Source organism: Polyangiaceae bacterium (assembly GCA_020633235.1).
GTDB lineage: Bacteria > Myxococcota_A > Polyangia > Polyangiales > Polyangiaceae > JACKEA01.
Genome location: JACKEA010000009.1, coordinates 288,358 through 338,514, shown reverse-complemented (window position 1 = coordinate 338,514; position 50,157 = coordinate 288,358). Strand labels below are relative to the sequence as shown.

The 50,157-nt window shown below is 67.1% G+C and carries 44 protein-coding genes (1 of these 44 only partly in view); 21 read left to right on the top strand and 23 right to left on the bottom strand.

Annotated elements, in window-relative coordinates:
* On the top strand, nt 1–586 hold a 586-nt coding region (locus H6717_39520), incomplete at its 5' end, for a hypothetical protein (protein ID MCB9583195.1).
* On the opposite strand, the gene H6717_39515 is transcribed toward H6717_39520, so the two are convergent.
* The gene (locus tag H6717_39515) at nt 580–2,127 is read right to left on the bottom strand and encodes a hypothetical protein (GenBank protein ID MCB9583194.1); all 1,548 of its coding nucleotides are present in this window, start codon (nt 2,125–2,127) and stop codon (nt 580–582) included. The two genes, H6717_39520 and H6717_39515, sit on opposite strands and share 7 nt — an antisense overlap.
* Before the next feature lie 63 nt (nt 2,128–2,190).
* On the opposite strand from H6717_39515, the gene H6717_39510 reads away from it, so the two are divergent.
* A complete protein-coding gene (locus tag H6717_39510) occupies nt 2,191–2,667 on the top strand; it encodes a hypothetical protein (GenBank protein ID MCB9583193.1) in 477 nt (158 codons plus the stop codon).
* Between the two features lie 45 nt (nt 2,668–2,712).
* Nucleotides 2,713–4,455, top strand: a complete 1,743-nt coding sequence (locus H6717_39505; protein ID MCB9583192.1) for a methylmalonyl-CoA mutase family protein — start codon at nt 2,713–2,715, stop codon at nt 4,453–4,455.
* A gap of 10 nt (nt 4,456–4,465) precedes the next feature.
* Here the strand turns inward: H6717_39505 and H6717_39500 are convergent, their stop codons facing one another.
* The 4 genes from H6717_39500 to H6717_39485 form a co-directional block, all read right to left on the bottom strand.
* A complete protein-coding gene (locus H6717_39500; protein ID MCB9583191.1) occupies nt 4,466–5,302 on the bottom strand; it encodes a hypothetical protein in 837 nt (278 codons plus the stop codon).
* A gap of 150 nt (nt 5,303–5,452) precedes the next feature.
* Complete coding sequence (locus H6717_39495; GenBank protein MCB9583190.1) at nt 5,453–6,649, bottom strand: aminotransferase class I/II-fold pyridoxal phosphate-dependent enzyme; 1,197 nt, start codon at nt 6,647–6,649, stop codon at nt 5,453–5,455.
* A complete protein-coding gene (locus tag H6717_39490) occupies nt 6,646–8,352 on the bottom strand; it encodes a proline--tRNA ligase (GenBank protein MCB9583189.1) in 1,707 nt (568 codons plus the stop codon). Before H6717_39490 ends, H6717_39495 begins: the two co-directional genes overlap by 4 nt.
* A 35-nt stretch (nt 8,353–8,387) precedes the next feature.
* The gene (locus tag H6717_39485; protein ID MCB9583188.1) at nt 8,388–10,010 is read right to left on the bottom strand and encodes a patatin-like phospholipase family protein; all 1,623 of its coding nucleotides are present in this window, start codon (nt 10,008–10,010) and stop codon (nt 8,388–8,390) included.
* Nucleotides 10,011–10,135: 125 nt separating this feature from the next.
* Between H6717_39485 and H6717_39480 the strand changes: the two genes are divergently transcribed.
* From H6717_39480 to H6717_39460, 5 genes are all read left to right on the top strand, one after another.
* A complete protein-coding gene (locus H6717_39480) occupies nt 10,136–12,373 on the top strand; it encodes a nitrite/sulfite reductase (GenBank protein MCB9583187.1) in 2,238 nt (745 codons plus the stop codon).
* A 1-nt stretch (nt 12,374) separates the two neighbouring features.
* Nucleotides 12,375–12,932, top strand: a complete 558-nt coding sequence (locus H6717_39475) for a hypothetical protein (protein ID MCB9583186.1) — start codon at nt 12,375–12,377, stop codon at nt 12,930–12,932.
* A 59-nt stretch (nt 12,933–12,991) separates the two neighbouring features.
* Complete coding sequence (locus tag H6717_39470) at nt 12,992–14,227, top strand: VWA domain-containing protein (GenBank protein ID MCB9583185.1); 1,236 nt, start codon at nt 12,992–12,994, stop codon at nt 14,225–14,227.
* A gap of 10 nt (nt 14,228–14,237) precedes the next feature.
* Nucleotides 14,238–15,473 carry a VWA domain-containing protein gene (locus H6717_39465; GenBank protein ID MCB9583184.1) on the top strand — a complete coding sequence of 412 codons (1,236 nt, stop codon included), beginning with the start codon at nt 14,238–14,240 and terminating at the stop codon, nt 15,471–15,473.
* Between the two features lie 140 nt (nt 15,474–15,613).
* Entirely contained in the window at nt 15,614–16,522 is a 909-nt protein-coding gene (locus tag H6717_39460; protein ID MCB9583183.1) for a hypothetical protein, read from the top strand.
* A gap of 179 nt (nt 16,523–16,701) precedes the next feature.
* Here the strand turns inward: H6717_39460 and H6717_39455 are convergent, their stop codons facing one another.
* The gene (locus tag H6717_39455; GenBank protein ID MCB9583182.1) at nt 16,702–17,904 is read right to left on the bottom strand and encodes a hypothetical protein; all 1,203 of its coding nucleotides are present in this window, start codon (nt 17,902–17,904) and stop codon (nt 16,702–16,704) included.
* Nucleotides 17,905–18,017: 113 nt separating this feature from the next.
* Nucleotides 18,018–18,599 (bottom strand): DUF4202 domain-containing protein, encoded by a 582-nt coding sequence (locus H6717_39450; GenBank protein MCB9583181.1) that lies wholly within the window; start codon nt 18,597–18,599, stop codon nt 18,018–18,020.
* 250 nt (nt 18,600–18,849) lie between these two features.
* Here H6717_39450 and H6717_39445 point away from each other — a divergent pair, with 250 nt between their 5' ends.
* Both H6717_39445 and H6717_39440 read left to right on the top strand, forming a co-directional pair.
* A complete protein-coding gene (locus H6717_39445; protein MCB9583180.1) occupies nt 18,850–20,106 on the top strand; it encodes an aminotransferase class I/II-fold pyridoxal phosphate-dependent enzyme in 1,257 nt (418 codons plus the stop codon).
* A 243-nt stretch (nt 20,107–20,349) separates the two neighbouring features.
* Complete coding sequence (locus H6717_39440) at nt 20,350–20,724, top strand: hypothetical protein (protein ID MCB9583179.1); 375 nt, start codon at nt 20,350–20,352, stop codon at nt 20,722–20,724.
* Nucleotides 20,725–20,730: 6 nt separating this feature from the next.
* Here the strand turns inward: H6717_39440 and fdhD are convergent, their stop codons facing one another.
* From fdhD to ndk, 6 genes are all read right to left on the bottom strand, one after another.
* The gene (fdhD, locus tag H6717_39435) at nt 20,731–21,540 is read right to left on the bottom strand and encodes a formate dehydrogenase accessory sulfurtransferase FdhD (protein ID MCB9583178.1); all 810 of its coding nucleotides are present in this window, start codon (nt 21,538–21,540) and stop codon (nt 20,731–20,733) included.
* Nucleotides 21,537–22,094, bottom strand: a complete 558-nt coding sequence (locus H6717_39430) for a hypothetical protein (protein ID MCB9583177.1) — start codon at nt 22,092–22,094, stop codon at nt 21,537–21,539. The genes fdhD and H6717_39430 overlap by 4 nt, the downstream gene beginning before the upstream one ends.
* Nucleotides 22,091–23,152: a succinyl-diaminopimelate desuccinylase gene (locus H6717_39425; protein ID MCB9583176.1), complete on the bottom strand. Its 1,062-nt coding sequence runs from the start codon at nt 23,150–23,152 to the stop codon at nt 22,091–22,093. The genes H6717_39430 and H6717_39425 overlap by 4 nt, the downstream gene beginning before the upstream one ends.
* Nucleotides 23,149–23,973, bottom strand: coding sequence for a 2,3,4,5-tetrahydropyridine-2,6-dicarboxylate N-succinyltransferase (locus tag H6717_39420; protein MCB9583175.1), 825 nt, complete (start codon nt 23,971–23,973; stop codon nt 23,149–23,151). The genes H6717_39425 and H6717_39420 overlap by 4 nt, the downstream gene beginning before the upstream one ends.
* 39 nt (nt 23,974–24,012) lie before the next feature.
* Nucleotides 24,013–24,651: a hypothetical protein gene (locus tag H6717_39415; GenBank protein ID MCB9583174.1), complete on the bottom strand. Its 639-nt coding sequence runs from the start codon at nt 24,649–24,651 to the stop codon at nt 24,013–24,015.
* A gap of 210 nt (nt 24,652–24,861) precedes the next feature.
* The gene (gene ndk, locus H6717_39410) at nt 24,862–25,275 is read right to left on the bottom strand and encodes a nucleoside-diphosphate kinase (protein MCB9583173.1); all 414 of its coding nucleotides are present in this window, start codon (nt 25,273–25,275) and stop codon (nt 24,862–24,864) included.
* Nucleotides 25,276–25,479: 204 nt separating this feature from the next.
* Between ndk and H6717_39405 the strand changes: the two genes are divergently transcribed.
* Both H6717_39405 and H6717_39400 read left to right on the top strand, forming a co-directional pair.
* Nucleotides 25,480–26,433 (top strand): sigma-70 family RNA polymerase sigma factor, encoded by a 954-nt coding sequence (locus H6717_39405; protein ID MCB9583172.1) that lies wholly within the window; start codon nt 25,480–25,482, stop codon nt 26,431–26,433.
* A 65-nt stretch (nt 26,434–26,498) separates the two neighbouring features.
* A complete protein-coding gene (locus H6717_39400; GenBank protein MCB9583171.1) occupies nt 26,499–26,948 on the top strand; it encodes a DoxX family protein in 450 nt (149 codons plus the stop codon).
* 259 nt (nt 26,949–27,207) lie between these two features.
* On the opposite strand, the gene sucD is transcribed toward H6717_39400, so the two are convergent.
* Both sucD and sucC read right to left on the bottom strand, forming a co-directional pair.
* Nucleotides 27,208–28,104 carry a succinate--CoA ligase subunit alpha gene (gene sucD / locus H6717_39395; GenBank protein MCB9583170.1) on the bottom strand — a complete coding sequence of 299 codons (897 nt, stop codon included), beginning with the start codon at nt 28,102–28,104 and terminating at the stop codon, nt 27,208–27,210.
* Between the two features lie 42 nt (nt 28,105–28,146).
* Entirely contained in the window at nt 28,147–29,343 is a 1,197-nt protein-coding gene (gene sucC / locus H6717_39390; protein MCB9583169.1) for an ADP-forming succinate--CoA ligase subunit beta, read from the bottom strand.
* A 180-nt stretch (nt 29,344–29,523) separates the two neighbouring features.
* On the opposite strand from sucC, the gene H6717_39385 reads away from it, so the two are divergent.
* The gene (locus H6717_39385; GenBank protein ID MCB9583168.1) at nt 29,524–30,036 is read left to right on the top strand and encodes a DsbA family protein; all 513 of its coding nucleotides are present in this window, start codon (nt 29,524–29,526) and stop codon (nt 30,034–30,036) included.
* 592 nt (nt 30,037–30,628) lie between these two features.
* On the opposite strand, the gene H6717_39380 is transcribed toward H6717_39385, so the two are convergent.
* Nucleotides 30,629–31,984: a hypothetical protein gene (locus H6717_39380; GenBank protein MCB9583167.1), complete on the bottom strand. Its 1,356-nt coding sequence runs from the start codon at nt 31,982–31,984 to the stop codon at nt 30,629–30,631.
* 81 nt (nt 31,985–32,065) lie between these two features.
* On the opposite strand from H6717_39380, the gene H6717_39375 reads away from it, so the two are divergent.
* Nucleotides 32,066–33,982 carry a serine/threonine protein kinase gene (locus tag H6717_39375; GenBank protein MCB9583166.1) on the top strand — a complete coding sequence of 639 codons (1,917 nt, stop codon included), beginning with the start codon at nt 32,066–32,068 and terminating at the stop codon, nt 33,980–33,982.
* A gap of 8 nt (nt 33,983–33,990) precedes the next feature.
* On the opposite strand, the gene H6717_39370 is transcribed toward H6717_39375, so the two are convergent.
* From H6717_39370 to H6717_39360, 3 genes are all read right to left on the bottom strand, one after another.
* Nucleotides 33,991–34,857 (bottom strand): cyclic nucleotide-binding domain-containing protein, encoded by an 867-nt coding sequence (locus H6717_39370; GenBank protein ID MCB9583165.1) that lies wholly within the window; start codon nt 34,855–34,857, stop codon nt 33,991–33,993.
* Between the two features lie 60 nt (nt 34,858–34,917).
* A complete protein-coding gene (locus H6717_39365; protein ID MCB9583164.1) occupies nt 34,918–36,762 on the bottom strand; it encodes a hypothetical protein in 1,845 nt (614 codons plus the stop codon).
* A 77-nt stretch (nt 36,763–36,839) separates the two neighbouring features.
* Nucleotides 36,840–38,909, bottom strand: coding sequence for a hypothetical protein (locus H6717_39360; protein MCB9583163.1), 2,070 nt, complete (start codon nt 38,907–38,909; stop codon nt 36,840–36,842).
* Between the two features lie 59 nt (nt 38,910–38,968).
* Here H6717_39360 and H6717_39355 point away from each other — a divergent pair, with 59 nt between their 5' ends.
* Genes H6717_39355 through H6717_39340 form a run of 4 tightly spaced genes read left to right on the top strand, consistent with a single transcriptional unit; the run spans nt 38,969 to nt 43,914 of the window.
* A complete protein-coding gene (locus tag H6717_39355; GenBank protein ID MCB9583162.1) occupies nt 38,969–40,477 on the top strand; it encodes a protein kinase in 1,509 nt (502 codons plus the stop codon).
* Nucleotides 40,478–40,479: 2 nt separating this feature from the next.
* A complete protein-coding gene (locus tag H6717_39350) occupies nt 40,480–42,147 on the top strand; it encodes a serine/threonine protein kinase (protein MCB9583161.1) in 1,668 nt (555 codons plus the stop codon).
* A gap of 9 nt (nt 42,148–42,156) precedes the next feature.
* Complete coding sequence (locus H6717_39345) at nt 42,157–42,570, top strand: gamma-glutamylcyclotransferase (protein MCB9583160.1); 414 nt, start codon at nt 42,157–42,159, stop codon at nt 42,568–42,570.
* A 21-nt stretch (nt 42,571–42,591) separates the two neighbouring features.
* Complete coding sequence (locus H6717_39340) at nt 42,592–43,914, top strand: hypothetical protein (GenBank protein MCB9583159.1); 1,323 nt, start codon at nt 42,592–42,594, stop codon at nt 43,912–43,914.
* 4 nt (nt 43,915–43,918) lie between these two features.
* Here H6717_39340 and H6717_39335 read toward each other — a convergent pair whose 3' ends face one another.
* Nucleotides 43,919–44,416, bottom strand: a complete 498-nt coding sequence (locus H6717_39335) for a CBS domain-containing protein (GenBank protein MCB9583158.1) — start codon at nt 44,414–44,416, stop codon at nt 43,919–43,921.
* 70 nt (nt 44,417–44,486) lie between these two features.
* Here H6717_39335 and H6717_39330 point away from each other — a divergent pair, with 70 nt between their 5' ends.
* On the top strand, nt 44,487–45,266 hold the full coding sequence (locus H6717_39330; protein MCB9583157.1) for an RMD1 family protein: 780 nt from the start codon (nt 44,487–44,489) through the stop codon (nt 45,264–45,266).
* Nucleotides 45,267–45,320: 54 nt separating this feature from the next.
* Here the strand turns inward: H6717_39330 and mdh are convergent, their stop codons facing one another.
* Nucleotides 45,321–46,259: a malate dehydrogenase gene (gene mdh, locus H6717_39325; protein MCB9583156.1), complete on the bottom strand. Its 939-nt coding sequence runs from the start codon at nt 46,257–46,259 to the stop codon at nt 45,321–45,323.
* A gap of 292 nt (nt 46,260–46,551) precedes the next feature.
* Between mdh and H6717_39320 the strand changes: the two genes are divergently transcribed.
* Nucleotides 46,552–48,174, top strand: a complete 1,623-nt coding sequence (locus tag H6717_39320) for a hypothetical protein (protein MCB9583155.1) — start codon at nt 46,552–46,554, stop codon at nt 48,172–48,174.
* A 70-nt stretch (nt 48,175–48,244) separates the two neighbouring features.
* Nucleotides 48,245–48,961 carry an N-formylglutamate amidohydrolase gene (locus H6717_39315; GenBank protein ID MCB9583154.1) on the top strand — a complete coding sequence of 239 codons (717 nt, stop codon included), beginning with the start codon at nt 48,245–48,247 and terminating at the stop codon, nt 48,959–48,961.
* Between the two features lie 281 nt (nt 48,962–49,242).
* Here the strand turns inward: H6717_39315 and H6717_39310 are convergent, their stop codons facing one another.
* Together H6717_39310 and H6717_39305 are read right to left on the bottom strand one after the other, a co-directional pair.
* Nucleotides 49,243–49,671, bottom strand: a complete 429-nt coding sequence (locus tag H6717_39310; GenBank protein ID MCB9583153.1) for an OsmC family protein — start codon at nt 49,669–49,671, stop codon at nt 49,243–49,245.
* A 124-nt stretch (nt 49,672–49,795) separates the two neighbouring features.
* Nucleotides 49,796–50,157, bottom strand: partial view of a glycosyltransferase family 2 protein gene (locus tag H6717_39305; GenBank protein ID MCB9583152.1) — the 3' portion only. Its footprint extends 739 nt past the window's final position; 362 of the gene's 1,101 nt are visible here — the last part of the coding sequence; its start codon lies beyond the right edge, outside the window; it ends in the stop codon at nt 49,796–49,798.

Sequence of the window (50,157 nt, the reverse complement as noted above, 5' to 3'; positions counted from 1 at the left end):
TACGGCGGGAACCGGCGGTACGGCGGGAACCGGCGGCACGACGGGAACCGGCGGCGCGGCGGGGGCGGATGCCGGACCCGGGAGCGTGAGCTACGTCGCGGCGGTCGCCGATTGCGTCAACGTCGATAGTCCCGACCCCGACGCCTGCGAGACCGCGACGGGGACCGGTTTGATGAGCGTCGACCTCACGAACGACAACTTCGCGAATGCACCCACGGCCGTCTTCTTGAGGTTCAACCTGGATGGCGCGCTGGCGGGGAAGACCGTCACGTCGGTATCGCTGTCGCTCACCGTAGGAAGCAATCCCGGCAACGAGAGCGACTCCACGGGTGACGTGTGGCGGGTCGCTTCGTTCACCCGCGCGGCGCTGTTCTCGGCGGTGCCCTCCAAGGTCGGCTCGTCGCCGTTGGCCGGGGACCTGGGGGCCGCGGCGCAAGGCGGCACCATCACGTTCACCTTGCCCTCGAACCTTCCGCAGGCGTCCACGCCCGTGTACCTCGGAGTGTTCGCTGCCTCCACGAACGGTACCGACTACCAGAATGCCAAGGGTGGCTCCCCGCCCACGTTGAAGATCGACTATCAGTGAGTGCCCGCGTCGCCCGGCGGCTCTGGCGCGATCCAGCGCAAGGGGCCCTGGGCCAGGTGCTCGCCGTCGCCGTCCTGCTCCGCGACCAGCACGCGCCCTTCGGGGCTGACGGCCAGCGGCACGCCGCGAAACTGGCCGAGCACCTCTCCCGTGGCCACGCGCACCACCACCGGGGTGACGGCCACGTGGTGCAGTCCCACCGCCCAGTGCGGCAACTCCGGCAGCTGCGGCGCGAGCTTTCGCGTGCTGCCGTCCGCCCTCGCGAGCAGGAGATGCCGTCCGCGGCGGACCAAGGCGGCTGGGCCGTCCAGTGCGAGCACGGCGTCACCCTTTGCCAAGCGCGTCAGCTTCTGCTGATCCAGGTCCAGCAACGCGGCGTCGGAACCAGGGTAGACGGCGAGCATTCGACGCGTCGCGCTCGGCGCGTGATCGCTGGCGAGGTAGGCGACGTCGGCATCGAGCTTCACCCGGCCGGCGGGACTCACGAGCTCCAGAGGGGGACGACCCTCCATGCCCGCACAGGCGACCAACGCGAGCTTCCGCTTGGCATCGGCGTACAGCACGCGGGCGCCGCAGTCCGCCGGGGCCAGCTCCTGATCTCGGCGGCCCTCGCGCAGGCGGAGCGCGCCGTCCGGTGTGCGAGCCAACACCGCCGTGCCCAGCGCACCGACCAAGCCCGGGACGTCCACGGCCGGGCCGCCGGAAACGGGAAGTATCCGCGGCGTCACGCCATCAGGACCCGGAGAAGGAGAGGGAAAGGTGCTGATGGGGCCGTGGCAAGGCCAGGGCTCCTTCCGCGGCTTCACCGGCCAACTGAGCCGGTGGTTCTCGTTCGAATCTTCGGTGACCACGGACAGCACCACGACCTGGCCGGTGGGATCCACGTCGATGCGCCACGGCTCGCCCGCACCCGGCTCGAGCTCGCGCTCCTGGCCGCTCGACAGCTGGCGCACGACGACGCGGGTCTGCTTCCCACGTCGGCGCAGATAGACGAGAACGTTTCCAACTTCGGCGAAGGCCACCGCGCGGTGATGCAGGAAGGGAGAGGCGTCACGCCGAGCGTCCGCGTCCGCGAGCTTTGCTTCCCGGTTGGTGAAGGAGTCCACCAGAGAGAGGACGCCGCCCCGCTGCACCACGAGATAGCGCCCCGTCGGACCGATGGCGGCGACGTCGTCGATGGGCGTGCCGGGGGTAGAGCCGAGCGCCAGGTAACGCGAGAGCGGGTCGCCGCCGAGAGCGCCGCGGGGGCCGACGCTGACGGAGATGCTACCGCTGCCGTCTTCGTCCTTGCGTGCTTGGCAGAGCACGGTCCAAGTGGCCAGCGGCGAGACGGCCTCCACCGACACTGGGCCGCTCGTTCCCACCGCGCCGGCGGGAGTGGGTGGGGCGCTGGCGTCGGGCTCGGCGGACGCTGAAGCCGGCGGCGGTGGTGTGGGGTGTTCCGCAGCTCTTGCCGGCGGTGCGGCTCGCGCACCCGTCTCCGGCACGCACGAGAGCGCGAGCAAGCCCGTGATGGCCAACACGTGATGCGACCAGCTCAACGCGCGCGAATGTACCGCATCGGTTTCGGTTGCCAATTGGGGGGCGCGGTCTATCGTTGGCCGATGGTGCGTTTCTCGAGCGTGGGTGCGGTGCTTGTGGCGGCGGTGGCGACCTGGGGCTGCGGCAGCAAAGACGCGGTCACCCTGGGCGCCAAGGTGCGGAACGTGCAGATCTCCGTGGAGCAGAAGACCTTGGGCACACAGCTCGGAGGGGGCTTCGAGCTGTTCCTGGAGGTGGGCGCCGAGGCCAGCGGTGGCAGCACGGTGACGCTGGAGACCTTCGGCCTGGTGCGTGGAGGCGACACGTTGGTCTCGCCGCTTCAGGCGACCCCGCAGGGCGTGACGTTCCCGCTCACCGTCGGCAAGGGGCAGAGCAAGACCGTGAGCTTCGTGATCGACTCCGCCAGCCTGCTGGATCCCGCAACGAAAGACGCCATTTGCGCCGGGCCAGTGCGCGTCTCCGGCAGCATCAAGGACACCCTGAGCGGCGGCGAGCGCACGCCGCTTTCCAGCTCCGACGTCACGCCTTCCGGGTGCTGAGCCTCTCTGCTGGCCAAGGCGGCGGCGCGAGGCTATTTCCATCTCATGGCACAGGATCTGACGCGCGACGTGGGCACGGCGAACCCGATCTATTCCGCGGAGGGTGAGTCGCAGGGTGACGCCGCGCACGCCGAGCTTCGTCGAGCCATCGCGAAGTGGCGGCGCGAGAAGGTGGAGAAGACCCTCGCCAAGATGCCGGCGCGCAAGGAGCGCTTCACCACCTGGAGCGGCGTGGAAGTTCCGGACCTGCTCACCCCCGCCGATGTGCCGTTGGACTACGCGAAGGACCTGGGGCTGCCCGGGGAGTACCCGTTCACGCGCGGCGTGCAGCCGACGATGTACCGCGGGCGGCTGTGGACCATGCGCATGTTCGCGGGCTTCGGCACCCCAGCGCAGACCAACGAGCGCTTCCGCTATTTGCTGAAGCAAGGCCAGACGGGGCTGTCCACGGCCTTCGATTTTCCGACCCTCATGGGTTACGACTCCGACTCCCCCAGGGCGCTGGGCGAGGTGGGCATGTGCGGTGTGGCCGTGGACACCTTGCGCGACATGGAGATCTTGTACGACCAGATCCCGCTCGACAAGGTCACCACCTCGATGACCATCAACGGGCCCGCCATCGTGCTGTTGGCGTTCTACGTGGCCCTGGCCGACGTTCGAGGCATTTCGCGGGATCGCATCGGTGGCACGGTGCAGAACGACGCGCTGAAGGAGTTCATCGCCCAGCACGCGTGGCTGGTGCCGCCGCGGCCGGCGATGCGCATGGTCACGGACATGATCGAGTTCTGCGCGGCCGAGGTGCCGCGTTGGAATACCGTGAGCATCAGCGGCTATCACATTCGCGAAGCCGGAGCGACGGCGGCGCAGGAGCTGGCCTTCACCCTGGCGGACGGGCTGGCCTACGTGGAGAGCTGCATCGAGCGCGGCATGGACGTGGACAGCTTTGCACCGCGGCTGTCGTTCTTCTTCGACGTGCACAACGACTTCTTCGAAGAGATCGCGAAGTTCCGCGCCGCGCGGCGCATGTGGGCGCGATTCATGAAAGAGCGCTACGGCGCCAAGAGCGACGCGAGCCTCAAGCTCCGCACTCACGCTCAAACCGCCGGTGTTTCGCTCACGGCGCAGCAGCCCTACAACAACGTGGCGCGGGTGGCGTTGCAGGCGCTGGCGGCGGTGCTGGGGGGCACTCAGTCTCTGCACACCAACTCCTTGGACGAGACCTACGCGCTGCCGACGGAAGAGGCCGTCACCATCGCGCTTCGCACTCAGCAGTTGGTGGCGCACGAATCGGGGGTCACGAACGCCATCGATCCGCTGGGCGGCAGCTATCACGTGGAGTGGCTGACCAACCGCCTCGAGAGCGAAGCGCTGGACTACATCCGCCGCATCGACGAGATGGGCGGCATGGTGCAGGCGGTGGAGAAGGGCTATCCGCAGCGCGAGATCGCTCGCAGCGCCTATGAGTTCGAACGCCAGCTCAACGAGGGCGAGCGAGTGATGGTCGGCGTGAACGACTTCGTCAGCGACGAGCTGGGGGATGCCATCCCGACCCTCAAGATCGACGAAGCCGTGCAACGACAGCAGGTGGAGGCGCTCGCCAAGGTGAAGGCCGGGCGCAGCCAGGTCGAGGCCGAAAAGGCGCTGGAAAGTGTGCGCGCCGCTGCCAAGAGCGACGGGAACCTGATGCCGCCGATCATCGCGGCGGCCCGGGCCTACTGTACGGAGCAGGAGATCTGCGACGTCCTGCGGGACGTGTTCGGGACCTACAGCGACCCGGCGGAGTTCTGACTCTACGCGGTCACTTCGGCTTGCGCACCGATTCGCGCGGCGGCGGCTCACTCGGTGGACGCGCTGCCGGGAAGCTGCTCGGGGTGCGGCGGTAGGACGATACGGGCGGTTCCGACGATCGCCGCGGCGGCACGCCGCTGGGCTCGGTGGATTGGCTCCGGGACAGGATCTCCTCCACTTGGCGGCTCAAGCTCGGCTGCGGAACGGCGCGCATGGACGGGCGAGACGGACGGCGCATGCTGTTGGTGTCGGCCTCCACGATGACGGGGGTCGGCTCCGTCGTAGCGCGCAGCACGACGTCGATGATGGCGCGGTCTCCGCGAACCTCCCCGTAGAGCTTCGGCGTGCCCGTTTCCCGCGCGTAGCGCTGGGCAGCGAGGATCGCCCCGGAGGCAAGGTGCCGGAGGATGCGGGTGGCGCGGGGGTGCCCCGCCGCGCCGACGGTCATGGAGAAGCCGCCGGGCGTGCGCTGGATCTCGTAGGTCAGGTCCACGCCGATGAATGGGTGCTCGAAGGGGACGCGCAGCCGCGAGAGGGTGCCGATCAGATCCCCGGTCATCACGGCGCCGCCGTGAGACAGGAATCGCGTCGCCATTTCGCGACCGATCCCTTCGAGCACCTTGCCCGAGCCGTCCCCCAGTGCGGATTCGATGGATAAGAGCGCGTCTTCGCCGGTGGCGATCGGTACGGTTTCCGTGGGGGCGCTGGTGCGCAGCGTGGCGGGGTCGAGGATCTCGCCGAGGCGATCGGGCAAACGCTCGCCCAGGCGCGTGAGCGCTTCAGAACCGCGATCCCGCTCGATGTAGTCGAGCACGTCGCGCAGAAACCAGCTTCGGATCGCTTCCACCGCCTGGTTGGGAGCATAGCGCTGCCCCTCGTCTACGTCATTGTCACCCCAAGGGGTGATGAGCAGGCATCCAGGGTGTGGCCACGGGAGCTAGGTGCAGGGTGAAGGGGTGGTCGTGCGGCGAACCAACAAACAAGCGTGGAATCTTGCTCAGATTTGGTCCAAGGCGGCCCGGAGGTCGGAGATCACGTCCTCGGCCTCCTCGATACCGACGCTCAGGCGAATCAAGCCGGGGGCAATGCCGACCTCGGCGAGCTCGGCGTCCGAGAGCTCGAAATAGCTCATCAAGGCCGGCTGCTCGATCAGGGTCTCCACCCCGCCCAGGGAAGGGGCGATGCGGGCGAGCTGGCAGGCGTCGACGAGCCTGGAGGCCGATTGGCGACCGCCCTCCATCTCGAAAGAGACCACGCCGCCGAAGCCGCGCATCTGTTTCTCGGCGATGGCGTGGGAAGGATGGCTCGGCAGACCCGGGTAGTACACGCGGGAGACGCCCGGGTGCCCTTCCAGAAAGCGAGCCACCGCGTGCGCGGTGGCGTTCTGCTTTTCCACACGCACGTTGAGCGTCTTCAGCCCGCGGCCGACGAGAAACGCCGCGTGGGGATCGAGCACGCCGCCGAGCACGCCGCGCAGATCACGGATCAACGAGACCAGGTGACTGGGGCCGGCGACGAAGCCGCCCAGCACGTCGTTGTGGCCGGCGAGATACTTGGTGGCGCTGTGGGCGACGAGATCGACGCCCTCCGCCAGGGGGCGGCAGTTCACCGGCGTGGCGAAGGTGGCGTCCACCAGCGTGCGAATGCGCCCACGTGCCTTGGTGCGAGCGGCGAGCTCGGCCAAATCCGTGCAGAACAAGTACGGGTTGGTGGGGGACTCGGCGATCACCAGTCGCGTGGCGGGCGTGATGGCGGCGTCGAGGGCATCGAGATCCGCCGGCGGCACGATGGTGTGCGTGATGCCGAAGCGCTGCAGCGTGCGGGTGACCAGCTGACGCGTGCGGCGATAGCAGTCGCGGAAGAGCACCACGTGATCGCCGCTCTGGAGCAGCGCCAAGGCTGCCGTGGAGATGGCGCCCATGCCGCTGGCCATGGCGACGGCGTCGTCCGCACCCTCGAGCGTGGCCACCCGGCGCTCGACCTCACGAACGGTGGGGTTGCCGTAGCGACCGTACTCCTCGCGCTCGGGATCCGGGTCCTCCCCGCGCATGTAGCGCTCGAGATCCGCGCTGTCGTCGAAGGTGAACGTCGCGGTCTGCGCGATGGTGCTCGCGAGCGTGTGATGCGGCCGCTTGCGATCCGTACCGGCGTGGACGGACTCCGTGGAGCTGGCGAAGCGGCGCTTGTCCGTCATGCGCGGACCAGGCCCACGACCTTCTCGATGGCATCTGCAAGGGGCAAGAGCTCCGCCTTCTTCGGGTCCTTCTCGCTGCGGGGCTTCAGCTCCACGCCGCCCTTGGCGAGGCTCTTGGCGCCAACGGTGATGCGCAGCGGGATGCCGATCAGATCGGCGTCCTTGAACTTGACGCCGGGGCGCTCCTCGCGATCGTCCACCAACACCTCCACGCCGCGTGCCTCGAGCTCCTTTTCGAGCTGGGCCACGGCCTCGAGCACCTCGGGTTCGCTGCCCAGCTGCGCCACGTGCACGTGGTAGGGCGCGATGCTCATCGGCCACAGGATGCCGTCGGCGTCGTTGAACTGCTCCACCGCGGTGGCTACCAGGCGCGACACGCCGATGCCGTAGCAGCCCATGATCAGGGGATGGCTCTCTCCGGAGTCGTCCAGGTAGTTGGCTCCCATCTGGGCGCTGTAGCGCGTGCCCAGAAGGAAGATGTGACCGGCCTCGATGCCGCGGTACACGCCGAGGGACGCGCCGCACTCGGGGCACAGATCGCCGTCCTTCACGCTGCGGATCTCGACGACGTTGCCTTCGAAGTCCCGACCGTGCTGCACGTGCTCGAAGTGATAGTCGCTCTCGTTGGCGCCGGTGATGCCGTCCACCACGTTCTGAGCGTCGCGATCCACGAAGATCTTGCCGCCGAAACCGACGGGGCCGGCGAAGCCCACCTCGGCGCCGGTGGCCTTCTTGACGTCCTCCGGGCTCGCCAGGAACACCTCGTTCACACCAGCGGCGCGGGCCAGCTTGATCTCGTTGATCTCGTGGTCTCCGCGCACCACGGCCATCACGACTTCCTTGTCTGCTACGTACAAGAGGCTCTTCAAGAAGCGGTCTGGGCCGGCGCCGAGGAACTTGCTCACTTCCTCGATGGTGCGCTGCTTCGGCGTGTGGACCTTGTTCTTCTCGGGAGTCTCGTCCGGGTTTCCGCGCCGCGGGAAGGGCGGCGTGGTGGCGACCTCCAGATTGGCCGCGTAGTGGCACTGGGAGCACGCCGCGACGAGGTCCTCTCCGCTCTGCACCAGCACCTGGAACTCCGCGCTGCCGGAGCCGCCCATGGCGCCGGAGTCCGCTGCGACCATGCGGTAGTTCAGACCGAGGCGATCGAAGATCTGCGTGTAGGCCACGCGCATCTGCTCGTAGCTCTGCCGAGCATTGTCCTCGCTGACGTCGAAGGAGTAGGCGTCCTTCATGCTGAACTCGCGGCAGCGCAGGAGGCCGCCACGGGGGCGCGGCTCGTCCCGATACTTGGTCTGGATCTGGTACAGGTTCTTGGGCAGGTCCCGGTAGCTCTTGATCTCCCGCCGCGCGAGATCCGTGATGATCTCCTCGTGAGTGGGCCCCAGGTGGTAGTCGGAGCCCTTGCGGTCCTTGAGGCGGAAGAGCGTGTCGCCGTACACGTCCCAGCGGCCGGTCTCTCGAAAATACTCGGCGGGCAACAGCGCCGGCAGCAGCACTTCCATCGCGCCCGCGCGATCCATCTCCTGGCGCACGATGCTCTCGATCTTTCGAAGCACGCGGACGCCGAGCGGCAAGAAGCTGTACACGCCGGCGCCCACCCGCCGGACGTAACCGGCACGGAGCAAGAGGACGTGGCTGGCGCTGGTGGCGTCCGAAGGAGCTTCTTTCAGCGTGGGGATGAGAGCGCGGCGATAACGCATGGCCCGGGCCTCCTACCACGGGCGCTCGCCGGGCGTCAGTGTGTCCGGCACAGGGGCGGCGTTCGCAGCTCCACCCGCGCGTCCGGGAAGAAGTCGGCGAAGGCGGGATCGGCGGTCCTGGCGAGCCGGTCCGCCACCGCGCGTGCGCGGTCGAGCTCGAGCTTGATGCCGTGCACGGCGAAATCTCCGCGCATACGGTGGGACAGTCGCTCGATACGCTGGAACGTCGACAGGTACGCGCCTTTCCAGATGGCCAAGAAGGGCCGGTGATCCATCGGGTTCACGGACAGGATTCGGCGCACGCGGTTGGATGGCAAGAACGTGTAGCTGCTCACTTCCGGGCGCTGTCGGAGCACCCAGTTACGCGTGTTCTCGAACCGCGTGTAGGACATGCTGCGAATGTCCTGATCGATGTTGTACAGAATGCCGCGGCGGTTGTTGGCGCCCACCTGGCGTGAGACGTACGGCAAGAACGGATCGACCACGAGCACCAGATCCGCGCCCCGCTCGATCGCCTCCACGAAGTCGCTGGTGCGCGTCACGGCGCCGTCTTCGTAGTAACGTCCGTCGATCTGCACGGCGGCGAAAGCGGGGTTCACGCTGAGCGACGCCTGTACCGCGAGGCTGATGGGGATGTAGTCGTACTCCTCGCTGCCGAACACCACGGGACGCCGCGCGTCCTGATCCGACGCGCCGACGAACAGCGGGCGTGGCAGCTCGCGGAAGTCGTTGGTGGTGCCCGCGCGGGAAAACAACTCGCTGAGCACGCGCTCGAAGCCGTCGGACCGGAGCGGCGGGCCCACCAGCGAGGTGTAGTCGAGGAACAGGTCGTTGGCGCTCGGCAGCGAGCGGTGCCAGGCCACGTCGTAGAGCGCGCGCCAGAGCACGTCCGTGGCGGCCCACATCCGCCGCCCCAGGTCGGGGAAATTCAGGTGCCCGAGACGCAAGAGCCGGAGGTCCAGGCGCGGCACCCGGCCGCCGCCATGGCCGGCGATGGCCGCCATGATCTCGTCGGGGGAGTAGCCTTGCACCAACATGCTGGTCACGACGGCTCCGGCGCTGATGCCGAAGAACATGTCGAGCTGGTTCACCCCCGGCGTCATGCAGTCGTCGAGGCACTTCAGGGCTCCGAGCTCGAAGTAGATGCCGGTGACGCCACCGCCGGAGGCCGCGACTGCCGTCTTGCCCGGGATGCGCTTGGCCAACTGGCGGATCACCTCCATGACGACGACCAGCGCGAAGGCTCCCTCCGGCTCGTCGGGATACTCCCGAAGGACGGTGCCGATGCCTCGGCGTCCGAGCTCGACGGTGAGGCGATCCACGGCCTGGGCATCGTCTCCGGAGACCAGCGCGATGATGCGATGAAAGCCGTAGCGCGCTTCCACGTCGTCGGGATTGTCGAGTACGTCCAGCAGGGCGCGGCCTCGGCTGATGGCCTCCACACCCCCGCGTAGGTCGACCACCAAGAGGTGCACGTAGTCCCGCGCCAGGCTGGCCAGCACCTCTTCCGGCGTGGGCACGGTGAGGCATTCGATGGACAGCTCACCGTGCAGGAAGCGTCCGTCGACGCTGTCGAGCACACCGCTGTCCACCGCGTCGGCCATGAGGCGCTGAAACGGTGTGCGGCCGGGGGAGTAGCACAGGACTCGACGGCTCATGGTCGAATTGTTGAGTAATTTGGTGTGCTAATTCCTATCGTCAAATGACTGATATCACAGGAGTTGTCGTCCCCTGTTAGTATTCCCTACTTGTATTATCGGAAATGCCGGGTACAGATCCAGCCATGAGCTGGAAGAGCGCGCTTTGTGGGGAGATCCGCGACGACTGGGCGCGCGAGATCGACATCTTCGAGACCCAGCTCGAGCTCCGACAGCAGGGTCGCATCGACGAGAAGCTGTTCGCGGAGACGCGCCTCCGGCGTGGGGTCTATGGCCAGCGCTACGACAACGGTCAGCGCCACGACGGCGTGGCGACTCGAACGCTGCCGTTTCCGGAGCGCCCCAGCAAGGGCCCCACGACGGTGTGGGACGCCCCCGGCATGCAGCGGATCAAGATCCCGTTCGGCAAGCTGGGCGCGGAGCAGCTGGAGGTGATGGCGGAGCTCGCGGAGGAGTACTCGGACTCCATCCTCCACGTGACGACGCGCCAGGACATCCAGCTGCACTTCGTTCACATCGAGGACACGCCGGATCTCATGCGCCGCCTCGCGCGGGTCGGTATCACCACGCGAGAAGCCTGCGGCAACTCCGTGCGGAACGTGACGGCCTGCGCCTACGCCGGCACCTGCAACACCCAGGCGTTCGACGTCACTCCCTATGCGCATGCGCTGACGCACTTCCTCCTTGGGCACGACGACGTGCAGGACATGGGGCGCAAGTTCAAGATCGCCTTCAGCGGCTGCGCCGACGAGCCCTGCGGCCTCACGAACTTCCACGACATCGGTCTGGTGGCCCGCACGCGCAGCGTGGACGGTCGCCTAGAGCGTGGCTTCGCCTTCTATCTGGGAGGCGGACTGGGGTCGGTTCCGCAGGGGGCCAAGCTGCTGGACGAGTTCGTGCCGGTGAACGAGCTCTTGCCCTTGGCGCAGGCGGTGTGTCGCGTGTTCGCGCGGCTGGGGGAGAAGGACAATCGCTCCCGGGCGCGCTTCAAGTTCCTGGTGAAGAAGCTGGGGATGGAGGAGCTGTCCAGGCTGATCCGTGAAGAGCGCGCCGGACTTCGGCCGGATCCGCGTTGGACCGACATGATCGAAAATCCCTCGGAAGTGGAGGAAAAACCCCTGAGGGCCGCATCCGAGCTTCCCAAGCAGGGGCACTCTCCCGAGCTCCAGCGTTGGATCGATTCCAACGTGCGGCCCCAAGCGCAAGAGGGTTACGCCGTGGCCACCATCACGCTGCCCCTCGGCGACCTCACCAGTCATCAAGCGCGCTCGGTCGCGAGCCTCGCGCGGAGATTCACCGGCGACACCCTCCGGGCGACGGTCGATCAGAACCTCTTGCTGCGCTGGGTCTCCCAGGCCGACATTCCGGAGCTGTACCAGGAGCTCGCCGCCATCGGCTTGGGAGAACCGGGCGCGGGCACCATCAGCGACGTGACGTCATGCCCGGGTACGGACACCTGCAAGCTCGGGATTTCCGCTTCCCGCGGCCTATCCGGCGAGCTCCGCCGCCGCCTCACGGTGCTGAACGGGGAGATCCCCGAGGCGGCTCGCGGACTGCACATCAAGTGCAGCGGATGCTTCAACGCGTGCGGTCAACATCACGTCGCCGACATCGGCTTCTTGGGTGTCAGCCGCACCGTGAGCGGGCGCCGGGTGCCGCACTTTCAGCTGGTGGTGGGCGGGCAGTGGAGCCAGAACGCGGGCGCCTTCGGCCTCGCCATCGGTGCCATCCCGTCGAAGAACGTTCCCACCGCCGTCGAGCGCTTGAGTCGGGACTACGCGCAGAACCGCGAGGAGGGCGAGACGTATCGCGCGTACGTGCAGCGCATCGGAAAGAAGGCGGTGCGCGACAAAGTGGAGGATCTCACTCAGGTGCCCCCCTACGAGGTGGACCCCTCGTATTACACGGACTGGGGCGACCCGCGCGAGTACACCATCGGGGACATGGGCGTCGGCGAGTGTGCGGGGGAGGTCGTGCCGTTCGTCCAGATGGGCCTGGCGGCCAGCGAGCGCGAGGTGTTCGAAGCGCAGCTCTTGCTCGACGCCGGCAGCCCGCACGACGCGGCGGCGCGCGCCTACAGCGCGATGCTGGAAGCGGCGCGGGCGCTCACTCGGGAGAAGTCGCCGAATGTCGGGGAAGAGCCAGACGAGATCGTGCGGGAGTTCCGTACCCATTTGGTGGACACCCAGCTGTTCTCAGACCCGTTCGCGGGAGCCAAGTTCGCCCACTTCCTGTTTCGTACTCACCGGGAAGGTATCAACGGAGTGTCGGAAGAAGCCGCCCACCAGCTGATCGAGGAAGCCCAGTTGTTCGTGGACGCTGCCCACCAATGCTACACGCGCCTGAGCGGCGCCCTGTCCTGACATGCGCGCGGAGAAGCTGAAGCTCAAGCTGTTCGCGGAGCACGCCGCGGAGCTGGATGCCTTCGTGGAGGTGTTTCACGGCTGGATCCGCGACGAAGCCCTGGACGACGAGCTCTTGATCGACGTCGCGGACTACCGCCACGTGCATCGAGGGCCGGGCATCGTGCTCATCGGCCACGCGGGGGACTACTACTGGGATCAGGGCGACGGTCGTCCCGGCCTGACGTACAGCCGCAAACGGCAAGCGCCGCCGGAAGGCGAGCGTCTGCGCGACGGCCTCCAGCGTCTGCTTGCCGCCGCCGTGCGTCTCGAGGCCGCCACAGGTGTGCGCTTCAAGACCGACGAGCTCTTGCTGGAGCTCGTCGACCGCTTGAACGCGCCCAACGACGACGCCACCTTCTCGGAGGTGAGCCGCGAGCTATCGAGCGTGTTGACGAATTTGTACCGGGACGAAACGGCGCTTTCGCACGCGTCGAGCGATGCGCGCGCACCACTCGCGATCCACGCGCGCGCCGCCAGTCGTCCCAGCCCGCAAGAGCTGCTGGCGCGCCTCGTGTAGGGGCGTGTCGCAGGAATACTCCGCGTTGCTTCTTTCGCGGAAAGGTTCAGTATCAATGTATGCGGGCATCTATTCTGGGGTTGGGTCTCGCAATGGTGTCGGCAACGCTCTCCCTCGCTGTCGGCTGCGGATCCTCGGGCACGATCAGCGGGGGACCTGAAGACGGAGCTGCCGCCAGCGGGGGACAGAACGGCGATTCGTCCACCGGCGGGCAGGGTGGGGGCGCGGCCAGCGGCGGCAACGGGGGCGCGGCGGCCAGCGGCGGTGCAGCGGCCAGCGGCGGCGCCGAAGCGGGCTTGGCCGACGTGAGCTTCGGCTACGACGCAGATCCGGAAGACGCGGCGCTTTCGCCGGACGCGACCTGCGCGGCGTCCGCCATCAAAGCCGAGCCGTTGCCCCTCGACATGTACATCATCTTGGACAAGTCCGGCAGCATGGGCACCGACTGCAACGTCGGCTCCACCGGCACCAGCAAGTGGTGCTACGCCATCAACGCGCTCAACAAGTTCTTCACGGCTCCCAGCTCCGTGGGGACCGGGGTGGCGCTGTCGTTCTTCAGTGGCAGCTCGTGTCCCAATCTCACCAACGCGCAGGTGGCGATGAACACGCTGCCCAATCACGTCGCGGCGCTCAACTCCGCGATGAACGGCGCCGCGCCGGGCGGCAACACGCCCACCTCTGCCGCCGCTAACGGCATCGCCTCCTACACGGCCGCCCACGAGCAGCCCGGTCGCAAGATGATCGGCGTGCTGATCACGGACGGCGACCCGACGTCCTGCAGTCCGACGAGTGTGAGCCAGATCAACACCATCTTGGCCAACCATTTCGGCACCACCAACATCCCCACCTTCGTGATCGGCATGACGGGCGCGACCTTCTCCAACCTGGAGACTTTGGCGAACAACGCCGGAGCGCCGTCCCACACCCAGTACTGCGGCGGCGGCGTGTCGCCGTGCCACTTCTACAACGTGGCCAACGGGGATCCGCAGGTGTTTTTGGCCGTCTTGCAGGCTATTCAGCAGACGGCCATCGGCTGCCAGTACACCATCCCGGACACCGACGCCGGGGTCATCGATCCGGACAAGGTGATCGTGGAGTACACGCCGGGGAGCGGTGGGCCTGCCCAGCAGCTGACGCGAGTGAACGACGCGTCTCAATGCGGCGCGGGTGGTGGCTGGCATTACGACAACAACGCAAACCCGAAGCTCATCGTGCTGTGCCCGGCGACGTGCACCGCGGTTTCGGCGGACCAAAATGCTGGCATCCAGATTGCGCTGGGTTGCCTGGGATCTTGAGGAGGTCGAGATGAGAAAGCGAGCTCGAAGCGCCGCCTTTGCCGCGGCCACGGCGCTGACCCTCGGCTACGTCGGTTGTGGCAGCGACGATCCCGGCAACAGCACTTTCGGAAGCGGCGGCAGCTCCGCGGCTTCCGGATCGGGCGGTGGCACGGCCGCAGACTCGGGTATCCTGTTCGGCGGCTCGGGGGGCGGCACCGGCGCCACCGGGGGCAGCGGAGGCAACGCCGGCGATGCGTGCGCGTCCACCGTGGTCGGCGGCAGTTTGGTGCACGCCAACCTGCTGTTCGTGGTCGACCGCAGCGGCAGCATGAACTGCAACCTGCCGACGGACGGGCAGAGCACCGCCGAGTGCGAGCAGAGCCCCGTGCCGAAATTCCCGAGCCAACCCACGAAGTGGGAGCTCACTCGCGATGCGCTCAAGCAGGCCCTGGACGACATCCAAGCCGGCGGAAACGCCAGCGTGGGCATGGTCAGCTTCCCCATCTCGGGGAGCGAGTGCATCCCCACGGAAAGCCCAGACGTGGGCGTGCTGCCCATGGACGCGACGCAGAACGCCGCGCTCAAGGGGTTCCTGGACGGCATCTCACCCAAGGGGCAGACGCCCCTCGTCGGCGCCACCATCCTCTCCTACAAGCACCTGTACGAGCAGCTCAAGACGGGCGCTCTCGACGGCAACCTGTTCGTGGTGGTGATCACCGATGGCTTCGAGACCTGCAAGCCGAGCGCCATCTCCGGGCTCCTGACGCAGGACATCCCCAACGCCCGCTCGGTGAACATCCGGACCTTCGTCATCGGCGTGCCCGGCAGCGAAGACGGCCGCGCGTTGCTCTCCGAGATCGCCTACCAGGGGGGAACGCCCACCAGCTCATCCTGCACCCACGATCCGTCCCCGCCCGGCCCCGCCGACGTGGGGGACTGCCACTTCGACATGACGACCAGCACCAACCTGAGCCAGGACCTGCAGGCTGCGCTGGCGGTCATCAGTGGCACGGCGCTCTCCTGCGAGATCGACATGCCCGGCGTGAAGCCCGGCCAGAAGATCGACTACGACTCGGTGAAGGTGAAGAACAACGGCGCCGATATCCCCAAGGACGACTCCACGCCCTGCGACCAGGGCGCCGACGGCTGGCAGTTCGACGCCAGCAAGTCGAAGATCCTGCTGTGCGGCAGCGCCTGTGACGACGCCAAGAAGCCGGGCACGACGCTGAGCATCGACCTGGGCTGCCTCAGCAACATCCGCTGACGGGTTCTTGTTGGTCCGCCGCGGAACCACCCGGCCCGAACCCCACGAAAACCCGCGGAATCCCGCGGCGCCACATTTTCCCTGTAAGGCCCTGGGGTCGTCCCCGTTTTCAGGTTCGAGGCACGGACAGGAGGACGACGATGACACGAACGAGCTTGGTTTCCGCAGTTTTGGCTTCGCTCATGGCGGCGGCGTGCGGCGGCGCTTCGCAGCAGGCCCCGGCAAGCCCCGGTACGATGGGGGGTGCCGAGTACAGCGAGGGCTCGAACGACTCCGCCGGCTACGCCCAGCCCGGTCAACCCGCGCCGGCCAGCGCTCCCACCTCCGAGTCGGCGGGCGCTTCGGCAGACCGCGCCTTCGAAGAGAAGAGCGCGGCGGAGCCCGAGTCGCGTCCCGGGCTCGGCACTCGCTGGGGCGAGAACCGCGACAGCCACGTATCGACGGCACCGTTCTTCCGCGAGGATCCCGACAGCCCTGTGGCGATGTCCAAGCTCTTCTACAACGACGCGGAAGGCGTCCGAGCCATGGCGCGACGCAGTGGCATCTCGGATTTCAGCGACGGCAGCTCTCGCATCGGTAGCGGCGCCTTTACGGTTCGCCTGCTCGACGCCGGGGGCCGGCCCCTCGAGGGGTTCAGCTCCGGCGGTAGTACCTACGTGGTCGGCGAGCACGGCCAGCGCTACGTCATTCAGATCCGCAACAATACTGGAAATCGCTTCGAGGCCGTGGCCACCGTCGACGGCCTGGACGTCATCAACGGACGCGCCGGCGCCTTCTCCAACCGCGGATACATCCTGAACCCCTTCGCGACCGTGGAGATTGACGGCTTCCGCCGCAACTTCGACACCGTCGCAGCGTTCCGCTTCGGCAGCGTCCGCGGCTCCTACGCCGCCAAGAAGGGTGACGACCGCAACGTCGGCGTCATCGGCGTCGCCTTCTTCCAAGAGCGCGGCTCGAGCTGGCCCTGGACCCCCGCGGAGGTCGACCGCCGTCACAACGCCGACCCGTTCCCCGGCCGTTTCTCGACGCCTCCCCCGAACGACTTCTGAGACGAATCGAATCGCATCCCCCGTGCCGGCGGGGCGGGCTCCTCGGAGACCGCCCCGCTTTTTTTCGACCAGCGTCAGGGACGGGGATCGCGCCGCACCAACAAAGACCCTCACCAAGGATGGACGCAGAGAGCCCCGAAGGCGATGCCCTCGGGGCTCGGGGATGTCCGCGCTCGAGCTCAGTGAAAGTGCGGGTGCTGCTTGATGAACACCTTCGTGGCGAGGAACGGCAGGTGCGGCATGTCCGTGTCGATCGCGTAGTTGGTGAGCGTCAGCAGGTGCTGCTGATTGGAGACGACGACCAGCGGCGAGACGCCGAAAACGGGCGGCAAGAACGCCATGGTGGACGGGAAGTTGAACAGCGTCGGGTCGGAAGCCACGACCTCGCGCTTGCCCGTCAGCACGTTGATCCGAATGACCTGCAGCTGCAGAGAATCCGCTGCATATACCCAGGGGCTGTTCGGACGCGGATCGAAGGTGAGGGCGAGGAGCTGTTCGACCTCGATGTTCGCCGGCTTTGGGGATACGAGCTGGATGTCGGCGGCGCGCTCGTAGGGGGCGCGGTTGTCCGACAGCACCGAGAGCGGCACCGAGTACAGGCCCGCGGCACACGGTGAGTAGAAGTAGAGCTTTCCGAAGCGCGCCTCCAGGGGCGACACGCCGGGCAGCGTCGCGCCGGCAAACAGGAACGGCACGCCACCCACCTGAATCAGCGGCATGCTGTCGCAGATGGTGATCTCCGGGATGGCGTCTTCCGGCGCGTCGCTCGCGGGGACGATGCCCGGGTGCACGGTGCCGTCCGGGTCCGCCGTCCAGATGCCTCCGAGGATCGCGTCGGACACCACGTATCTTCCGTCCGCCAGCTTCACGAAGTCTTCCGCGAACCCGATGGTCGCGTCCTGGAAGCTGATGCTCTTCTTCAACGTCGCGGAGAACTGCCCCGCGTGCCAGCCATAGTCGTATTCGTACAGCGTGGGGTTGGCCGGATAGAAGGGATCCGGGCTCGGCAGCCCACCGGCGTCCAAGAGCGTGACGCGATGACTGCCCGTGGAGTGCAGCACGAACGGCAAGATGAAGCCGCCTTCGGGGGGCGGCAGCTCACCGACGGGCTGTCCGGAGAAACGGCTGAGGACGTTGACCTTGCCCTCCAACGGCGAGCCCACGAAGACGACGGTCTTGCCACCGGCTACTCCAGCGGGAGGAGCGTAGAAGGAGGCGTACTCCACCGACAGCGAGCTCTTGCCAACGGAGATCTCCAGCGCGTTCTGGACGCTGGTCTCCTGTTGCTCTGACGCCTTGCCGTCGTCGACGGCGTTGCTGCAGGCAATCCCCGTGAGCCCGAGCAGCACGACAGCCAAGCGGAAAGAGCGAGTGGTCAGCATTGCGGCCTCCTCAGGGTAATTGCCACTCTAGAGATTACGATGAGAGGCGAGGCTTGTGGATCACCCCTGCGGGTGATACGCGCGCGACCGGCGCACGTTGTCCGACATCGTCGTCAACTTGCGTTTGCCAGCGCTCGAGCGAGAAGAGTCTGCAAGTTTGCGGGCAAATCTGCTGAAAGCTCACGCGCGCGGACTTGACCGTCGGTGCTCATCTTGCGCCATGTGGTCTTCAGTATGTGAACCACTTTTTCGTCGTCGTGCTTGGCGGCGAAGGCGCCGAGCTCGTGCTCGAGAAACGAAAGACACAACGCGTCTTCCATCACTTGCACGTCTCTGTCGTGCTTCAGATTTCGTTTCTGAACGATGCGCCGAACGGCTTCGACCATGTCGTCCCCATAGCCCACTGTGCGAAGTACTTTCTCCGCCTCCGCAGCGTGAAAGACCTGGGCTTCCTTGCGCCAACGCAGGTAGCCCTCTCTCCCTTCTGGAAAGCGAGAACGAGGCCATTTGAAGCGCAGAAAGTGCTGACAATAGGCGGAAAGACGCAGAGCTTCGGAAGCCTCGGGCGCGATACGCTCGAGCCACTCGGAAAGGCGATCCGCGTGCAGCAGCTCACGCGGCTGACCCTGCTCTCGACTCGGATCTTCCGCGCTCAGGCGTCGGAGCTCGGTGACGGCGAGGTTGAAGCGATCCATGTGATCAATCTATCGTCACCCTGCCGAAACCGAAGCGCCAAAACCCGACGTCCCGCGGGCGCAAGGTGGCTTCTCGTAGCAGACTGATGCATGTCATTCGGTAGTGGGAGCGCTGATTGCCTCGCGGCGCGACAGGTCGCAAGCTCGTCGTCGTCAGCTCTTGGTTCGTCCAGATCGGTCGCGCCAACTCCTGTCGGGAATCCAAACTGGGGCACCTGCCGTTGCTAGCGGTCGCGTGTCATCTCGTCAAATGATGAACAAGAGAGCTTCCGGTACGCGACGCGCTGCTCGCACTTTGGTGGATGCAGTGGAGAACGCCATGGTGCAAGCGGAGAACGCAGGACTCGTCTTGCACAAGGCGCAGGGTCAAGCCTACACCGGCGAAACCCTCGAACTGACGACGGGCTCGATGAAGAACCTGGGCAGCTGTAGCTACATGGGCCTCGAGCTCCGGCCGGAGCTCAAGCAAGGCACCATCGACGCTACCGAGCGCTACGGCACCCAGTTCTCCTATTCGCGCGCCTTCGTCAGCTCTCCCCTCTATGAAGAGCTCGAAGAGCTGCTGGGTCAGATGACCGGTGGCCAGGTGATGGTGGCGCCGTCCACCACGTTGGCGCACATCGGAGCTTTGCCGGTACTCGTGGAGCCGGGCGACGCCGTCATCGTCGACCAGTTCGCGCACGCGAGCCTGCAGACCGCCGTCGGCCTCTTGAAGGGGATCCCGGTTACCGGCGTGGTGCACAGCCGAATGGAGCTCCTCGAGCAGAAGCTCGAAGAGCTCTCCGTGGAGCACAACCGAGTCTGGTACGTCCTCGACGGCCTGTATTCCATGCTGGGCGACTTCTTTCCAGCGAAGGAATTGGAGCAGCTGCTGCGGCAGTACCCCAAGCTCCACCTCTACATCGACGACGCGCACTCCACATCGTGGACCGGTACCCACGGTCGCGGGTTCGCACTGGAGCACCTTGCGGATCGGAGCCGGGTGATCGTCGCCTTGTCCCTCAACAAGGCGTTTTCCGCGGCAGGCGGCGCTCTGGTGTTTCCCGACGCTACGCTTCGGACCCGCGTGCGGCGCTGCTCGGGTCCGATGATGTTCTCGGGACCCGTTCAACCGCCCATGCTCGGCGCCGCGGTTGCGTCTGCGCGGCTGCACCTCACACCCGAGTTCGCTGATCTCCAGGAGCGACTGTTGGAACGTATCGATCTGGTGCTGTCGCTCTCCCAATCCCTCGACGTTGGCCTGCCCACCCACGACCGGACCCCGGTCTTCTTCGTGCGTTGCGGGAAGGAAGACGTCACCTACGGCATCGTTCAAGCGCTGTGGAAGCGGGGCTTCTACGTTTCTCCGAGCGCGTTCCCGGCAGTTCCCCTCGGGCGGGCAGGCCTGCGTTTCACCATCTCCATGCATAACAGCTTCGAGGATCTGCGCGCCTTCATGGCGGCTCTCTCCGAAGAGCTCACGCGGGCTGGCGTGGCCATGCTCCCGCGTCGCGCTCAGGCCGGTTAGCCCGGAAAACTGCAGGAGCGCACACGAACGCACCTTTCCGTCCGTGGGCCCGAAGGAACTTTGTGGTTCACATCTCCGGGGGGCTTCCTACAATCGACCCTCGGAACAATGTCGCTATCTCACGCTCCAGCCGCCCTACAGGTATCAACCGCTTCGGATGGCATCGCCGTCGGTCAACTGGGTCCCGTTTGCATCGTGATCTGGCGGGGGGAGGTGACCCACGCGCGGTTCCAGAAGCAACGCATGGGCTTGACGAGCACCGTGGAGGAGAGCGGCGGCAACGGCGGGTTCTTGTGTGTCATCGAGCCGACCGCGGGCGCTCCCGACTCGGACCTTCGCAAGGCGTCCGCGGATCTCATCAACGGCCTGGGTGATCGGCTCAAGTGCGTGGCCTGCGTCGTCGAAGGGACCGGATTCAAAGCGGCGGTAGGGCGGAGCGTGCTCGCGGGCATGTCGATGCTCAGCGGTCGCCGAAAGACGCCGTTTGAGGTCACTGCAGAGGTCGACAAGGCGGAGGAGTGGATGCGCCGACAGATGACCATCCCGCCGGTGAGCTTGACTCGGGCCACCGAGGAGCTTCGCCGTGCGCTGAACGAAGCGGACTCCAAGCAGAGCTAGAGCGCTCTAGACGATACGTTGGGCGTGCGTGTAGACGTTGAAGCCGTCGCCCCGGCTGAAGCCGATGAGCGTGATGCCCGCGCGGCGCGCCGTCGCGATCGACAGGGAGCTGGGCGCGGAAACAGCGACCAGCACGGGGATGCGAGCAACCCAGGCCTTGTGGACGATCTCGAAGGACGTGCGACCGCTGACGACCAACACGCCTCCGGAGGGCAGGGCGTCATCGAGCAACAGACGACCGATGGCCTTGTCGACCGCGTTGTGGCGGCCGATGTCCTCCCGCACGCAGAGGTAGGCTCCGTTCGGGGCCGCGATCCCGGCCGCATGCAGGCCGCCGGTACGCTCGAAGCCGGGTTGCGCTGCCGACAGCCCGCGGGAAAGCTCGACGATCCGAGCAGCGCGTACCACGAGTGAATCCGTGAGCGTCCCCACGCGCTCGAACAGCGCGTCGATGCTCTGCCGACCGCAGATGCCGCAGGAAGCGGTCATCGGCAAGCGTCGCCCGCTGCTCTCGGGAACTTCCAGCACGACGCCCGGCGCGCCCACTACGTCGAGCACGTTGCCATATTCCTCGGAGTCCACTCGGCCACAGTGCGACATGGTTCCGAGGTCCGCGCGCGACGCGATCAAGCCCTCCGACAGCAAGAGCCCCGCGGCGAGCTCGTGATCGTGTCCCGGCGTGCGCATGGTCACGACCAGCGGCTCTCCGGCGATGCGGATCTCCAGCGGCTCTTCCACGACCACCCAGTCGGACACCTCGCCTGCGGCTCCAGCTCCGTGACGCACCAGCGGGGTGCGGGTGACGGCGGAGCTCACCCGCCTCCGAGGAGCTTGCCGGAGGCGTCGGCGTCCACGTAGCCGTCCTTCGCAGGGCTCTGAACGTAGACGCGGAACTGCACGTTCTCGTCGAGGGGCAGGTTCCGTCGGAGCAACACGTGGCTCACCTTGCCGAAGCGCTCGTCCACCGTCTTCACGGCACTCCGACACAGCTCGGGGATCGCATCCAGCTGGGCGTCGCTCAGGGGAAACAGATTCTCGTCCAGCTTGCCGGCGCCCAAGAGGCGTACGGGGACGGGCTTTTCGAGCCGACCATCTCGGTACACGTGCTGCAACACGCGGGCCGGCAGCGCCGGGTCTCGCGCCTTCAAAACCAAATGATCGGGATAGGCATCCAGCTCCAGAGCTTGGATGTTCGGCCCTGCCTGCCTCTTCAGTAGATCCAGCGCCGGCAGCAGGTTCGCTGCCAGCAGCAGTGACGGTGCGGCCTGGGGAGCGGCGGAGGGCTCGGCTCGGGGCGCTTGCTTCTGCCCGCCGTCGCAACTCGCCAGAGCGAGCGACAGGCAGCAGAAAGCCAGTCGCCGCCGCGTCACGTCGCTCCGATGGTCGTGAGCCAGCGCCGCAGGATCTCGCGCCCGGTCTCGAGCTGAGAGACCAGCGTCCACTCGTTCTTCTGGTGGGCTTGTGCTTGCACGCCGGGGCCGAAGTTCACGGCGGGAACGCCCAGCTCGGCGAAACGGGCGACGTCCGTCCAGGCTTGCTTGGGCTCGACGGCGAGCACGCCGCTGTCTGCCAGGGCACGCACCAGCGGGTGGTTGCGTAGAGGAGGCGCCGCCGGACTCTTGTCCGTGAACTCCACTTCCGCGTCCGTTCCCACCAGCTCTTGGATCTCGTCGAGCACGGCGTTCAGGGAGCGATCCGGTCCGAAGCGACGGTTCAAGTTCAGCTCGAACACGTCCGGGATCACGTTGCGGCCGCGGCCGCCGGACGCCAACGTCGCGCTGACGACGTTCGCCCACTCGAGACCGTCCACCGTGACCCGTTCGGGGGGCAGCGCGGAGAGGCGTGCGAGCAAACCGGCCGCCTTGTGGATCGCGTTGTCCCCCTGCCAAGGTCGCGCGCTGTGAGCGGTGCGACCGTGAAAGCGCACGGTGGCGTGCACGGAGCCGCCGCAACCGAGCTGCAGCTTGTTGTCGCTCGGCTCCAGCGCCACGGCGAAGTCCACCTTGGACAGCTCGGGGTCTTGGGCCAGCACGGGGCCGAGCTCGTTCTCCAAGAATGGCCCCTCCTCCCGCGCGTAGAACACCAGCGTGAGATCCACGCTGGGGCGGGCGTCGCTTTCCGCCAGCTCCAGCATCAGCGCGAGACCGCTCTTCATGTCCGCGGAGCCGGCGCCGTACAGCCGATCCCCTTCGATGCGCGGCTCCCCCTCGTGCACGGTGCGCACCACGTCCAGATGCCCCGCGAGGGCCACGTGGGGTCCGCCGGAGCCCCGCACCAAGGGCACCACGATGGAGTCTCCAAAGCGCCGAATGTCCCCCGCTCGGCGCACCGGGGTGAGCCGCTCCACGACCCTGTCGCACAGTTCCCGCTCTTCCCCGATGGGAGAAGCGATGCGGCACAGCCACAGGAGCGTGTCGCCGAGGCTCACACGGCCACCGCGAAGTCGCGCAGTGCGGCGTTCAGCGTGGTCTTCTTGTCCGTGCTCTCCTTGCGCTGGCCGATGATCAGCGCGCAGGGCACGGAGTACTCACCGGCGGGGAACTTCTTCGGACGCATGCCGGGGATCACCACGCTGCGGGCGGGAACACGCCCGCGGATCTCCACCGGCTCACTGCCCGTCACGTCGATGATTGCGGTGGACGCAGTGAGCGTCACGCCGGCGCCGATCACGGCCTCCGACTCCACCAGCATGCCCTCCACGATGATGGCGCGCGATCCGATGAAGCAGCCGTCTTCCACGATCACCGGCTGCGCACCGGGTGGCTCCAGCACGCCGCCGATGCCCACGCCGCCCGAGAGGTGGCAGCTCTTGCCAATCTGCGCGCACGAGCCGACGGTGGCCCAGGTGTCCACCATGGTACCAGCGCCCACCCAGGCACCGATGTTCACGTAGCCCGGCATCACTACTGCGCCGCGTTCCACGAAGGCGCCATAGCGAATCGTTCCCGGCGGCACCACGCGCACGCCCGCTTCGTCGAGGCCGCTCTTCAGCGGGATCTTGTCGAAGAACTCGATGGGCCCCACGTTTCCCTTTTCCATGTGGGTAACGCCGAAGTAGAGCAGCACGGCCTGCTTCACCCAGGCGTGCGTGGTCCATTTGCCCGGGGCATCTTGGCTCGCCACGCGGATCTCGCCGCGATCGAGCAGAGCGATGGCCTCCAGCACGGCGTCGCGATGGCTCGCCCTCTCGAGCAGCGCGCGGTCCTCGTAGGCGGCCTCGACGGCCGCGCGGATCTCCGCTTCCTTCATGCAGGCGAAATACTTTCGGGGGCCGCGCGTCGCAAGCGCTCAGCGCCACTCGAGGGAGAAGGACGGGGGGGCTTCCATGTAGGAGAGCTTCGCACCCGACAGCGTGGCGGCCGCCTCGGCACAGGGCAGCGTGGGCTCGAGCAACGGCGGCACGGCGAGAGTCATCACGTCGCCCGAGCGTGCCTCGAAAGAGATGTCGAGCCCGCTCACGCCGCTCCCGTCCCGAACCCGGATGTGCGGTGAAGCGTCCGTGCGGAGCGCCGCCACCCAGGCCGCACCAATGGCCGCGAGTCCCATCACCACGCGGGGGGCGACCAGCGCCTCTGCGGCCTCGGTGCGGGCGACGGTGACCTCCACCATGCGGGTTCCCGGTGGATCCGAGCGGCCTTCGCGTTTGGCCGCGCCTCGGAGCAGCTCTCCCAGCTCCACCCGCACGGGACGCGCCCAGGCGGCCCCGTCGAGCAGATCCACCAGCTCCCGGGCCGCGTCGAGCTCCGCTGCCAGGCGCGTGACTACGCCCTCCAGCTTCAGCCGATTCTTGGCGTACATCGGCTTCGGAATGGCCGAGGCCAGCGCGCGATCGAGCTCTTGGACCCTCGGCGTGACGTAGCCGCGAATGGCATCGATGGGCTCGCGACTGGGCAAGCGCGGCGTCATCGCCTCGAGCAGCTCGTTCATCGAACGCGTGATCAAGCTGCACGAAGCATGCACCGCGGGCAGGACCGACGATACCGCGCGTGGTCCTACCCGCAGGCTGTGCAGCAGCTGTTCGAGATTGCGCAGGCTCCCCAATGCGTCGCGCAATCCGCCGCGCGCCAACGTGAGGCGCTGCTCTTCAGCCTCGCTCGGTGGCGACGTCGGAGGCCTGCCGGTTTGCATGCTCTGGAATCAGAGCAGCTCGTGACCCGCGAAGAAGTACGCGCACTCCTTGATGCCGTTTTCTTCCGAGTCCGAGCCGTGGACGGCGTTTTCCCCCACGTTCGTTCCGTGCAACTTGCGGATCGTGTTGTCCGCCGCCTTGGCGGGATCCGTAGCGCCGATCACGTCGCGATAATGCTGCACGGCGTTTTCTCGCGACAGCGCGACCACCACGACGGGGCCGCGGGTCATGAACGTGCACAGCTCGTCGAAGAAGGGACGCTCGCGGTGCACTTCGTAGAACCCTTCCGCTTGCTTGCGCGACAACGTGAGCTGCCGCATGCCCAAGATCTGGAAGCCCTCAGCCTGCAAACGCTGAAGGATGGAGCCTTGCGCGCGCTTTTCGACGGCGTCCGGCTTGATGATGCAGAGGGTTCGCTGAATCGACATGGATTTCACCCGAGCTGTAAGGTCCTTCCCCACCTCCGGCGGAGGGGTCTTTACGGCACGGAAGACCGAATATCAACATACTTTTTCAATACTTGCGAAGGGGTAGTTTTGTTCCAACCTGAGCCACCTGGCCATGGGGATGTTGGGGCGGCGCGAGCCCCGTCCCGTTCCGGCGTCGTGGTAGCGTCCTTCGGACGCATGGTGGCGAGCGCAGCCGAGCTCGAAGCGCATCGCGGTGCCCTGACTGGGCATTGCTACCGGATGATGGGCTCCATCGTGGACGCCGAAGACGCGGTGCAAGAGACGCTGGTTCGCGCGTGGCGTGCCATCGACGGCTTTGATGGTCGCGCGTCGCTGGGCACGTGGCTGTATCGAATCGCGACGAACGTGTGTCTCGATCACCTGGCCGAGCGCAAGCGCCGGCACTTGCCCACGCTCTTCGCGCCGGAGGGTTCGATCGGCTCGGACCTCGGACAGCTTCCGCATGCGCACTGGGTGGAGCCCGTGCCCGAAGCGCGCGTGCTGCCGGAAGCCGCCGATCCGTCCGAGATTGCCGAGCTTCGGCAGAGCATTCGCCTCGCCTTCGTGGCGGCCCTTCAGGAGCTGCCGCCCAAGCAGCGCGCTGCGCTGCTGTTGGCCGAAGTGCTGGGCTGGTCCGCCGCGGAGATCGCGGCGGGCCTCGACAGCAGCGTGGCGGCGGTGAACAGCGCTCTGCAGCGCGCCCGTGCGACCCTCGCGAACGCGGCGCCCAGCCCCACGCCCAGCGAGCTCACGCCCCAGCAGGCGGCATTGGTGGAGCAATATGCCTCGGCGTTCGAGCGCTACGACGTCGAGCAGCTCGCGGCGTTGCTCCACGAGGACGCCACGCTGTCCATGCCGCCGCTGTCGCTGTGGCTGCGCGGCCCCGCTACCATTCGCGAGTGGCAGCTCGGGCCCGGCTCCGGCTGCCGCGGATCGCGTCTGATACCCGTGCGGGCGTCCGCGGCGCCGGCCTTCGCTCAGTATCGACCGGATCCCGAGGGGGGCCACGCCCCCTGGGCCCTCATCGTGCTGGGCATCTCGGCCGATCGCATTGTCTCGGTCCTCTCGTTCCTGGACACGGAGACGCTGTTCCCCCGCTTCGACCTGCCCGCTCATCTCCCTGCGAGCTGAAAAATCACCCCGCAGCGATGAGTTTCGCCTCGGCCGTCGGTCGAAGGGTCATGACCCTGGCAAGCATGGAGCTCCGAACGGAGCCCGGAGACGAAAACTCAATGATCTCGAATGGTGCGCGGTGGACGGGGAGGGTGCTCAGTGGACTCACGTCGGCCTTCTTGCTGCTCGACGCCGCAATGAAGCTGGCGCGGGCCGAGCCCGCGCTGAAGGCCACGGAAGAGCTTGGCTACTCGGCGTCCGTCGTGTTTCCCCTTGGCGTCGTGCTCTTGGGGTGCGTCGTGCTCTATGTCGTGCCGCGCACGCGGGTGCTCGGCGCCATCTTGCTCACCGGCTACCTGGGCGGAGCCGTCGCGACCCACGTGCGCGTTGGCAATCCGCTGCCGAGCCACACGCTGTTCCCAGTGTACATGGGCGTTGCGTTGTGGCTTGGCCTCTGGCTTCGAGATGCACGGTTACGCGCGCTGGTGCCCTGGAGCGGAGGTCGAGAGCAAGGGGCAGCGGCAGGCGACTGAGGATCGAGAGCCCGGGGGTCTTCACGGCGCGGAACCTCGGGCTCCGCGCCGCGGTGGTGAGCCGAGGCGTGGGAGCCGGGCGCAGCCGAGCCGGGCAGCTGCGAGCTCGTCCGTAGACGAGCTCGCCACCGCTCCGCACGTCGCGCATCCGTCCGGATGGTCGTCGCGGGCAAGAATCGCGGCGAGCGAAGCGAGCCCGCGACGAGCGACCACAAAGCGGAGCGAGTCGCGTTGGGGGGTTGGGCGTGGGCGGGCGGGACTATGAGAGCATGCTCTTGAGGGTGGCGCCCATCTCCGCGGGAGTGGGGGCGACCTTCACGCCTGCGGCTTCCAGGGCGGCGATCTTGTCCTTCGCCGTGCCCTTGCCGCCGCTGATGATGGCGCCGGCGTGGCCCATGCGCTTGCCGGGCGGCGCGGTGGTGCCCGCGATGAAGCCGGCGACCGGCTTCTTCATGTGCTCCTTGATGTACGCCGCGGCGCGCTCCTCGGCGTTGCCGCCGATCTCGCCCATCATCATCACGCCTTCGGTGTTCGGATCTTCGTTGAAGAGCTTCAGCACGTCCACGAAGTCCATGCCGCCCACGGGATCCCCGCCGATGCCGATGCAGGTGGACTGACCCATGCCCAGGGCCGTGAGCTGACCGACGGCTTCATAGGTGAGGGTGCCGGAGCGGCTGACCACGCCGAACTTGCCGGCCTTGTGGATGTGGCCGGGCATGATGCCGATCTTGCACGCGCCGGGAGAGATGATGCCCGGACAGTTGGGGCCGATGAGCTTGACGCTCTGGCCTTCCAGAGCACGGCGGGCACGGATCATGTCCATCACGGGGATGCCCTCGGTGATGGCCACGACCAGAGAGCAGCCGCCGTCCGCTGCTTCGAGGATGGCGTCCGCTGCGCCGAGCGGCGGCACGAAGATGCAGGAGGTGTCTGCGCCGGTGGCCTTCACGGCCTCGGCCACGGTGTCGAACACCGGAACCGTGATCTTCTTGCCGTCGGGCCCCTCGGCCTCGAACTTCTCGCCGCCGCGGCCGGGAGTGCAGCCGGCCACCACCTGGGTGCCGTACGCGATGCACTGACGAGTGTGGAACGAACCGGCGGAGCCGGTGATGCCTTGGACGACGACGCGGGTGTCTTTGCCTACGAGAATTGCCATTTTGAAAAGCGCCTTTTGCCGTTGATGAGGGTTCTCGAATGCTCAGCCGCGTACGGCGGCGACGATCTTCTGTGCGCCGTCCGCCATCGTGTCTGCGGGTTGAATCGAAAGGCCGCTGTCCGCGAGGATCTGCTTGCCCCGTTCGACGTTGGTGCCTTCCAAGCGCACCACGAGGGGCACCTGGAGGCCCAGCTCCTTGACCGCCGCCACCACGCCCTCGGCGATGACGTCGCACTTCATGATGCCGCCGAAGATGTTGACGAAGATGCCCTTCACCTTCTTGCTGGAGAGGATCATCTTGAACGCCGTCTCCACCTGTTCCTTGGTGGCGCCGCCGCCCACGTCCAGGAAGTTCGCGGGCTCCCCGCCGTAGTGCTTGATGATGTCCATGGTGCTCATGGCCAAGCCCGCCCCGTTCACCAGGCATCCGATGTCGCCGTCCAGCGAGACATAGGAAAGCCCGGCGCCCTTGGCCTCGAGCTCCACCGGGTCCTCTTCGCTGGCATCCCGGAGCTCCGCCCACTCCTTGTGGCGATCCCCGGCGTTGTCGTCGAAGTTGATCTTCGAATCCAGCGCGATGACGTCACCGGACTTGGTGACCACCAGCGGATTGATCTCGCACAGCGAGCAGTCTTCCTTCTCGAACAGGGTGCACAGCTTGGTGACCAGCGCCGAGAACTTCTTCAGCGTGGCCTTCTTGTCGGGCACGCCGTCGGTGATCTGGAGGCCGAACGCGAGCTTCCGCGCCTGGTAGCCACCCAAACCAATCACGGGATCGATGTGCTCGGTCAGGATCTTCTCCGGCGTCTCCGCGGCGACCTTCTCGATCTCCACGCCACCCTCGGTGGACGCCATCAGCGCAATGCGCCGCTTCTCGCGATCCACGACCAGGCCAAGGTACAGCTCCCGCGCGATGTCGAGCCCCTGCTCGATGTACAGCCGCCGCACGGTCTGCCCTTCCGGCCCCGTCTGATGGGTGACCAACTGCGAGCCGAGCAGCTTCTCGGCGATGCCGCGCGCCGCGGCCGGGCCATCTTTCACCACCTTGACGCCGCCGCCCTTGCCGCGGCCACCCGCGTGGATCTGAGCTTTGACGACCACGACCGGGGTCTTGGTCTCGTCGATCAGCTTCTTGGCGGCTTGCTCCGCTTCGTCGGCCGTGAACGCCGGGATGCCCTTGGGCACCGGGATGCCGTATTTCGCGAAGATCTGCTTGCCCTGATACTCGTGGATCTTCATCGATCTCTCTTCTTCTGGCTTGGGAATGCGCCGAAATGAGCGCGCCCAGGGATTAGATCAGGCCTCAACGGGCGGCAACCGCTTCCCGTCCGTGGCAAGGTCCCCTCCATGACGAAGCTCGAAGTGTTCGCCGACTACGTTTGACCCTGGTGCTATCTCAGTACGGTCCGTACTGAACGCCTGGCAGAGGAATTCCAGCTCACGCTCGTGCACCGGCATTTTCCGCTCCATCCCGAGACACCGGAGCAGGGAGTCCCTCTCACGGAGCTGTTCCGTGGTCGCTTCGACGTGGATGCTGCGCACCGCCGTCTGAGCGAGCTGTGCGCCCAGGAAGGCCTCGAGTTTTCGCCCTCCAAGATGCTGCATCAAAGCCGGAAGGCGCAGGAGCTCGGCGCCTTCGGAGAGGCGCACGGCAAGCCGGACATCCACCGAGCCCTGTATCGTGCGGTGTTCGTGGACGGCACCGACATCGCCAACGAAGACGCCCTCGTGCGCATCGCCGAGAGCGTGGGCCTCGACGGGAGCGACGCTCGCCGCGCCCTCGCGGAGCGAAGCTTCGCCGACGTGGTGGACGCGGACTGGCAGTACGCTCGCGAGCTCGGCGTCACCGCGGTGCCCACGTTCGTGTGCGAAGGGCGCGGCGTCGTCGGTGCTCAACCGTACGAAGTCCTTCGCCAGCTCGTCTCCAAGTGACCCACACCACGCTGCTTCCGCGGCGGATCGACAAATCCAGTGGGCTTCAATCTGATCGCAACCGGCACGCCTTTGGCACAAGCAGTCGGGTCAGAACGCGAACGGGCAGTGCAGGTCGTGTCAGGTCAGAACGCGAACGGGCAGTCCAGGTCGTGTCAGGTCAGAACGCGAACGGGCAGTGCAGGTCGTGTCAGGTCAGAACGCGAACGGGCAGTCCAGGTCGTGTCAGGTCAGAACGCGAACGGGCAGTCCAGGTCGTGTCAGGTCAGAACGCGAACGGGCAGTCCAGGTCGTGTCAGGTCAGAACGCGAACGGGCAGTGCAGGTCGTGTCAGGTCAGAACGCGAACGGGCAGTCCAGGTCGTGTCAGGTCAGAACGCGAACGGGCAGGGACCCGTTCGCTGGAACCACATGGACGGTCTTTGGCATGATCAGATCGCGTCTTGGCACTGAGAGGTGAGTGAGAACCCGGCGAGGCCGGGCGCCTGCTTTTCCTCTCGACGGAGGAGTCGCAGGGCGCTGCCGGTTGGAGCGGAGTAGAAGAACCCCGAGGGGATTCGCCTTTGGCGAATCACCGAGAACAAATCCCTTCCCTATCTACACCCCGATTGCGGATGCGCCTGGACGTAGCTCTGGTACGCGTTCAAGAGTGCGTATCCCAGGCGATGACCCATGATGCGCGCGCCCGTGTCGGTGAGGTGATACATGTCGTCGCCCGCCAAGCCGCGCTGGCGGAACGTCCACATGGAGCCGTCGCCACCCATCGCCTGGCGTAGGTCCCACTGAGCGACTTTGGCCTGTCGCGCGGCTTCGGCGAGCTGCTCCACCACGCGCAAGATGCGGGGATCCGAGTGCGTGGAGCTCTTGGTCTTCACGTGGTCCGGCGGCATCAGCACCAGGATGGGCACACCGGGCGTGACGCTTTGGTGCAGGGCGACGAGCTTCTTCAGCCCTTCCGGGTTCTCCTCCGTGTTCCAGAAATTCGTGCCCAGCATGAAGATGACCATGTCGTAGGGGCGGAGGGCGAGCATCTCGCGGACGCGGGTCTCGTCGAGCTGGGCCAGCGCACCGTAGGTGGAGCCCGTGACACCTAGAGAATCGACGATGGTGCCCGGCATCTTTCGCTCGAGCACGGTGCCGTAGAAATGCACGAAGCGCTTCTCGAGGTTCTCCACCACGAAGGTGTGCGGCGCGTCTTCGGTCTCCGCCCACTCGAGGGCCACGCTCTCGCTCGCGGCCTCGGTGTCGACCTCGCGCTTCGGCTCGCCATCGACCTCGAGCACGAAGCGACCGCCACCGGGCTGCCGCAGGAAGAAGACGCCGAAGCGGCTGGCGCGGGTGCCGACGGGCGAGCCTTCTTTCGCGGTGGTGATGCGAACGCGAGCGCGCTTTTCTCCGGTGGCGGCGGCCATGCCGGCGGCGCCGAAGCCGCCGACCTTGGGCTTTTCCCCGTGGGTGAAGATGTACGTGCGCCAGTAGCCGACGTGAGTGCGGCTCACGTCCATGTGACGATAGCCGCGAAAGGGCATCCCCAAGCCGAGGAAGCCGTGGCCCGCGTCACCGAAGCGGCCTTGGAGGTCGCGACGCAGAGCGCCACTGATGCCGTCCAGCGTGAGGTTCGAGTCGCCGTAAAAGGCGATGCGTACGGGCTCCGTGCGGCTCTTTCGCTCGAGCGCTGCCCATTTTTCGAACAGCGGCTCCAAGTTCTTCGGCAGCTCGATGAACGGTATCGGCGACGCGATGGGATCCTGGGGCTTGGCTGCGGCGCGCGCCGAGAGAGCGTCACACTTGGGAGCCGGCGCGGAAGTCTCGGCAACGGGCGCGGTGGACGCGCTGCGGTTGACGGGCCTTGGGCGGGCGGCGGCAGGGGCACTGGCCTTGGGGAGCTCGGGGGATGCGCAGCCCGCGAGGCACAGCGCCATCGTGATCCGCGACAGGTGCGCAGCCATCTTGTTCTGTCTAACTGATGTCGATCCGTAGGAAAAGTTCGGGGAAGCGAGACGCGGCGGTCCGGCTATAGACTGCGCGGTATGGACAAGGAGCAGGTCGCCGCTCAGGACATGGTCGAGACCGTGGCAGAGGTAGACGCCACGGGGCCGACCCTGGTCGCGGAGTCGGGGGACAAGGCTGCCGAGAGCAGCGGCGTCACCTTCGATCTGGCGACGGGCGAGGCGGACATCGTGCCGGTGTACACCGATGCCGGCGAGCGCGTGGTTCAGGACGAGGAGCGCTACGAGGCGGGACCCGTGCTGGGCGCCGGCGGGATGGGGGAGGTGCGGCTCACGCGGGATGCGCGGATCGGGCGTCACGTCGCCGTGAAGCGGTTGCTGGAGCCCCTGAGCGGCGAGGCCACCCGGCGGCGTTTCTTGCGCGAGGCGCGCATCCAAGGGCAGCTCGAGCACCCCGCCGTGGTGCCCGTGTATGACCTCGATTTCGACGAACAGGGCCAGCCGTTCTTCACCATGAAACGTGTGCGTGGGCAGACCCTGTCACGCATCTTGGAGCTGTCGGCACGGGGCGATACCGAGACGCGTGAACGCTTCGGGCGCCGCCGCTTGCTCGCCGCCTTCACCCAGGCGTGCCACGCGGTGCACTACGCCCACGTCCGCGGCGTGGTGCACCGCGACTTGAAGCCCAGCAACATCATGATCGGCGACTACGGCGAAGTCTACGTCCTGGACTGGGGCGTCGCGCGGGTGGACAAGGACGCCAGCGACGAGGACGAGCGCTTGCCCGTGGTGCTGGATGCGTCCATGGGACTGACGCGCGGCGGAGATCTGGTCGGCAGCTTGGGCTACATGGCGCCAGAGCAGATGCAGGGCCTCACGGTAGACGGACGCGCGGACGTGTTCGCGCTGGGCGTGGTGCTGTACGAGATCTTGACCCTACGACCGTTTCGCAAGAGCGAGAGCTTTCCGGCCATGGTGGCGCGGGTGACGGCGGGGGAGAAGAAGCGGCCTCGAGACGTGGATCCGGACATCCCACCGGAGCTCGACGAGCTGTGCCTGCGCGCCACTGCGCCGGAGCTCACGGATCGCAGCGAGAGTGTGGGCGAGCTGGCCGAGGCTCTGGAGCGGTTCTTGGAGGGCGACCGCGATCGTGAGGCGCGCCGAGCCCTGGCCCGCGATCACGTGCAGAAAGCGCGTGCCCTGGCCAGCGACGAGGGCGCAGATACCGGGTGGCGCGTGAGCGCCATGCGCCACGTGGTCAAGGCGCTGGCGCTGGATTCCGACAACGTCGCGGCGCAGAAGCTGATGGTGGAGCTGTTGGTGGACGTGGAGGGCCCGGCTCCGGCGCAGGCTGAAGAGGAGTACCGCGTGCACGTGGATCGACTGCGCGCCCGGGGCGCCCGCATGGGGGCGCTCGGGTTCTGCGCGATGCTGGCGACCTTCCCGCTGGCGCTTTGGATCGGCGTGCGGAGCTGGTCGGCCATCGTCGCGCTCACGATAGCGGGCGTCGCCTGCGCGGGGTTCGCGTTCTGGTCCTCACGACAACGAACGCGCGCGCTGCATGCCCACGTGCTCAGCCTACTCACGGCGACCTTGGTGGGGCTCGTCAGCTCGCTTGCGGGTCCCTTCGCGCTGGTGCCCGCCCTGGCGGCGGGCGTGTTGATGTTCTTCGTGGCCCACGTGACGCCCAGCGAACGCCGGGTGGCGATCACACTCATCACGCTGGGCGCCCTCTTGCCCTACGGCGTGGAAGCGCTGGGCATCTTTGCGCCTGCGTACTCCTTCGAGCCCGGGCAGATCGTGCTCTACTCGCGGGCGCTGGCCTTCTCCGAGGGACCGATGCTGCTCGCGTTCGTGTACGGCAGTGCCACTTTCGTCGCGCTACCGGCGCTATTTGCCGGCTGGTTGCACGACGAGCTGATGGCGGCGCAGCGCCGAACCATTGTGCAGTCGTGGCACCTGCGGGAGCTGTTCGCCGAGGTTCAGTCCGAGGGCTGACGGGTGCGCTACAGCACGACGTCGAGCATCTGCAAGCGGGTGAGGTAGTCGTCCAGGGCGTGGGCGTACTCGTCGATGAGCATGTCCAGCTTCACCGCCACGGCGTCGCCCTCCACGTGGTCCACGCGCCCGCTCACCGCCAGCTCGTGTCCCGGTAGAACCAGCACGCCGCTCCAGTCCTTGCCCACGGACGGTGCGGACTTTCCGGCAGCGAACTTCAGCCACTCCCTGGATAGGGCAGTGACGGGGACGGTGGTGCCGTTGTCCAGCCGCACGTTGGTGGGCAACGCTCGGGCGGGCTCCACCAGGTAGCGCCCCTTCTTGTTCTGCTCGATGAGCTTCTCGAGCTCGTCGAAGAGTTGCTTGTGGAGCGGCGTGTCCTCGCCCTCCAGCAGGGCGTCCCGCATGCGCTTCATCGCCTTTTGCGTGGTGATGATGTTGTGCTGCATCTCCGCCACGCGGCGTTGGTCGCGCTTGACCTTGTCCGCCACCACGTGCAGCAGGTTGTAGTGGAAGGGGAAGGCGACGTCTCCGTGCTGCTCGCAGAACTCCATCAACTTCTGCGTGGAGATGCTCAGCACCTCCGAAGGCTCCAGGGTGACGGCCGTCATGCGCCGCTCCAGCCCCGTGATGGCGGCTAGCTCACCGACCGGCGCAATGGGGCGCAGGCGAAAGCGCTCCTCGTTGCCCTCCTTCAGCGCCACCGAGCCGCGCACCAGGATCAAAAACCGCTCCGGCACCGCGCCGGCCTCGAACAGCACCTCCCCGGCGGGCAGCGAGCGCAGCTCGAAGGCGGCCACCAGGGTTTGCAGGTGCTCATCCGTGATGTTGGAAAATAGCGGAATCTTCCGCAGCTCGGCGGGTGAAACGGTCATCGATGGCCTCCCGGCGGCGCACGCCGACGTGATGGGGTCGGCGAGTATAACCGCCAGGGCTCAGCAGGAGAACACCTGCCACTCGTAGATGACGGGATTGATGCTGCCGGACACGGTGTACACACCGTACAGGCGGATCTTCGTGGTCTGTACGGCGCTTGGGAAGGTGAAGGACCAGTCGCCGGTCTTGCCGCTGACGGTGCCCGCCGTGACCCACGCACTGCCGTTCCACCACTGAATGGTGGCTCCGGCCAAAATGCGCCCGGCGCAGCCGGTGCCCGTGTCGATCGAGATGCGCGCCACGGTCTTGGAGCTCGACCACGCGAGCTGAGCCCAGGACGACCCCGGCGAAGTGCCTGCCGTGATCCAATGGTACGGATCGGTGCTGCACGACGCTTCGAGCTTGCCGTCCACCATTTGTTCCGGGCCATAGCCGTAGGTGGAGAGGCCGCCGCCACTACTGCTGCCAGTGGCGGAGGTGCCGATGTTGGTGCTGGGATTGCACGTGGAGACGCAGCTGCCGGACTGACACACCTGACCGGCGCTGCACACCTTGGTGCACGTTCCGCAGTGATTCGGATCCGTCTGCAGGTTGACGCACTGGTTACTGCAGTTGGTGGTGCCGCCGCTGCACACGACGGTACAGCTGCCGCTCTGGCAGCTCTGCCCGGACGCGCACTTGTTGCCGCAGCTTCCGCAGTTGTTCGGATCCGTGCTCAGGGTCACGCATTGGTTGCCGCACTTGGTGGTGCCCCCCGAGCACACCAGCGTGCAGGCCCCGCTGACGCAGCTCTGCCCGGTGGTGCACTTGGTCCCGCAGGCGCCGCAGTTGTTGGGATCGTTGGTCAGATCCACGCAGGTGTTGCTGCAGTTGGTGCTGCCGCCGGAGCACACCAGCTTGCACTGGCTCTGCTGACACTGATAGCCGGCGCTACAGGGGCTGCTGCAGCTGCCGCAGTTGGCGGGATCCGAGGTCAGATCCACGCATTTGTTGCCGCATTTGGTGAGGCCGCCGGAGCACACCAAGGTGCACTGCCCGTTCTGACAGCTCTCCCCGCTGCCGCACGAGTTGCCGCAGCTGCCGCAGTTGTTGGGATCGAGGCCGGTGTCCACGCACTTGCCGGCGCAATTGGTGGTGCCGCCGGAGCATTGAACCGCGCACTGCCCGCCGCTGCACACCTCGCCGCTCTGACAGGCGTTGCCACAGCTGCCGCAGTTGGCGGGATCCAGCGCCGTATCGACGCACTTGTTGCTGCAGTTCTCGGTGCCGCCCAAGCATTGCAGGGAGCACTGCCCCAGAGAGCAGACCTCCCCTGCGCCAACGGCGCAGGCGTTGCCGCACGCGCCGCAGTGGTTTGGATCCGCCTGCGTATCGACGCATTTGCCGTCGCAGGTGGTGAGGCCGCCGGAGCACTGCACGCTGCATTGCCCGGCGGAGCAGACTTCCCCGGCTCCGCAGATGTTGCCGCAGGTGCCGCAGTTGGCGGGATCCGTGTTGGTATCGACGCAGGTGCCGGCGCATTGGGTGGTGCCGCCCACGCACGAGCCTTGGCACTTGCCCTGGGAGCAGACGTCGCCAACGGTGCAAATGTTGCCGCAGCTCCCGCAGTTGCTGGTGCTGGTCTGGACGTCCACACAGGAGGCGCCACACTGCGCCAGGCTCCCGCTACAGCCGCCCTCGCAGCTCCCCGCAGAGCAAGCCTCACCGCTCTGGCAGGCGTTTCCGCAATCGCCGCAGTTGTTCGGATCCGATTTCAGGTCGACGCACGCGCCACCGCACGTGGTCTGGCCGTTCTGACATCCGCCGCCGGGCCCTCCGGGGCTCGGATCGTCGCTCGACTGAGCGCAGCTCGCCGCCACCAGGGCGACACCCGCCGCCAACACCCATTGAATGAGCCGTTTCATCCCGATCCCGAAGCTTACGGGATTTCCCGCGCGGGCTCCACGTGGGGTTACCGCGGCGGACCGACACCCAAGACCCCCTACTGACAGGCGGCAGTCCAGTCGTCTTGCGGCGCGGGCACGCGGGCGTGCCCCGTCTTCAAGAAGGACTCGATGAAGCAGCCGTATTGGTACTTTACGTCGTTCCGGTGGGAGTAGATGGCGTGGCCGTCGGCGTTGGTTTCTCCGGGTAGCGCTTGGGGCGCGAACTGAAGCACCACCCCCGTGAAGGCTTCCCCTTCCTCGTTCGTGAGGTCGTCCTCCACCGGGAAGCCCAGCAGGCCGTCGAGCCCTTTGAGGGCCAGAGCTTGCTGCATGCTGGGCCACTGCTCGCTGCCGGCTTGCTGGTGGCCGTAGGCCAGGGCGATGGCGTCGTAGGTCTCCTGTGCGAAGTAGCTGTCGTTGGGGGCGCAGGGCTCGTACACCGGGCGCACCGGGTGCCCCGGAAGCGGGCGCTGTGCGATGCGGGGCACGAACACGATGGGATCCGCCGGCTCCAACGCGGCGGCGCCGATGCCCAGCACCGGATGCAAGAAGGAGAGCGTCTCCGGCGTGGCCAAGATCAAGCCGAGGAGCTTCGGGAAGTTCCCGCCCTGCAGCGGAGTGTGGAAGATGAAGTGCGTCCAGTGGCCGCCGGCGCCGGTGGGCACGGCGGCGCGGAGCTTCGGCTCGATGGCGGCGATCATGTTGGTGTACATGCCGCCCATGGATTGTCCGGTGACCACCACCTGCCCGGGGTCGAAGTGGAAGCTGGTTTCGCCGTTCGGAAGCGTGGGGCCGGTGCAGCTGCCGAGGGCCGCGGGGTCGATCTGGAGCTTTTCGAGCGCCTTCAAGAACAGGCGCAGCTCGATCTGACCCTGGCGAAAGGTGTCGCGCATGGCGGCGAGGTTATTGACGTTGAGGTAGGCGGTCTCCGCGGCCCCGGGCAGGCGCTCCGGGTTGAGGGGCATGGCGCTGCCCGCCGTCGCGAACCCGCGCACGGCGTAGGGAAGGGCGGGACCGATGGGAGCGCCGGGCAGGCCGTCGTCTCCCACGGGGCGCACCATGGCGATGCTGTAGCCGCCGGAGCCGTGGATGTTGAGCACCAGCGGGTAGCCGCCGGCGGGCATCTCGGTCTTGGGCAGCACGATCTTGATGGGCGCGACCTCCGTGCGTTGCTCGATCGGCAGGCCGTTGCCATCGAGCTCGAAGCGCCCTTCGGTGTTGAACGGCGGCGTTCCTTTCTGGAACTCGGGATAGCTGATGGTGCCGGAGACGATGCACGCTTCGGTCACCTCGGCGTCGTCGACGGGGGCGAGGTCTTCGATGGTGGGGTCGTACTCGTCGACGACGCCCTGGCTCAGCTGGTACTGGTCGGCGACCACGTCCCCGGTGGTGAACACGGTGGCGTTGGCCACGCTGTCCGCCGGGATGTCGGCGCTCTTCAGCGTGTCCCATAGTGGGGTGTACAGGGCGTCGGCAGCCTTTTCGGCGTCTCCGCTCGGTGTGTGGGTTCGCAGGCGCCTGAGGAGCGGCGTTTGAGCGAGGTCGGCACCCTCGGCGTCCTTGGCGGACGCCATCACCACGAACGCGTAGCGGGTCTCGGGTCGCAGCACGAAGCCCGGGCGCGGTGCGACGGAGAGGAGATTCTCCGGCACGTAGATGTCCGGCGCGGGCGTCTCCGCCAGCACCGGGATCAGCCGGCCGCGCTCCGGAGAAGCCTCGTCCACGTCCACGAGCAAGATGGGAGAGGTCTTGTCCGCCGGGACCAGGTCCTCGACGCTACGACCGGCGATGGGCGCGGTGAAGCGGAAGTGCGCCACGGGGATGACCGGGAACCCGCGTGCCTCTTTCGCGTTCGCGAGCAGGCCGGACAGGATGCCGATGTCGTTGGGGTTCGGGAATCCGTCCAGGTTCGGGTGGCCGTCGGCGCCGAGGCGCAGGTCGCTTGGGTAGGGGGCGTCGAAGAAGTGCGCCGGGTCGCTCAGGTCCACGCTCAGATCGATGAGGCCCAGGGTTCCGTCGGGCACGCAGTCGGCGCAGCTGCCGCCCGTGCCACCGCCCGCGCCGTCGTCACCGCCGCAAGCGGCCATCCCCAAGCAGCACACCACGAGCCAAGCCAAGCGTCGCATTGCAGCGGAGCATAGCGCGTGGCGCCCTCCGGCCAAATGCGAGTACGCTGGATGGTGGGATGATGGTGTCGGAGCTGACTCCCGGAACCGTCGTGGGCGGCGAGTTCCGTGTGGTGCGCCCGCTGTCCGCGGGGGGCATGGGCGCGGTGTACGTGGCCGAGCAGCTCAGCACCGGACAGCTCCGCGCCCTCAAGGTCATGCATCCGACCTTGGTGCAAGAACCGAGGCTCCGCGATCGGTTCGTGCAAGAAGCAAGGGTCGGCAGTCACATCGCGAGCGAGCACGTGGTGCAGGTGATCGCCGCCGGGGTGGACCCGACGCTCGGGATCCCGTGGCTCGCGATGGAGCTGCTCGACGGAGAAGATCTCGCGCGCTGGGCGCGGGGCCCGCTGCCTCTCGGAGAGGTGCTGCGTATCTTTCGTCCCCTGTGCCACGCCCTCGGTGCTGCTCACGCCGCCGGCGTCGTGCATCGCGACATCAAACCGGAGAACGTGTTCCTGGCTCGGGCTCACAGCGCCGATACGTCCGTGCACGTCAAAGTGCTGGACTTCGGCATCGCGAAGCTGGTGGCGGAGGCCAACGACGCATCTACGGCCACCATCGGCACGCCGCTGTGGATGGCGCCGGAGCAGAGCGATCCGCGCGCCATGATCACCCCCGCTGCAGACGTATGGGCGTTGGGCCTACTCGCCTTTCGGCTCTTGACCGGGTGCCACTACTTCCGCGCCGCCAACGATCCGCAAGGCTCGCTGCAAGCAGTGATGCGCGAAGCGTTGGTGGAACCGTTGATTGCCGCTTCGGCGCGCGCCGGCGAGTATGGGGCTAGCGTCCCGCCGGGCTTCGACGCCTGGTTTTCCCGCGCCGTGGATCGCGAGCCCTCGCAGCGTTTTCGAACCGCGTCGGAGGCGCTGTTCGAGCTCGAGCGCCTGGCAGGCTTCGAGACGCTACCTGCTGTGGCCGCGGTTTCCAGCCCCCCACGCCAGCAGCGCCGTTCGGGCTTGCTCCTGCTCCTCGGCGTCATCGTGGTCGGGGTAGGCTTTGCGGCGGTCGCCGTGGTTGCCGGCGCGTATTTCTTCCTCACGCCAGGCGAGAGCGCTTCGGCGCAGCCATCCAGCGCAATGCCGGCGGTCAGTGTGGCGTCGCCCGAGCCCAGCGCGGTCCCCCCGGTGGCGAGCGCCACCTCGAGCGCCCCGAAGCCCCTCGAGGTCGCCGCCGCGCCCGCGCCGAAGGCCAGAACAGCCACTGCCCCGGCAGTCAGCGCCGCCCCCGCGCCTTCTGCAACTGTGGCGTCGTCCAAGCCCTTCAACCGCGCTCTTGCCGAGCAGCGCTTGCGCGCCGCAGAGCAGCAAGCCGCGTCGCAGTGCAAGTCCAAGAAGTCGGCAGCTCTGTCGGAGTCCTACACGGGCTTCAAGGGGTTCCGCAACACGGGCAAGGGACCGATGATCATCACCGGAATGGGGGGCTCGAAGGCGTGCGTCCGTGACATCATGTACGCTGTCACGGTTCCTCCCTACGACGCGCCGGACGCCCATTCCGAGCAGCTCCCCTTCAGCGTGACGGTGCCCTGAGCATGTTCGTGTGTCCCAAGTGCGGATTTTCGGCGGATAGCGCCGGGTTTTGCACGGAAGACGGCACCGTCCTCGTTTATGAGAGTGACCCGCTGATCGGAACGCTGGTGGGCAGCTACCGGATCACGAAAGTGGCCGGTCGGGGCGGCATGGGCGTGGTGTACCTCGCGGTGCAGCCGAGCATCGGCAGCCGTGTCGCCCTCAAGGTGCTCAGCGTCAGCCACGCGGAGAGCCCCGTGTTGGTAGAACGCTTCTTCGCCGAGGCGCGCGCCGTCAACGTGATCCGCCACGAGGCCATCGTCAACGTGCTGGATCTCGCGCTGCTGCCCGACGGGCGTCCGTACATCGTGATGGAGTTCCTGGAGGGCGCGCCGCTCTCGGGTCACATCAGCGAGCGCGGCGCCCTCCCGCTGGGCACGTTCACGACCCTCGCCGTGGAAGCGTTGGATGCGCTGTCCGCGGCGCACCAGCACGGCATCGTCCATCGTGATCTGAAGCCGGACAACGTGTTCGTCACCAGCCGCGGTCGCGTCAAGCTGCTGGATTTCGGCATTGCCAAGCTCAAGCCGGAGCTCGGTGCGGGAGATGTCGCCACTCGCACCGGGTCGCTCCTGGGAACCCCGCAGTACATGTCGCCGGAGCAAGCCCGCGGCCTCCCGGCAGACGCCCGCAGCGACATCTATTCCTTCGGCGTGGTGCTGTACGAGGCCGTCACGGGCAGTCGACCCTTCGAGGCGGACTCGCTGTTCGAGATCCTGCGCCACCACATCGAGGTGCGACCCGAGCCGCCCACGCGCCTCGCGCCAACCCTGCCCCCGGCATACGAGCAGGTGATCCTTCGCGCTCTCGAGAAGGACCCGGCGCTTCGCTTCCAGAGCGCTGCGGAGCTGGCCCACGCTCTTCAAGAAGTGGCCCGCTACCTGCCGGAGCAGAGCTACGAGCCGCTGTCCATTCATCCGAGCTCGGCAGAGCCCGTGCGCCCCACGCCCCGCGCGTCCTTCACGCCGCCCACGGCGCCCGGCACCTTCGTCACCACGGCGCCGGCTTCGAAGTCGCGGCTGCCGCTGATATTGGGCGCTGCGCTGGCCCTGGCGCTGGTGCTGGTGCTGGGCCTCGTGGTCGTGGGTGCGTTCGGCATCGGACTTTGGAGCGGCACGCGAGGCAGCGCCGCTTCCGCGTCTGCGACGACCACCTCTACGGGATCGACCATGCGGATGTACAGCGACACCGTGGACGGCGACGTTCGCCACTTCGATCCCGTCGCTCGCATCGAGTACGCACAGAAGCTCGCCGCCAAGTTCATCCCGGATGCGGAGCTGGCGGTGATCAGCGTCGTCGAGCCGAGGGAGAACGGCACCGTGGATCTGGGATCCAACACGGCCACCGTCTCCTACACCTTTCGCTCCAAAGAACGCATCCAGGCGCCCTGCATGGTGAGCGTCTCCGCCGTTGCGGGAAGCGTCTACGTCACCGAGCTTGCGACGGGGCCCTGCACGTTGGGTGCCGCAGGGAAGCCGAGCTGCAGCGTCGGCCAGGTATTGGAGAAAGCGGCCCTGCCTGCGACGGGCAAGACCACGGCGACCTTCGCCGCCACTCCGGCGGGAGGCAGCTGGTCCGTGGCCCGCGGGCAGGGGAACAAGGTGGTTCCCGATGACTGTGGAGCAATGTAGATCCAAGACATGGCCGACAAGCGCTTTCGCCTGTTCGTGTACGGCACCTACCTCAGAGGGCAGCCGAATCACGAGCTCCTGACGGACGCGAAGTCCCTCGGCCCCGCGAAGACGCAGCCGAAGTACACCTTGGTGGAGCTGAACACGTTGGCGGGGCTCTTGGAGGGGGGCAACACGGAGGTCTTCGGCGAGCTCTACGAGCTGAGCTACGAAACCCTGTCGCGTTGCGACAAGCACTCGGATCACCCTGCACGCTTTCACCGGGGGACGGTGGAGTTGGCGGATGGCTCGGAGGCCGAAGCCTATTTGGTTTTTGCCGATCAGGCGCGGGCACGGCGCCGCTTGCGTCACGGCGATTGGCGTCGCCGTTTCGCCCCCGCGCGCGAACGACCCAAGAGCGCCTGGGCACGTCGCGGCAGGTAGGACACTGTAGGTGACACCTTCGTGACGGTGTCGCACGCCGGCAGCGGGCGAGCTACGCTCGTGACGATGGGCAAGGTGCTGCTCTGGACCGTTGCGGCGGGGCTCTTGGGCGCGTGCGCCGCGAGCGCGTCCGGAGGTGGGGGCGGTGCTGGTGGAGGGGTCGCGAACGACGCCGGCGGGCAGAGCGGCACCGGGGGTGGCGGGATTGGCGGCACGGGGGGCGCTTTGATCAACGAAGCCGGTTTGGACGCGCCACCTTCGGACGCTCCGTTCAATCCGGACGCCGCCTGCGCGACGGTGACCGAGAAGGCGACACCGGAGCTGCTTCCCGTCGACATCATCTGGGTGGTCGACAACTCCGTGAGCATGCAGCCGGCCATCGACGAAGTGACGAAGGGGCTGAACGCCTTCGCCAACCTGATCGCCGGCAAGAGCCTGGACTACCGGGTGATCATGCTGAGCTACCGCACCAAGACGAATCCCGTGGTGGTGGGCGGCTCGAACCGCTACGGCGTCTGCATTCCACCGCCCCTGGCGGGGGACGCGAACTGCGGCAACGGTCCGCGGTATTTCCAGTCCAGCATCGACATTCGCAGCACGCAGCCGCTGGAGCAGTTCTTGGGGACGCTGGGCCAGACGGCGGGCTACGCCGACGGGGAAGCGAAAGGCGGAGAGCCTTGGAAGGACCAGCTGCGCGCCGCGGCCACCAAGACCATCGTGGTGGTGAGCGACGACAACTCGCGCCTGTTGCCCACGGACTTCGAGAACTTCACCGGCGGGAAGGACCCGTTCAACTCCACCACGCTGCCGCCGGGCATCCTGGACGCGTCCTGGGGCGGCCTGTTCGACGGTTACGTGTTCAGCGGCTTGTACGGCTGGGGCTCGGACTCTGACCCCAACGTGAAGTGCCAGTATTCCGGCGGCAGCTCACCTCCGAGCTCCGGACCCACGTACACCACTTTGGTACAGAAGACCGGAGGCGTGCGCGCTCAGATCTGCGCGGGGGCCAGCGCCTGGGCGCCGTTCTTCGATGCCGTGGCTCAGGCCGTGAGCCAGAACACCAAGCTGACCTGTGAGCTCGCACTGCCCACGCCCAGCAGCGGCACGCTCGACCCCAAGAAGGTGAACGTGGGCATCGTCGGTGGCGCCACCACCACCACGCTGTTCAAGGTGACGGGGGCCAGCGCCTGCGACCAGAACGGCGGCTGGTACTACGACGACGAGCAGAACCCGACGAAGGTCGTGCTGTGCCCGAGCTCCTGCGACTTCGCGGAGCAGGCGGGCGTGAAGACCGGCAACGTGGAGATAGCGGTGCAGTTCGGCTGCACCACGATCGTGAAGTGAACTGCTAATCGCGGTGAATGCTCGCGGAGCGAAGCCGCGCCACGGTGAGATAGGGGGAGACCGCGGCGGCGCAGGAGTGCAGCACGTCCGCGGAGTGCACCAGCATGTCCTCCAGCGTGATGATCCCCACCGGGCGATTGGCGGCGTCCACCACGGGCAGCCGCCGCACGCGACCGCGGCCCAGCGTCTTGGCGAGCTCCCGGAGGGACACCTGATCCACGCGCGCAGTCATCGGCTGGCGGGTCATCACCTGCTTCACTCGCAGCTCTTCTGCCTTCTCGTTCGGCGCCAGGATGTTGAGCACCAGATCACGTCCGGTGAGGATCCCGGTCAGCTTGCCGTCGCCGTCCACGACCAGCAGACATCCAGTTTCGGTCTCCTTCATCAAGCGAGCGGCCGCCAAGGCCGATTCGGTTTCCTTGATGGTGATGACCGACTTGTTCACCGCCGAGTGCATGGACCATGAATGACAGATGTTCGGGTCGAAGGTGACTCGATGCACTGTGCCTCCATGATTTCGAGCAGTGAGGGGCGTACCGCGGTGTACGAACGAGACCTACCTTCATCGCTGAATGTCGGAACACAGCCACGGGTTCTTCGCTGTCGCCTTCGAAGACGCGCTGCCGCCCAAGGAGCTCGGTCTGCTCTTCCCCGAAGCCAAGGGGCCGCCGCACGAACGTAGAGCGGCATTGTACCAGGGTGAGGTGTTCGCCTTCGCCTTCGGAGCCGTGGTGTTTCGTGATGTTCCACGGGAGCATCGGGACGCGGAGCTGCGCCGCCTGAGCACACTCCGTCCTTCGCTGACGAAGCACCTCGATTGCGAAGAGCTGGTCGTTCGTGAGGTGGCGGGCGCCGTCAGCGCCATGCAGGGGGGCGTGCTCACCGTGGACCGGCTGACGCCGGCGCGGGCAGGCATCGTGGCCCTGACCGTGGCTCAGAGCGCGGCGATGGAATACTACGAGCGGGTCATCGAGCAGTTGTTCGAGCGCACGCGGGCGGAAGTCGCGCGGCTCGAACAGCGCGGCACGATGTCCCTCAGCACCCGCCGATTGCATCGCTTCATGGCGGAGGCGGTCAGCACGCGCACGGACGTGATCTCCGTGCTGCACCTGCTGGACAAGCCGGACGCGACTTGGGACGACCCGGAGATGGATCGCATCTACGACGACCTGCGCGACGAGTTCGATCTCTCGGATCGCTACGCGGCGCTCGAGGCCAAGCTCGGGAGCGTGCAGGAAACCCTGGGCCTGGTGCTGGACATCGCGCGGGACCGCCGATTGGTTCTGTTGGAAGCCGCCATCGTGGGGCTGATCGTGATCGAGATCGGCCTCAGCTTGGTGCAGCTGAAATGATGGCGGCCGCTCGCCCCGAAGGGTGAGCGGCCGCGATCGCACGGGCGAAGAGCCTCAGGAAGACTTCTTCACCACGTCCACGACGCTCTGCACGCTGGCCGCGCTCTTCTCGAGCATGGCCTTCTCTTCCGCGGTGAGCTCTGCCTGGACGATCTTCTCCACGCCGCCGGCACCGATGACGACCGGCACGCCCATGTACATGTCCTTGTAGCCGTACTCGCCTTCCAAGTAGGCGGCACAGGGCATGAGCCGCTTCTGGTCGTAGAGGTAGGCTTCCGCCATGGCCACCGCGGCCGCCGCCGGCGCGTAGAAGGCACTGGTGCCCATCAGGCCCACGATTTCGCCGCCGCCCTTGCGGGTGCGGGCCACGATTGCGTCCAGCTTTTCCTTGTCGATCAGCTGCTGCAGGGGCACGCCGTTGACGGTGCAGTAGGAGAGCAGCGGCACCATGTCGTCTCCATGGCCGCCGAGCACCATGGAGCGCACGTCCTTCACGCTCACGCCCAGCTCTCGCGCCAGGAACAGGTTGAAACGAGCGCTGTCCAGCATGCCGGCCATGCCCACGACCTCTGCGCCGGGCTTGCCGGTGCGGCGCTTGAACTCGTACACCATGGCGTCCAGCGGGTTGCTGATCACGATGGTGAACGCCTTGGGGCAGTGCTTCTTGGCGTTGTCCGCGACGTCACGAATGATCGGCAGGTTGGTGCCCACCAGGTCGTCACGGCTCTGACCCGGCTTACGGGGAATGCCGGCCGTGATGATGAGCACGTCGGCGCCGGCGAGGTCTGCCCAGTTGCTGCTGCCGGTGACCTTCCCATCCGCGCCGGAGACGGAGCTGGATTGCTCGAGGTCCAGCGCCTTGCCCTGCGCGAACTTCTCTTTCGCCGGAATGTCGAACAGCACCACGTCGCCGAGTTGCTTGGTCAAGCACAGGTTGGCGAGCTCGCCGCCGATGTTGCCCGCGCCGATGAGACCGATCTTCCTTCGTGCCATTGGAAAAACCTTTCTGTCTCTGGGCGCTCGGGCCGCGCTCGGCGCCCAACATCCGTTGTGCCTCACCCCTCGGGTGGCAGCGCCACGGGAGGAGAAAAAGCGCCAGGGAAGTAGATCAACGCAGGGCGGGCGGCAACCGGCGCGCTGAGGGATCGCAGTAGCAGCGGAAAGCGGAGCACCGCGCGCACAGGCTGCGCGATTTCGTCACCTTGAAGCGGTTGCCGAACGCGGGCCAGGGTGGTAGCCGCCAAGGCCGGGAGTGGTGCTTGGTGCCCCCAAGAAAGGACTTGTCATGAACTCACGCATGCCGAGATGGTCGACTGCCCTGGCGGCGGTCGTGTTCTGTTCAGCTCAGCTCGTTGCTTGCGGAAGCGACGACAGCAATGGCGGCGGAGGCTCGGGAGGCTCGGGCGCCACTGGTGGCTTCGGCGGAGTGGGCGGAACGGGCGGCTTCGGTGGAGGTACCGGAGCCACCGGCGGCAGCGGAGGTACGGGCGCTACGGGTGGTAGCGGTGGCACCGGCGCGACCGGCGGCACGGGCGGCGTCGCCGGAAGCGGCGGCGTGGCGGGCGCGGCCGGTAGCGGTGGTGCTGCGGGCGCGGCCGGTAGCGGCGGCGCGGCCGGTGCGGCCGGTGCGGCGGGCTCTACAGGCGCGTCGCCTTCGGTGTACTTCCAGGGCGACTTCGCCACCAACGGTACCTACAACGTTGGTGCCGTCAGCTACCCCGGTGGTGCTCAGACGCTGACCCTGGCAGGAATGGGTGGTGACGGCATCGATGGGCTCGCGGTGTCCGCGGATGGCTCCAAGATCGCGGTGGCCGGCACGGACACCGCCACGGATCCGGCGAAGCTCATCATCTACGACGCTTCAGGCAACAATGGTGTGACCGTGGCCACTGCCCCGGCCGTGGGGCGCGTCATCAGCAATCCCGTCTTCTCGAAGGACGGAAACTGGGTGGGCTTCACCGGCAGTTTGGAGACCGCTGACGGTGGCCAGAACCTCTACGTCGTGCCGGTTACCGGCACTTCGACGCCAAAACTGTTGAGCCCAGCATCCACCGCTGCAGCACAGGGCGTGAGCCATCTGGCGTGGGCAGCAGACAACAAGACGATCGCCTACACCGGGGATCTGGTGACGGACAACGTGTTCGGCCTGTGGACCGTGGACTCCTCCGCGACGACGCCGGCGCCCGTGGAGATCGTTACCCAGGCGGAGCTCGGAGCGAACGGGGACGTGGGCTCGACGCTCGCCTTCGATTCCGCCGACAAGCTGTACTTCACCAGCAACTTTGGCGGCCTCTACCGACTCTACTCGGTGAACAAGGACGGCAGCAGTCGCGCACAGGTTGGTGGTACGAACCTCACCAACGGCGGCGGTGAGGCGGCCATCGGAGTTTTTGCGATGTCGCCGTCCGGTACCAAGATCGCGTTCTCCGCGGACGCGCCTACTGCGAATCTGGGTGAGGTCTACGTCCTGTCTCTGACTGGGGCGGCAACCGCTCAGCTCGTCTCGGCGATGCAGAGCGGAGCGCCCAGTGGGACCAATGGCCCCAACATCTTCGAGACTTCACCCCTCGTATGGAGTCCTGACGAGAGTATGCTGGCGACGGTCGCGGATTGGATCGTGAACAGCGGAGACGGGGACAACGACTACTCGGTCTTCGTGTTGCCTACCTCCGGCACCGCCGGCGGCGTGCGCATCTTCGACTCGCCGGGCAACAACCAGGACGCGAACGACGTACAGTTCTCGTCCGACTCCAAGCGCCTGTTCGTCCGCGGCGACCTCGCCGTGAACAACGACACGGAGCTGTATTCGACGACGGATCTCACGACGGCGGATCAGACGGCGTCGTCTCTCGTCGACCAGGGCGTCGTCAGCGGCGGAGACATCTTCAACATCGTCGCCGTGCCGTGAAACGCTGGCTCGCCCGCGCCGCAATCGCCTCGGCGTTGCGGCGCGGGTGGCGCCATGGCACGCGCCGGGGGTGGAAATTCGTCTGGAAGACGCCGTAGAGGTCGTGGCCGGGCGCGACAACGCGCCCATCGTCATCACCTGCGAGCATGCCTCCGAGCGACTACCGGAGCCGTGGGAGTGGCCGATGGCGGATCGCTGGCTCGTGGGCACCCACTGGGCCTACGACATCGGTGCTTCGGACCTGGCACGGGAGCTGGGGGATGCCCTGGGCGCCCCTGCCGTGCTGGCGCGCTTCAGCCGTCTGCTGGTGGATCCCAACCGCCCGATGGACTCCGACACGCTGTTCCGGAGCCAAGCGGAAGGCCACCTCGTGGAAATGAACCGCGCGCTGTCGCCTTCGGATCGTGCCGAGCGCCTCGAGCGGCTGTACGCCCCGTACCACGCCGCCGTGGATCGCATCGTGGGCGAGACGCCGAAGGCGTCCATCGTGGCGGTGCACACCTTCACGCCGGTGTACGAAGGTGAGCCGCGCACCTTGGAAGTGGGCGTGCTCTACGACCAAGACGAGAAGCTCGCCCTGAAGATGAAAGCCGCCATCGAGGCCCAGGGCCTACTGGTGGGCCTCAACGAGCCCTACTCCGGCAAGGCCGGCATGATGTACTCGCCGGATCTGCACGCCCGCGCCCACGGCCGCCGCACCGCGGAGCTGGAGGTGCGCCAGGATCTCGCCGTGGAAGCCACCGTCCGCCAGAAGCTCGTCGCCGCGCTCCACACCGTGTTCGGTTAGAGCGCGACGAGACCTGACGCAGGGCGGAAGGCGCGTACATCGGATCCCTCCCCCACTACGCAAAGAGCGTGCCCGACGTGATGGGCGCGAAATTCGAGCTGACCTTGCCGAGCTGTGCCAACGCGTGTGCCAGAGCTGGCCAGCGCCGTTGGCAACGCGACGGGGTTCGCGCCGAGCCAACATCCAAATGCCAAGGGTGTTGGTTCGGCGCGCTGCCCGTCGCGAGGAGGTCGGCGAGAGTGCGGCGCGCTGCCCGTCGCGAGGAGGTGCGCGAAGGTACGCTACGGTGCGACGCTGACCGGCTGGGACTGCTCGCCGCGAGCGCGGGCCTCGATCACGAACTCCGGCGCTTCTTGGATCACGCGCTTCACGGTGCACTTTGCGGCGACGCGCTCGAGGGCGGGGACGTACTTCGCGGGGAAGCTCGGGGGGACGGAAATCTGGATGCCCACCTTGGTGAGGCGATGGGTTTCCGGATCGAATTCGTGGTGCTGCGACAGCTCGATGCCGTCCGTCGGGATCGAGCGCGCTTGGCAGAACCCGAGCACGTACACGCCGGCGCAGGTGGCCAGCGACGCGAGGAACAGCTCGAAAGGCTCGGCCTCGCTGCCCTCGCCCCCGTGCTCCGGGCTCTGGTCGGTGTGCACGACGCGACCACCGAAGTGGGCGTCGACGCGTTTTCCCCCGGGAAAGCTGATGCGAATATCCATGACCTCGTCCTTCGGGCTGGGCCCGTCACTGAAGACAGAGCCCCGAACTTCCGCAAAGGATTCGCGGAAGACCCTTCGAGAGGCAAACCGCGGAGCGCACGCCCTTGATGGACGTCAGGTTCGGCTACCAGGTGACGGCCTGCCTGCCGCGCACGAAGCGCCACAAGCCCGCGACCGCGGCGGCGTTCAGCACCACGAAGGTGCGCGCGAGCCCCCCCAGGCGACCCGCCCGACCGCCGAGGGCCGCCAGAACGTAGAACGCAAGCTGGGCCAGCAGCAGCGTACGCCAGAAGCCCAGCGCCCAGCCGGGAGCGCCGGCCGCGAAGGACAGCACGGCCGACAGCAGCAGTAGGCCGACGAGCGCCCAAGGGCAGGCCAGTCGCGCGAGCTTGTGGGACACCAGGGGCAGCCACGCGCGGGTGCGCCAGGGCAAGAGCAGCTCTGGCATCAACGCCACCAGCTGGAAGTTGCCCGCCAAGGTGCGCA

Coding starts and splice junctions, on each gene's coding strand:
- H6717_39510 (MCB9583193.1), top strand. CDS start 2,191: ATGGTGCGTTTCTCGAGCGTGGGTGCGGTGCTTGTGGCGGCGGTGGCG.
- H6717_39505 (MCB9583192.1), top strand. CDS start 2,713: ATGGCACAGGATCTGACGCGCGACGTGGGCACGGCGAACCCGATCTAT.
- H6717_39495 (MCB9583190.1), bottom strand. CDS start 6,649: ATGACGGACAAGCGCCGCTTCGCCAGCTCCACGGAGTCCGTCCACGCC.
- H6717_39490 (MCB9583189.1), bottom strand. CDS start 8,352: ATGCGTTATCGCCGCGCTCTCATCCCCACGCTGAAAGAAGCTCCTTCG.
- H6717_39485 (MCB9583188.1), bottom strand. CDS start 10,010: ATGAGCCGTCGAGTCCTGTGCTACTCCCCCGGCCGCACACCGTTTCAG.
- H6717_39480 (MCB9583187.1), top strand. CDS start 10,136: ATGAGCTGGAAGAGCGCGCTTTGTGGGGAGATCCGCGACGACTGGGCG.
- H6717_39475 (MCB9583186.1), top strand. CDS start 12,375: ATGCGCGCGGAGAAGCTGAAGCTCAAGCTGTTCGCGGAGCACGCCGCG.
- H6717_39470 (MCB9583185.1), top strand. CDS start 12,992: ATGCGGGCATCTATTCTGGGGTTGGGTCTCGCAATGGTGTCGGCAACG.
- H6717_39465 (MCB9583184.1), top strand. CDS start 14,238: ATGAGAAAGCGAGCTCGAAGCGCCGCCTTTGCCGCGGCCACGGCGCTG.
- H6717_39460 (MCB9583183.1), top strand. CDS start 15,614: ATGACACGAACGAGCTTGGTTTCCGCAGTTTTGGCTTCGCTCATGGCG.
- H6717_39455 (MCB9583182.1), bottom strand. CDS start 17,904: ATGCTGACCACTCGCTCTTTCCGCTTGGCTGTCGTGCTGCTCGGGCTC.
- H6717_39450 (MCB9583181.1), bottom strand. CDS start 18,599: ATGGATCGCTTCAACCTCGCCGTCACCGAGCTCCGACGCCTGAGCGCG.
- H6717_39445 (MCB9583180.1), top strand. CDS start 18,850: ATGATGAACAAGAGAGCTTCCGGTACGCGACGCGCTGCTCGCACTTTG.
- H6717_39440 (MCB9583179.1), top strand. CDS start 20,350: ATGGGCTTGACGAGCACCGTGGAGGAGAGCGGCGGCAACGGCGGGTTC.
- H6717_39420 (MCB9583175.1), bottom strand. CDS start 23,973: ATGAAGGAAGCGGAGATCCGCGCGGCCGTCGAGGCCGCCTACGAGGAC.
- H6717_39415 (MCB9583174.1), bottom strand. CDS start 24,651: ATGAACGAGCTGCTCGAGGCGATGACGCCGCGCTTGCCCAGTCGCGAG.
- H6717_39405 (MCB9583172.1), top strand. CDS start 25,480: ATGGTGGCGAGCGCAGCCGAGCTCGAAGCGCATCGCGGTGCCCTGACT.
- H6717_39400 (MCB9583171.1), top strand. CDS start 26,499: ATGGAGCTCCGAACGGAGCCCGGAGACGAAAACTCAATGATCTCGAAT.
- sucD (MCB9583170.1), bottom strand. CDS start 28,104: ATGGCAATTCTCGTAGGCAAAGACACCCGCGTCGTCGTCCAAGGCATC.
- sucC (MCB9583169.1), bottom strand. CDS start 29,343: ATGAAGATCCACGAGTATCAGGGCAAGCAGATCTTCGCGAAATACGGC.
- H6717_39380 (MCB9583167.1), bottom strand. CDS start 31,984: ATGGCTGCGCACCTGTCGCGGATCACGATGGCGCTGTGCCTCGCGGGC.
- H6717_39375 (MCB9583166.1), top strand. CDS start 32,066: ATGGACAAGGAGCAGGTCGCCGCTCAGGACATGGTCGAGACCGTGGCA.
- H6717_39370 (MCB9583165.1), bottom strand. CDS start 34,857: ATGACCGTTTCACCCGCCGAGCTGCGGAAGATTCCGCTATTTTCCAAC.
- H6717_39365 (MCB9583164.1), bottom strand. CDS start 36,762: ATGAAACGGCTCATTCAATGGGTGTTGGCGGCGGGTGTCGCCCTGGTG.
- H6717_39360 (MCB9583163.1), bottom strand. CDS start 38,909: ATGCGACGCTTGGCTTGGCTCGTGGTGTGCTGCTTGGGGATGGCCGCT.
- H6717_39355 (MCB9583162.1), top strand. CDS start 38,969: ATGATGGTGTCGGAGCTGACTCCCGGAACCGTCGTGGGCGGCGAGTTC.
- H6717_39350 (MCB9583161.1), top strand. CDS start 40,480: ATGTTCGTGTGTCCCAAGTGCGGATTTTCGGCGGATAGCGCCGGGTTT.
- H6717_39345 (MCB9583160.1), top strand. CDS start 42,157: ATGGCCGACAAGCGCTTTCGCCTGTTCGTGTACGGCACCTACCTCAGA.
- H6717_39330 (MCB9583157.1), top strand. CDS start 44,487: ATGTCGGAACACAGCCACGGGTTCTTCGCTGTCGCCTTCGAAGACGCG.
- mdh (MCB9583156.1), bottom strand. CDS start 46,259: ATGGCACGAAGGAAGATCGGTCTCATCGGCGCGGGCAACATCGGCGGC.
- H6717_39320 (MCB9583155.1), top strand. CDS start 46,552: ATGAACTCACGCATGCCGAGATGGTCGACTGCCCTGGCGGCGGTCGTG.
- H6717_39310 (MCB9583153.1), bottom strand. CDS start 49,671: ATGGATATTCGCATCAGCTTTCCCGGGGGAAAACGCGTCGACGCCCAC.